The organism is Pseudoalteromonas sp. SCSIO 43101, assembly GCF_023650775.1.
Classification (GTDB): domain Bacteria; phylum Pseudomonadota; class Gammaproteobacteria; order Enterobacterales; family Alteromonadaceae; genus Pseudoalteromonas; species Pseudoalteromonas apostichopi.
In genome coordinates, this window is record NZ_CP072674.1 from 230,687 (window position 1) to 288,357 (window position 57,671).

48 protein-coding genes (2 of these 48 running past the window's edge) are annotated in these 57,671 nt (G+C 39.7%); 29 read left to right on the top strand and 19 right to left on the bottom strand.

The genetic code is table 11. The features are described 5' to 3' along the window. Positions 1–1,471 carry the 3' portion of a sensor domain-containing diguanylate cyclase gene (locus J8Z25_RS18145; protein WP_250662284.1) on the top strand. Its footprint begins 2 nt before the window's first position, so only the last 1,471 of its 1,473 coding nucleotides appear in the window; the start codon is cut by the window's left edge — 1 of its three bases falls inside, at position 1; its stop codon occupies positions 1,469–1,471. Positions 1,472–1,608: 137 nt separating this feature from the next. Here J8Z25_RS18145 and J8Z25_RS18150 read toward each other — a convergent pair whose 3' ends face one another. Beyond that, a complete protein-coding gene (locus J8Z25_RS18150; RefSeq protein ID WP_250662285.1) occupies positions 1,609–3,756 on the bottom strand; it encodes a methyl-accepting chemotaxis protein in 2,148 nt (715 codons plus the stop codon). Positions 3,757–3,935: 179 nt separating this feature from the next. Here J8Z25_RS18150 and J8Z25_RS18155 point away from each other — a divergent pair, with 179 nt between their 5' ends. Further along, positions 3,936–5,669: a GMC family oxidoreductase gene (locus J8Z25_RS18155; protein WP_250662286.1), complete on the top strand. Its 1,734-nt coding sequence runs from the start codon at positions 3,936–3,938 to the stop codon at positions 5,667–5,669. 27 nt (positions 5,670–5,696) lie between these two features. On the opposite strand, the gene J8Z25_RS18160 is transcribed toward J8Z25_RS18155, so the two are convergent. Continuing rightward, a complete protein-coding gene (locus J8Z25_RS18160; RefSeq protein ID WP_054553604.1) occupies positions 5,697–6,125 on the bottom strand; it encodes an organic hydroperoxide resistance protein in 429 nt (142 codons plus the stop codon). 123 nt (positions 6,126–6,248) lie between these two features. On the opposite strand from J8Z25_RS18160, the gene J8Z25_RS18165 reads away from it, so the two are divergent. The 6 genes from J8Z25_RS18165 to J8Z25_RS18190 all read left to right on the top strand — a co-directional run bounded on the left by J8Z25_RS18165 (position 6,249) and on the right by J8Z25_RS18190 (position 12,105). Continuing rightward, complete coding sequence (locus J8Z25_RS18165; RefSeq protein ID WP_130052814.1) at positions 6,249–6,680, top strand: MarR family winged helix-turn-helix transcriptional regulator; 432 nt, start codon at positions 6,249–6,251, stop codon at positions 6,678–6,680. Between the two features lie 93 nt (positions 6,681–6,773). Then, entirely contained in the window at positions 6,774–7,787 is a 1,014-nt protein-coding gene (locus tag J8Z25_RS18170) for a zinc-binding alcohol dehydrogenase family protein (protein WP_250662287.1), read from the top strand. Between the two features lie 395 nt (positions 7,788–8,182). Beyond that, the gene (locus tag J8Z25_RS18175) at positions 8,183–8,413 is read left to right on the top strand and encodes a helix-turn-helix domain-containing protein (protein WP_054562555.1); all 231 of its coding nucleotides are present in this window, start codon (positions 8,183–8,185) and stop codon (positions 8,411–8,413) included. 48 nt (positions 8,414–8,461) lie between these two features. Then, positions 8,462–9,805 (top strand): N-succinylarginine dihydrolase, encoded by a 1,344-nt coding sequence (gene astB / locus J8Z25_RS18180; RefSeq protein WP_250662288.1) that lies wholly within the window; start codon positions 8,462–8,464, stop codon positions 9,803–9,805. Between the two features lie 3 nt (positions 9,806–9,808). Further along, entirely contained in the window at positions 9,809–10,318 is a 510-nt protein-coding gene (locus tag J8Z25_RS18185) for a GNAT family N-acetyltransferase (RefSeq protein WP_130052817.1), read from the top strand. 98 nt (positions 10,319–10,416) lie between these two features. Continuing rightward, a complete protein-coding gene (locus tag J8Z25_RS18190; RefSeq protein ID WP_130052818.1) occupies positions 10,417–12,105 on the top strand; it encodes a methyl-accepting chemotaxis protein in 1,689 nt (562 codons plus the stop codon). Between the two features lie 38 nt (positions 12,106–12,143). Here the strand turns inward: J8Z25_RS18190 and J8Z25_RS18195 are convergent, their stop codons facing one another. Continuing rightward, positions 12,144–12,584, bottom strand: a complete 441-nt coding sequence (locus J8Z25_RS18195) for a hypothetical protein (protein ID WP_250662289.1) — start codon at positions 12,582–12,584, stop codon at positions 12,144–12,146. A 227-nt stretch (positions 12,585–12,811) separates the two neighbouring features. Here J8Z25_RS18195 and J8Z25_RS18200 point away from each other — a divergent pair, with 227 nt between their 5' ends. Further along, positions 12,812–13,810, top strand: a complete 999-nt coding sequence (locus J8Z25_RS18200; RefSeq protein WP_250662386.1) for a DUF4382 domain-containing protein — start codon at positions 12,812–12,814, stop codon at positions 13,808–13,810. 213 nt (positions 13,811–14,023) lie between these two features. Here J8Z25_RS18200 and J8Z25_RS20815 read toward each other — a convergent pair whose 3' ends face one another. After that, positions 14,024–15,340, bottom strand: coding sequence for a methyl-accepting chemotaxis protein (locus J8Z25_RS20815; protein WP_130052820.1), 1,317 nt, complete (start codon positions 15,338–15,340; stop codon positions 14,024–14,026). 191 nt (positions 15,341–15,531) lie between these two features. On the opposite strand from J8Z25_RS20815, the gene J8Z25_RS18215 reads away from it, so the two are divergent. After that, positions 15,532–17,124 carry a carboxylesterase/lipase family protein gene (locus J8Z25_RS18215; RefSeq protein WP_250662290.1) on the top strand — a complete coding sequence of 531 codons (1,593 nt, stop codon included), beginning with the start codon at positions 15,532–15,534 and terminating at the stop codon, positions 17,122–17,124. A gap of 39 nt (positions 17,125–17,163) precedes the next feature. On the opposite strand, the gene J8Z25_RS18220 is transcribed toward J8Z25_RS18215, so the two are convergent. The 3 genes from J8Z25_RS18220 to J8Z25_RS18230 form a co-directional block, all read right to left on the bottom strand. Then, the gene (locus J8Z25_RS18220; protein WP_250662291.1) at positions 17,164–17,883 is read right to left on the bottom strand and encodes an SIR2 family NAD-dependent protein deacylase; all 720 of its coding nucleotides are present in this window, start codon (positions 17,881–17,883) and stop codon (positions 17,164–17,166) included. Continuing rightward, positions 17,880–18,902: a Kelch repeat-containing protein gene (locus J8Z25_RS18225; protein WP_250662292.1), complete on the bottom strand. Its 1,023-nt coding sequence runs from the start codon at positions 18,900–18,902 to the stop codon at positions 17,880–17,882. Before J8Z25_RS18225 ends, J8Z25_RS18220 begins: the two co-directional genes overlap by 4 nt. 67 nt (positions 18,903–18,969) lie before the next feature. Then, positions 18,970–19,599: an NAD(P)-dependent oxidoreductase gene (locus tag J8Z25_RS18230; protein WP_130052832.1), complete on the bottom strand. Its 630-nt coding sequence runs from the start codon at positions 19,597–19,599 to the stop codon at positions 18,970–18,972. Positions 19,600–19,701: 102 nt separating this feature from the next. Between J8Z25_RS18230 and J8Z25_RS18235 the strand changes: the two genes are divergently transcribed. Then, positions 19,702–20,586: a LysR family transcriptional regulator gene (locus J8Z25_RS18235; RefSeq protein ID WP_250662293.1), complete on the top strand. Its 885-nt coding sequence runs from the start codon at positions 19,702–19,704 to the stop codon at positions 20,584–20,586. 45 nt (positions 20,587–20,631) lie between these two features. Continuing rightward, positions 20,632–20,883, top strand: coding sequence for a TIGR03643 family protein (locus J8Z25_RS18240; RefSeq protein ID WP_130052834.1), 252 nt, complete (start codon positions 20,632–20,634; stop codon positions 20,881–20,883). A 2-nt stretch (positions 20,884–20,885) separates the two neighbouring features. Here J8Z25_RS18240 and J8Z25_RS18245 read toward each other — a convergent pair whose 3' ends face one another. The 3 genes from J8Z25_RS18245 to J8Z25_RS18260 all read right to left on the bottom strand — a co-directional run bounded on the left by J8Z25_RS18245 (position 20,886) and on the right by J8Z25_RS18260 (position 23,865). Then, positions 20,886–21,893: a PAS domain-containing methyl-accepting chemotaxis protein gene (locus tag J8Z25_RS18245; RefSeq protein WP_168990045.1), complete on the bottom strand. Its 1,008-nt coding sequence runs from the start codon at positions 21,891–21,893 to the stop codon at positions 20,886–20,888. Between the two features lie 289 nt (positions 21,894–22,182). Then, on the bottom strand, positions 22,183–23,502 hold the full coding sequence (locus J8Z25_RS20890) for a methyl-accepting chemotaxis protein (protein ID WP_130053034.1): 1,320 nt from the start codon (positions 23,500–23,502) through the stop codon (positions 22,183–22,185). 108 nt (positions 23,503–23,610) lie between these two features. Then, positions 23,611–23,865: a YfhL family 4Fe-4S dicluster ferredoxin gene (locus J8Z25_RS18260; RefSeq protein ID WP_054562570.1), complete on the bottom strand. Its 255-nt coding sequence runs from the start codon at positions 23,863–23,865 to the stop codon at positions 23,611–23,613. A gap of 373 nt (positions 23,866–24,238) precedes the next feature. Here J8Z25_RS18260 and J8Z25_RS18265 point away from each other — a divergent pair, with 373 nt between their 5' ends. Next, positions 24,239–24,601 (top strand): hypothetical protein, encoded by a 363-nt coding sequence (locus J8Z25_RS18265; protein ID WP_250662294.1) that lies wholly within the window; start codon positions 24,239–24,241, stop codon positions 24,599–24,601. A 69-nt stretch (positions 24,602–24,670) separates the two neighbouring features. Here the strand turns inward: J8Z25_RS18265 and J8Z25_RS18270 are convergent, their stop codons facing one another. Then, positions 24,671–25,774: a cell division protein FtsZ gene (locus J8Z25_RS18270; protein WP_250662295.1), complete on the bottom strand. Its 1,104-nt coding sequence runs from the start codon at positions 25,772–25,774 to the stop codon at positions 24,671–24,673. Positions 25,775–25,835: 61 nt separating this feature from the next. Continuing rightward, complete coding sequence (locus tag J8Z25_RS18275; RefSeq protein WP_250662296.1) at positions 25,836–26,810, bottom strand: WYL domain-containing protein; 975 nt, start codon at positions 26,808–26,810, stop codon at positions 25,836–25,838. A gap of 99 nt (positions 26,811–26,909) precedes the next feature. Here J8Z25_RS18275 and J8Z25_RS18280 point away from each other — a divergent pair, with 99 nt between their 5' ends. The 5 genes from J8Z25_RS18280 to J8Z25_RS18300 all read left to right on the top strand — a co-directional run bounded on the left by J8Z25_RS18280 (position 26,910) and on the right by J8Z25_RS18300 (position 32,525). Further along, entirely contained in the window at positions 26,910–27,809 is a 900-nt protein-coding gene (locus J8Z25_RS18280; protein ID WP_055022332.1) for an IS5 family transposase, read from the top strand. 188 nt (positions 27,810–27,997) lie between these two features. Beyond that, the gene (locus J8Z25_RS18285; protein ID WP_250662297.1) at positions 27,998–28,714 is read left to right on the top strand and encodes a hypothetical protein; all 717 of its coding nucleotides are present in this window, start codon (positions 27,998–28,000) and stop codon (positions 28,712–28,714) included. A 79-nt stretch (positions 28,715–28,793) separates the two neighbouring features. Beyond that, the gene (locus J8Z25_RS18290) at positions 28,794–28,940 is read left to right on the top strand and encodes a restriction endonuclease subunit S (RefSeq protein WP_250662298.1); all 147 of its coding nucleotides are present in this window, start codon (positions 28,794–28,796) and stop codon (positions 28,938–28,940) included. 92 nt (positions 28,941–29,032) lie between these two features. After that, positions 29,033–30,490 (top strand): DUF262 domain-containing protein, encoded by a 1,458-nt coding sequence (locus tag J8Z25_RS18295; RefSeq protein ID WP_250662299.1) that lies wholly within the window; start codon positions 29,033–29,035, stop codon positions 30,488–30,490. Continuing rightward, a complete protein-coding gene (locus tag J8Z25_RS18300; RefSeq protein WP_250662300.1) occupies positions 30,483–32,525 on the top strand; it encodes a DUF262 domain-containing protein in 2,043 nt (680 codons plus the stop codon). Before J8Z25_RS18295 ends, J8Z25_RS18300 begins: the two co-directional genes overlap by 8 nt. Positions 32,526–32,823: 298 nt before the next feature. Here the strand turns inward: J8Z25_RS18300 and J8Z25_RS18305 are convergent, their stop codons facing one another. Then, a complete protein-coding gene (locus J8Z25_RS18305; protein WP_250662301.1) occupies positions 32,824–34,122 on the bottom strand; it encodes a methyl-accepting chemotaxis protein in 1,299 nt (432 codons plus the stop codon). Positions 34,123–34,678: 556 nt separating this feature from the next. On the opposite strand from J8Z25_RS18305, the gene azu reads away from it, so the two are divergent. Beyond that, positions 34,679–35,026, top strand: a complete 348-nt coding sequence (gene azu, locus J8Z25_RS18310; RefSeq protein ID WP_250662302.1) for an azurin — start codon at positions 34,679–34,681, stop codon at positions 35,024–35,026. Positions 35,027–35,048: 22 nt separating this feature from the next. Here azu and J8Z25_RS18315 read toward each other — a convergent pair whose 3' ends face one another. Beyond that, entirely contained in the window at positions 35,049–36,146 is a 1,098-nt protein-coding gene (locus J8Z25_RS18315) for an ISAs1 family transposase (RefSeq protein WP_250661038.1), read from the bottom strand. 583 nt (positions 36,147–36,729) lie between these two features. Here J8Z25_RS18315 and J8Z25_RS18325 point away from each other — a divergent pair. The 10 genes from J8Z25_RS18325 to J8Z25_RS18370 all read left to right on the top strand — a co-directional run bounded on the left by J8Z25_RS18325 (position 36,730) and on the right by J8Z25_RS18370 (position 50,450). Beyond that, positions 36,730–39,702 (top strand): TonB-dependent receptor, encoded by a 2,973-nt coding sequence (locus J8Z25_RS18325; RefSeq protein ID WP_130052845.1) that lies wholly within the window; start codon positions 36,730–36,732, stop codon positions 39,700–39,702. Positions 39,703–39,945: 243 nt separating this feature from the next. Continuing rightward, the gene (locus J8Z25_RS18330) at positions 39,946–41,472 is read left to right on the top strand and encodes a tryptophan halogenase family protein (protein WP_167657434.1); all 1,527 of its coding nucleotides are present in this window, start codon (positions 39,946–39,948) and stop codon (positions 41,470–41,472) included. Positions 41,473–41,481: 9 nt separating this feature from the next. After that, positions 41,482–42,969, top strand: coding sequence for a tryptophan halogenase family protein (locus tag J8Z25_RS18335; RefSeq protein ID WP_250662304.1), 1,488 nt, complete (start codon positions 41,482–41,484; stop codon positions 42,967–42,969). Between the two features lie 499 nt (positions 42,970–43,468). After that, positions 43,469–44,797 (top strand): GH1 family beta-glucosidase, encoded by a 1,329-nt coding sequence (locus J8Z25_RS18340; RefSeq protein WP_250662305.1) that lies wholly within the window; start codon positions 43,469–43,471, stop codon positions 44,795–44,797. A 13-nt stretch (positions 44,798–44,810) separates the two neighbouring features. Next, on the top strand, positions 44,811–46,343 hold the full coding sequence (locus J8Z25_RS18345; protein ID WP_250662306.1) for an MFS transporter: 1,533 nt from the start codon (positions 44,811–44,813) through the stop codon (positions 46,341–46,343). Between the two features lie 34 nt (positions 46,344–46,377). Beyond that, on the top strand, positions 46,378–47,379 hold the full coding sequence (locus J8Z25_RS18350) for a LacI family DNA-binding transcriptional regulator (RefSeq protein ID WP_130052850.1): 1,002 nt from the start codon (positions 46,378–46,380) through the stop codon (positions 47,377–47,379). 73 nt (positions 47,380–47,452) lie between these two features. Further along, complete coding sequence (locus tag J8Z25_RS18355; RefSeq protein ID WP_250662307.1) at positions 47,453–47,794, top strand: MerR family transcriptional regulator; 342 nt, start codon at positions 47,453–47,455, stop codon at positions 47,792–47,794. Positions 47,795–47,927: 133 nt separating this feature from the next. Further along, on the top strand, positions 47,928–48,620 hold the full coding sequence (locus tag J8Z25_RS18360; protein ID WP_167657430.1) for a DUF4336 domain-containing protein: 693 nt from the start codon (positions 47,928–47,930) through the stop codon (positions 48,618–48,620). A gap of 142 nt (positions 48,621–48,762) precedes the next feature. Then, positions 48,763–49,335, top strand: coding sequence for an NAD(P)H-dependent oxidoreductase (locus tag J8Z25_RS18365; protein ID WP_250662308.1), 573 nt, complete (start codon positions 48,763–48,765; stop codon positions 49,333–49,335). A 455-nt stretch (positions 49,336–49,790) separates the two neighbouring features. After that, positions 49,791–50,450 carry a LysE family translocator gene (locus tag J8Z25_RS18370; protein WP_250662309.1) on the top strand — a complete coding sequence of 220 codons (660 nt, stop codon included), beginning with the start codon at positions 49,791–49,793 and terminating at the stop codon, positions 50,448–50,450. A 59-nt stretch (positions 50,451–50,509) separates the two neighbouring features. Here the strand turns inward: J8Z25_RS18370 and J8Z25_RS18375 are convergent, their stop codons facing one another. From J8Z25_RS18375 to J8Z25_RS18395, 5 genes are all read right to left on the bottom strand, one after another. Then, complete coding sequence (locus J8Z25_RS18375; protein WP_130052856.1) at positions 50,510–51,298, bottom strand: LytR/AlgR family response regulator transcription factor; 789 nt, start codon at positions 51,296–51,298, stop codon at positions 50,510–50,512. After that, on the bottom strand, positions 51,295–52,350 hold the full coding sequence (locus J8Z25_RS18380) for a sensor histidine kinase (RefSeq protein WP_240701340.1): 1,056 nt from the start codon (positions 52,348–52,350) through the stop codon (positions 51,295–51,297). The genes J8Z25_RS18375 and J8Z25_RS18380 overlap by 4 nt, the downstream gene beginning before the upstream one ends. A 60-nt stretch (positions 52,351–52,410) precedes the next feature. Then, positions 52,411–54,942, bottom strand: a complete 2,532-nt coding sequence (locus tag J8Z25_RS18385) for a glycoside hydrolase family 3 protein (protein ID WP_167657427.1) — start codon at positions 54,940–54,942, stop codon at positions 52,411–52,413. A gap of 37 nt (positions 54,943–54,979) precedes the next feature. Next, a complete protein-coding gene (locus tag J8Z25_RS18390) occupies positions 54,980–55,756 on the bottom strand; it encodes a family 16 glycosylhydrolase (RefSeq protein WP_250662310.1) in 777 nt (258 codons plus the stop codon). Between the two features lie 66 nt (positions 55,757–55,822). Beyond that, a protein-coding gene (locus tag J8Z25_RS18395; protein ID WP_167657426.1) for a TonB-dependent receptor crosses the window boundary here: on the bottom strand, positions 55,823–57,671 show its 3' portion. 842 nt of this gene lie beyond the right edge of the window; 1,849 of the gene's 2,691 nt are visible here — the last part of the coding sequence; the start codon falls outside the window, past its right edge; its stop codon occupies positions 55,823–55,825.

A 57,671-nucleotide genomic window follows, 5' to 3' on the forward strand; every position in this document is an offset into this window, starting at 1 on the left:
GAACACACAGCTCAAACCTTGGCAATTTAATATCATTGTTTGCTCTGTTTATCTGCTGTTTGGCTTGTTTACCATGCAAGTGTTAAAAACACTGGCGGTATGGCCACCTGCAGGAGTCGCATTGGCTGGCTTGATGTTATTTGGTCGCAAAGCCTGGTTGGGCGTTGCATCAGGCACATGTTTAGTCGTGCTTTTCTACTTTTATCTCAGCGGCTTAAATCCACTCACTTTTAAACACATAGCAATAAATGCCGCGACAACGACAGGAAATACTTTCGCTGCTTTAACTGCATTTTGGCTAATTAACCGAAAACTTAAACAACACACGCTGCTGACGAGCGTCACCAGTCTAGCCAGAGTGTTTATTCTTGCCAGTATTGCTATTGGGGTAATCTCAGCGATTTTCGGTGTTGGCATCTACTCAGTTGTAGGTATTGAGTGGTTTGATGGCTTATATGTAGGCATATTAAATTGGAGCATTAGCAATGCCCTAGCGGCGATTGTATTCACCCCTGCCCTTTACTTTTTATGGCGAAATTGGCCGCATCCGGTCACCCTTAGTGAATTTTCTAAGCTTCTGTTGCTTACTTTGACCGTGGTTTTGTTGTGTTATTTTATTTTTGGCCCCGCATACACAACAATGACATTACCATTTTTACAACCTGCATTACTGTTGTTTCCGCTTCTTTATGCTGCCACGCGGTTATCACCAACCGCCACCAGCTGCATGAATATGTTGGTGTTTTTTGCTGCTTGGGTCGGAAGTAATCAAGGCTGGGGCTATTTTTATTATCATCATCCTAAAACAGCAGAAGTGACCATGCAGTTTTTCTTTTTATTTACTCTTTCAGCGGTATTACTTATTCAAGCCGTGTTTATTCAGCGCAAGAAAGAACAACAAAAGCTGACCACCATGCTCGAACAAAAAGTAGAAGAAAGAACCTATGAGCTAGAGCGCGCAAAGCATGAAGCATTAGCGTTATCTTTAACAGATTATTTGACACAGCTTTATAATCGCCGGGGCTTTTTCGAAACAGTTAATAAACAGTTTGAGCAATACATTAACCATCAGAATGCCTGTTCACTCTTGCTGTTGGACTTAGACCAATTTAAAACCATAAACGACAAGTACGGCCATGCCACTGGGGACGAAGTAATACGAACCACAGCGCATAAGCTCATCCAACATAGCAGAGCATCGGATATTGCGGGGCGTATTGGTGGAGAAGAATTTGTCTTATTTTTACCCATGGCAAATAACCACACTGCTTTTGTTATTGCAGAAAAGATCAGGGTCGATATTGAACAACAAGACATCATCGTCGACAACAATCACGTTAAATTCACTGTGAGTATTGGCGTAAGCACCTTGCAAGCAAACGATCAGCACATAGAGTCGATGTTAAAACGCGCAGATAAAGCATTGTACCAAGCCAAAAACCGAGGCCGCAATCAGGCGCAGTGTAGTTAGAGTTACGAGTTGCTAGTTACGAGAGTAAAGTTACGAGAAAAAGGTACGAGTATGTAGCAGCGATTTTACATCGCGTTTTTTCTCGAACCTCGTATCTCACAACTAGTCCCTTTACTCTTGCAACTAGCAGCTTAAAGTTATTTCGTCTTTAACTTGTTCAACTCATCATCCTGTTGCGCGACGAGTGCACTGAGAGTTTGGCTACCATCTCCGGCCTGTGTCGATAGCTCAGCTAGTTGCGATGCGGCATCTGAAATTAACGTCAGGTTGCGGTTTATCTCTTCTGTGACTGAGCTTTGCTCTTCTGCGGCCGTTGCAATATGAGTAATTTGCTGTGTAATTTCATCCACTTTGACGACAACTTCATGCAATGCATCGAAGGCAACTGATGTTTCATCCACCGCTGTTTGTGCGCGCACTACACCTTGCTCAATAACTTTAGAAGCATTACCAACTTCTAGCTGTAAGCTATCTATAAGGCCACTAATATCATCTGTTGATGAGCGGGTTTTTGAAGCAAGTGCCCTGACCTCATCAGCAACCACCGCAAAACCACGGCCTTGCTCACCGGCTCTTGCCGCTTCAATTGCCGCATTAAGTGCAAGCAAGTTAGTTTGCTCTGCAATCGTTCTGATCACATCAAGAATTTGGGTAATATCGTTGCTTCGCGCCGCCACTTTTTCAACCGCTTGATTAGCCTCCTTGATTTCATCCGACATGGTTTTAACTTGAGTAACCGCAGACGACAAGCTAGATTCGCTGCTCACAACTAGGCTGTTTATTTCATCGGCTTGTTGCGCTGACTGCTCTGAGGCTCTTGCCACTTCAAGCGCTGTTGCGCTCATTTCGTTCATTGCCGTCACTACGCTCTCTATTTCTTGGAACTGAGCTTGAACGTTATGTTTAGTATCAACTGCAACACTTGTCGCCAAATGAGCCTGCTCTTTAGTTTGTGTCGATACATTTTTAAGCTCACCAATTAAGTCGCGTAATTTAGTAAGAAACGCATTAAAGCCTGTTGCCAATGCGATTAATTCAGCATGTGTATCAACATGTAGAGTTTGTGTTAGGTCCCCCTCAGCACTGGCGAGGTTATCAACACGCTGTTGAATTTGTTGTAATGGCGCCACGATAGTGCGGATCACTAAAGTCATAATAACAAAGGCTGCACCAGCAATAATAATACCTGTAACCAAGATTAAACCACCTAAGGTATTAGCATTTTCACTCATGCTATTTGCAAGTGCTTGAGGGCCTTCAAGAGCAAGCTCAGCAGGCACTTCAATCAACAAGTTCCACTGTGTTTTAGCAAGCTTAATTGTAATTGGATAATTAACTAAGTACTGATCGCCGACTTTAAATACGCCACTTTGATTTTTCGCTTTTACGTAATTGTCTAAAGTGCTTTTAGTCACTGCCTCTTTTAGCGGCCTGCCAAGCTTATCTTTGTAATGGCTGCTACCTACCACTAAGTCAAGTGAGCTTAATAAAGTGACTCGAGCTTTACCGTTATACAGCTCTTTTGACAGTTTTTCGGTCATGCTTTGAAACACAGGCAGGGTTAAATCAACACCAGCAACACCAATAAACTCGTTACCTCGAAGAATTGGCACCGTTAAAGACGTCATCATTTCAGAGTAACCAGGGGTGATTTCGTATAGATAAGGTTCCATAATGCATGGCACTTTCGTGTCTTTTACACACAAGTACCACTCAGCTTCACGCTGTCCAAATTCATTTAACGTGTCTACATATTTTTCTGCGACATCGTCAACAACTTGTTGCTCAATGACACCATCTCGATTGCGCGTGAAATAGATTTCTAATGTACCAGCACCGGCTACAGAGTGGTCATAGCCACTGATAAAGTTAGCATCACGACCATCAAATGCATTTGCTTCGAATTGCGAGTAAATAGATGAGAGTATTGTGTTTTTATTCAGTATAGAGCGATTAAGTTCAACCACAGCATCGCGCGTTAGAGTCGCTGCAGCATCGCGCGTTAGAGTCGCTGCAGCATCAGGGTCGCCTAAAATAGCAGCGAATGAGTAAGGTACTCGATATGCTTCATTGATAAAGCCGGCGACTTGTTCACCATATGCTGTTGCATTTGAGGAAAGTTTCTCTTCCACTTCAGCAACAATCAGCTTTTCAGATTGTTTAGCTAACTCTTGATTACTACTTGAAAGCTGCCACCATAAAATGCTTGATAAAACAAACACCGTAATAAAAATACTGCCTACGGTGAGCCATAACAACTTTTTCGCTAATGCTAACTGCCGCATTGATTCTTCCTGCTATTATTATCATTGATTAACTAATAGTTTAGACCATTTGTTTGATCACATTAGATTAATTGCAAAAAAAGTACTAATAATAAAAAGCATTGCAGGTAGAGAAATTAAACATGCCACCACTACTAATCCAAGTCTTTAATAGTAGGTAACACCAACAGGTTACAATAATGCAGCAACACACATTTGATTTTGACCAAATTATTATAGGCTCCGGATTTGGTGGCTCTGTTAGTGCGCTACGCCTAAGCGAGAAAGGTAACCGGGTATTAGTACTCGAAAAAGGCCTGCGCCGCGACGATAAAGAGTTTCCAAAAACCAATTTAGATATCAAAAACTATATGTGGCAGCCAGAAATTGGCCTAAAAGGCTGCATTCAATTTTCGTTTACCAGCAAAGTCACAGTGCTGCATGGCGTCGGTGTTGGGGGTGGCTCACAAGTTTATGCCAATGTGCACCTTATTCCTGATGATGAAGTCTTTCAATCTCCAGCTTGGACACGAATAAAATCAGACTGGAAGGAAACCCTAATGCCCTACTATGGTCTTGCACAGCGCATGTTAGGCAGTGCCAAAAATACTTACACCAATGTTGCCGATCACGCGCTTAAAGACATTGCTGAGCAAATGGGTCAAGGTGACTCCTTCAAAACCGTGAACACAGGTGTGCTTTTTGCAAAACCCGGCGAAGCCTATAACAAAGAGCTACCGGATCCTTACTTTAACGGTGATGGTCCAAGGCGAAATACCTGTCATTACTGTGGTAGCTGTATGATTGGTTGTCGCCATAATGCTAAAAACACTTTAATGAAAAACTATCTTTACTTTGCCGAGCGCAACGGCGTAGAAATAAGACCAAGCTCTGAAGTAATAAAAATCACCCCGCTCAGTGCAGATGGTAGCGCCGGATACAAAATCAAAATTAAAGATACCAGTCATCGCAATAGCCATATTTATACCCTGACAACACGAGGGGTTGTGCTAAGTGCAGGAGTAATGGGCACCGTTCCGTTGCTTTTAAAAATGCGTGATAAAAACAAAACATTGCCCAATATTTCAGCTTGGCTTGGGAAGCAAATTCGCACTAACTCAGAAACCCTCACCACCGCTAACAACACCACTAAAAAAGTTGATGATGGTGTTGCCATCAGCTCATTTATTTCGGTCGACAAAGACACTAACATTGAAATTTGCCGGTTTAGAGAAGGTGCCGATGGCACATGGCTATATTTACCTTACGTTCCCATGGTGACAGGAAAAGGTCTAAAGCGTATTACTAAGTTTTTAGTTAACACACTGCGACATCCAATAAAAACAGCCAGAGTTCTGCGCCCAAAAGGCAAAGCCCGCAGCTCCATTCTATTTTTAGTAATGCAAAAATCAGAGGCGTTTATTCACCTTGAGTGGCGACGCAAATGGTATCGCTTTTTTAAAAAGAGCATAACTGCAGTGCAAAAAGAAAATGATACGCCGCTTAGCGTTAGTTTTCCAAAAGCAGAAGAAGCGACCAAACTATTCGCCGAAAAGCTTGGCGGTGTGCCAGGCTCAGCCTTATCTGAAGTGCTATTTGGTGTACCGATGACGGCACATATCATGAGTGGGGTCGCTATGGGGACTGATGCCTCTAACGGCGTAGTTGATAGCTCGGGTGAAGTATTTGGCTATCAAAACCTGCGTGTTATCGACGGTTCAATCATACCGGGTAATTTAGGGGTAAACCCATCATTAACCATTACCGCCTTATCTGAATACGCGATGAGCCAAATACCAATATTCGATAAAGAGCGAGCAAGTAAGATTAAGCCAATAAAATTTAGTGAGCCGCGCGAAGGCTTAGTATCAGCGCTCACTGACTCAGGCGATTTAGCAAAATCGATTGCTGAAAAACAAAAAAGCCGTACTTAAAGCACGGCTTAATTTGATCAACAATGATTAGATCACTGATAGTTCTACAGCAATGTTACCGCGCGTTGCGTTTGAGTATGGGCATACTTCGTGTGCTTTATTAACTAGAGCAAGGGCTGTGTCTTTATCAAGATCACCCACTGATACCGCAAGCTTAACGGCAATACCAAAACCGCCTTCGATAGGACCAATTGATACTTCTGAGTTTATGTGAGTATCTGCTGGTAATTTAATTTTTGCTTGGCCAGCAACTAGTTTTAATGCGCCGATAAAACACGCCGCATAACCTGCTGCAAATAATTGCTCAGGGTTTGTACCTTGACCATCATCACCACCTAACCCTTTAGGTGTTGATAGTGCCACATCTAAACGGCCATCATCTGATTTTGCTGTACCTTCACGACCACCCGTAGCTGTTGCTTTTGCTGTGTATGCGACGCTTTGTAGTTCTTTCATGGTTACTCTCCTAATTAAGTGGAAATATATTTTGCATGCAAAATATATTAGATCAGCTTTTTCGGGATTGCAAATATTTTGCATGCAAATTAAAATACTCTTATTAAGTTTTGAGGATCGAGTATGAAATACCCACAACTAAAATTAGATAACCAGCTATGCCATCGCTTATATATGGCATCGAATGGGATTGCCCGTGCGTATCGAGATTCTCTCAATCAATTAGATTTAACCTACCCGCAATACGTAGTGATGATGGCGCTGTGGGAAAAAGATCAGATCAGCATTGCTGAACTACTTGAAAAAACCGCCATTGATGGCGGTGCGATGACGCAAATTTTAAAAAAAATGAGCGACAAAGCATTATTATCGATCATCAAAGATAGCCAAGATAAACGCAAACGACTCGTTCAGCTCGAAGCCAAAGGCAAAGCGATGCAAGATCAAGCCGCTGAGATACCGTCGAAAATTCGTTGTCGCTTCCCAAGCATTAACGATCAACAAGCGTTGCAACTAATTGAGTTACTCGATTTAGTAAATGGTGACCTTAATTAACAAAAATTATTTGAAAGTGAATTTGGATTACAACTCTTTTTAATATAATTCTATGCGCTATAGTGTTCAAAACTCATCAATACGGACACCATCATGAAAGCATTTGGATACACCACAGCAACCCCAACGTTATCTGACTCATCACTACAAGCGATTGAATTACCTGATCCAGTTGCCACAGGTCACGATATTCTTGTAACCGTAGAAGCAATTTCAGTAAACCCAGTTGATACTAAAATTCGCGCTAATGTGTCACCCGAGAGTGGCTATAAGGTTATTGGCTGGGACGCTGTGGGTACGATTAAAGCTATTGGCGACAAAGTATCGTTATTTAATGTGGGTGACCGTGTGTTTTATGCTGGCGACTTAACGCGCCAAGGCAGTAATGCTGAGCTGCAACTTGTTGATGAGCGCATTGTCGGTCTTGCACCAACAAGCCTCAGCAATAGTGAAACAGCCGCCCTGCCATTAACCAGTATCACGGCATGGGAGTTATTGTTTGATCGCTTACAGATTGAAAAATCTAAGAACAATAAACCAGCCTCTGTATTAGTGATCGGTGCCGCAGGTGGTGTAGGCTCAATTTTAGTGCAACTTGCCAAACAGCTTACCAATTTAACAGTTGTTGGTACCGCCGCACGAGAAGAAAGCGCCAACTGGCTTAAAGATTTAGGTGTTGATCATGTGCTTGATCATAGCAAAAACCTTAACCAGCAACGCCTTGAAGCTGAACTTAGTGAATTTGATTACGTAATTAGCTTAACGCACACCGACCAACACCTTGATAGCATTATGGAAGTGATCAAGCCACAAGGTAAATTGGCACTGATCGACGACCCTGCAAGCTTTGATATTTTAAAGTTAAAGCGTAAAAGTATTTCGTTGCATTGGGAGTTTATGTATACCCGCTCAATGTTCCAAACCGATGATATGATTGCCCAGCATCAGCTTCTTTCAGAGCTAGCCACCTTAGTTGATAACGGCACAATCAAAACAACATTGGGTGAACATTTAGGTAAGATAAACGTAGCAAACCTTATTAAAGCCCATAGGATTTTAGAGTCTCATAAGGCTCGCGGAAAGCTGGTATTGGAAGGGTTTGAGTAACGAGGTATGAGTTACGAGGGGAAAGTTAGAGAGAGTAAAGTTTCATGAAGCGAGATGCGAGCATGTAGCAGCGATTTCACATCGCGTTTTTCCTCGCCCTTTAATAAAAACACGCATCATTAAAGTGCATTACAGCAATTACCTTTCACTATTTTAGTGCCTGATTTTAGGGACTCCCCAGCCAAAAAATATTAACCAATTGATTTTTAATGCTTTTAAATTTAATAAAGGTTTGGCACAGATCTTCCTATAGTGAGTATGAACAGGCACTAACAAGGAGACTAACGTGACTAACTTCTTTCACACTCTTTATCTACTTTGGCGATTAGACATCAGCACATGGCATATGCATGAAGCAAACGATCCGCATAATGTTGCTGATTTGGAGCGTCGCTATGTTAAATAATGACCCCGCATTTATTGAAGCGCTTAAAAAAATTTCGGTTCATCAACTTACAATCACCGAAGCGTCTGAGCAGTACGACATTCCTAAGCGTGTGTTATATAAAGCTGCACGACAGCAACAAGTTAAACAGAACAAACAAAAAGCGTATTTAATTGCCACTCAGAAGCGCCTTCAACAAAGTCTACGTAATGTAGAAATGGAGTTAGCTAGCTTCAGCTAAATAACTTCTGTATGGTTAAAATACACGCACAATAATGATGGATTAAGTATGCACGCAGTAGAAGTAAACTTTGATGGCTTAGTGGGGCCTACTCACAATTACGCGGGATTATCGTATGGCAATGTCGCTTCACTAAGTCACGCCTCTTCTCATTCCAACCCCAAAGAGGCTGTGCTACAAGGCCTTGAAAAAATGAAGGCAATGCACGAATTAGGCCTAGAACAAGGTATTTTTGCACCTCATGCTCGCCCTGACATTAATGTGCTAAGGCGTTTAGGCTTTACAGGCAGCGATAGCCAAATTATTGAAAAAGCATTTAAAGCCGACCCTGTTTTACTGCGAGCTTGTTACAGTGCATCGGCAATGTGGACAGCCAATGCTGGCACTATTTCGCCTTCAGTCGATACTCTTGATGGCAAAGTGCACTTTACGGCTGCTAACTTAAATAACAAATTTCACCGCTCGTTAGAACCTGTCACAACAACGGCATTACTAAAAGCCATGTTTAACGATGAGCGTTACTTTAGCCATCATACACACTTACCTGATCAAGGCTTTTTTGGTGATGAAGGTGCCGCAAATCATAATCGATTATGTGACAGCCATGCAGATGCAGGGCTTGAGATCTTTGTTTATGGTGCAAGTAGTTTTAATAGCGCCCTACCAAAACCCGTTAAATTTCCTGCAAGACAATCTCTAGAAGCATCGCAAGCAATTGCCCGTTTACATCAGCTAAAGCCAGAAAATCAGTTATTTATTCAACAAAATCCTGATGTAATAGATCAAGGTGTCTTCCACAACGATGTAATTGCTGTGGCCAATGGCAATGTACTTTTATGCCACGAACAAGCGTTTTTGCATCAAGCTGATACTTTAAAACAAATTAAACAAGCCTACCTTGGCAACAAGCCACTGCATATTATTGAAGTACCAACCAATAAAGTGAGCATTAAAGATGCCGTAAGCAGCTATTTATTTAATAGCCAATTAATTACCTTAAGTGATGACAGCATGATGCTGGTTGCCCCTAAAGAGTGTCAGCGCAATCAAGCCGTTCACGATTACATTCAAGAAATGATTTTGGCAGATAACCCAGTTCAACAAGTACGCTTTTTTGACTTGCGCCAAAGCATGCAAAATGGTGGTGGCCCTGCTTGTTTACGCTTACGTGTTGCACTCAATACTGACGAACTGGCAGCGGTGAATCCGGGTGTGCGCTTCAGCGAAGAAAAATATACTCAACTAGTGAGTTGGGCGAATAAGCATTACCGTGACTCTTTAAGTAGTGACGACTTTGCCGACCCACTGCTTTTAACCGAAAGCTATCAGGCACTTGATGAGTTAACCAGCTTACTTAATTTAGGCTCTGTGTATCCATTTCAACAAGAATAAATAATGAAACTTAAAGCAGTACACTCTATTAAAGGGGTGTCTAAATCACTCAATACTTTACTGATTGATAGCGTTGCCAGTGGCGCATCAATCGGCTTTATTGCCCCTTTATCATTACAGTCAGCACATGACTACTGGCAAGGGGTCGATGGAGATTTAGCAACTCCTTACCGTAGGCTTTATCTTGCCCTTGATGGTGATACGGTGATTGGCTCAGTGCAGCTTTCTTTGTGCGCCAAGGCCAATGGCGCTCACCGCGGCGAGGTAGAAAAGCTCATGGTACACAGCGAATATCAAGGCAAAGGAATAGCAAAACAATTGATGAATAGTCTAGAGACCGACGCCCGTACATTAGGTATTCAATTACTGGTACTTGATACCCGCCAAGGTGATACTGCCTCATATTTGTATCGCAAACTCGATTATATTGAAGCTGGCACTATTCCTGGTTTTGCGAAAAGTTCCTCCGGTGAATTTGACGCAACGGTGTATTTTTATAAGCAAGTCGCCTAGATCTGCTTTTATAGCCAATTGATATAACCATAAAGTCGACTAATAAAAATCTTTAAACGTACTAAACTAGTACTGCGGATTTTTATTAGGAGCGATAAATGGCGCTATCAATACAGCAACGGGTACTCTTTCTAGCCCTACTTCCCCCCCTACTCATTGCAATTATGCTGACACTCTACAACTATGTGCAATCAAAACACAGTGGTGCACAAACCGTTGAAAGTTTTGCCACACAAATGGAAAACGACCGAAAGGCCGAAGTCAGTAACTATCAAAAAATTGCCATGAGCTCGATTGCTCACCTGATCGCGCAAGATGATGGCTCTAATACTGAACAGCTGCAAAACCAAGCAAAAAGTATCTTACGTAATTTGCGTTTTGATGATGCTGGCGATACCGGCTATGTGTTTGTTTATGATGTTAAAGGTATCAACATTGCCCATGGCGTTAACGCCTCTCTTGAGGGTAAAAACCTTTATGATTTTAAAGATCCTAATGGGGTTTATCTGATACGAGAGCTCATTGATGCGGCGAAGAAAGGCGGTGGCTATGTGCAGTATTCTTGGAAAAATACCAATGGCAGTGTAAATCCTAAGCTCGGTTATGCCGCTTTGGTACCAAAATGGAATTGGGTACTAGGAACAGGTTTTTGGATCAGCGGCCTTGAGCAACAAGTTGCAGTAACAGAGCAACGAGTTAATGAAGGTATTGATAATGCCTTTATTAATACTATTATCGCTTCAGTATTTGCAGTTGCAATTACCGCAGCGATTGCTGTGGTGGTATCGCGCAGTATTACTAGCCCTCTTCACACAACCGTACTAGCAATGAACGATATATCACAAGGTGATGGCGATTTAACCCAGCGTTTAATGGTGAAACGAGACGATGAACTCGGCAAACTTGGCAGCTCGTTTAACCGCTTTGCCGATGACGTCGGAAAAATGGTTATTGATATACGCCAATCATCGCAATCGATGAATCAAGCGTCACATAAGCTCAATGAGCTACTTGCCAATATGCACGCAGGTATTAATCGTCAACATGAAGAAAGTGAACAAGTTGCAACGGCAATAAACGAAATGTCAGCGGCGTCAATGGAAGTGGCACGCAGTGCCCAAGAGGCCTCAACCGCTGCTGAACATGCCGATCATTTAGTCAAACAAGCTAACAACCAGTTACTTATCGCTATAAAAGTAATTAACGGCCTTGCCAAACAAGTTGATGAAGGAGCTAATGCGGTCGATCAGCTTAATCAACAATCGAGTCAAATTGGTAGTGTGCTTGATGTGATCAGAAACATTGCTGAGCAAACGAATCTATTGGCACTAAACGCGGCAATTGAATCGGCACGTGCTGGCGAAGCGGGCCGTGGTTTTGCAGTGGTGGCTGATGAAGTGCGTACGCTTGCAAAACGCACGCAAGACAGTACTCACGAAATAGAAGCAATGATTGAGCAAGTACAGCAAGGAACAACAACTGTAAATAGCATTATGCAGTCAATTAAATCAGGCAGTGCAACCAGTGTTAATGAGGCGGGCGAAGTCGAAAAAGCGCTTAATGAAGTACTGCTTTCGGTTAACACCATAACATCACAAAATGCACAAATTGCCACAGCCGCTGAAGAGCAAACATCAGTTTCTGAAGCGATTAATCAAAACATGACGACCATTGTTGATATTGCTAACAAAACCGCCAATGATACCGATGTAGCCACATCATACATGCATGAGCTGTCAGACACGGCAACGCAATTAGAACAAAATGTAAGTCGTTATAAAACCTAACATTTTAGCGTAATTGTTAAGCAGGTAGAGATACCTGCTTAACAAAAATCATTGGTCTTTTGTAAGTTCTTTAACCAATCGAATAAATCATTATCGTAGCGCTTAAGGCGTTGTTGCTGCTTATGACTGAGACTATAAAATGGCGCAAAGCAGGCATATTTCTCACTCATAATAAGAACTAAACGCAGACCAAAAAGTGAGTAATGATGAATAAACTGCACTTGTCTTGCATGCATATGACGGCATTGTCCAAATAAATTACGGTAATACACGCCATGGCGACACACTGTTAAATTGCGTTTTGAGTTCACTACAAGTAGCGCCAATAACAACGAAACACTGCACAGTAAAAAACTAAAAAATAAATTGCCTAACTCCGACTTACTATGCATATAACCTACCAATAAGAGCATATTAAATACACTTAACAAGACCCAAGCTCTAAGCTCAAAGCGCTTCTCTAAGTCAATAACTTTCATTTTTGTTCCTAGGTTTTTATTTTTCGTTATGGTGTCAGCAAAATGTGGATGAAAAATGGATTTACCTCAAAAACACTCTTATTTGAAATTAAACCTTTAAAAACTTTCATCTCATTACAAAAAAGGTACAAAGGTGTTACCAGAAACTTACTATTAGTAGTTCAAGTTACATTAAGTTTTAGTTATTACACTATTAGTAAATTTTTAGAACATATAGGGAAGAAATGATGAACTTTAAAACTACATTACTTAGCAGCGCCGTTCTATTTGCACTGGTTGGTTGTGGCTCAGATAACGACAAGAACGACTCGGTTGATCCTCAGCCGCAAACTGCACAATTCACGTTAGGTGTGTCTGACGCACCTGTGACAGGTTTAAAAGCTGTTAATGTTGTATTTGATTCAATCACATTGAAAACCCAAGGTGGTGAAGAGTTCACTTTTGAGACCCGTGAAGATGATGATGAAACCATGCCTGAAATGGTTAACTTGTTAGACTACACAGGTGATGATGTATTTTCTTTACTAGAAGATGAAGAAGTTCCTGCTGGCGAATATCAATGGGTCCGTGCAGATGTGATCAATGGTGACACAAACGATTTAACCATGACTTCGCATGTTGTTTACGAAGATGACAGCATTGCACCACTGGTTGTTAAGCGTAAAGGCAACGATGGTGTAGGTGAAATCCAACTTGATGGTTTTACCCTTAACCAAGCTGGTAACGACTTTGTTATTGAGTTTGACCTTAAAAAGTCATTGGTTGATCCACAAAATAGTGATGAGATCTTCTTAAAACCACGCGGTGTTCGTTTAGAAAACCTTGCCGAGTCTGAAGATATCGAAGGTACTGTTAGCGACGTACTCATCGCTAACTGTGAAACAGATAATATCGGTATCGCATTAGAAGATGGCTCATTCAGTCATGCTGTTTACCTATACAGCAGCGATGTTGAAATGCCAATGGATAACTATGAAGTTAACGAAGATGAAACACCACTAGATTCACCACTTGCAACTGCTGATGTTATTTTCGATAGCGAAGATAACCAATACGAATTTGAACTTGCGTTCATTCAACCAGGTGATTACCAACTTGCCTACACCTGTGCAGCGCATATCGATGACGTAGAAACTCAAGACGAAGCATTTACACTTTATCAAGTTAAACCAATTACAGTAACATCGGGTGAAGACTTAAACGTGTCTTTCACAGTTTCTGAATAATATTGGCTTTAATACCAATTCACTTAATTAAGTGGTCTATTTTGAGGCAATAAAAGCTTGTTGGTAACAATGCAAAAATTTCGTTATTTAGTTGTTCTAAATCAGGAATTTTTAACGCAGATAGCGACAGGTTTAATCCCTCAAAATAATTATGTATTATTGCAGATTAGTATCAATACCCCACTAAAAAGCCCGCAATGCGGGCTTTTTGTTTTAAAGTTTATCGTAGCGAGTAATCACTTCGGATATTTTATCCACCACTTTATCTGCACCTGATTTAATGTCTCCCATTATCATGCTGACTTCTTCAACATTTTGTTGAGACTCACCAGACAACGCTTCTATTTCTTCGATAAGGGCTGTCATTTTTGCTGCAATTTCTTGAGTCTTCCCAATAAGACCTGATATTTCACTGGTTGACGCAGAAGTACGTTGCGATAAATTTCTAACCTCATCGGCGACCACCGCAAAACCACGACCATGCTCCCCTGCTCGAGCGGCTTCAATCGCTGCATTTAAGGCTAGTAAGTTTGTTTGCTCTGCGATGCTATTAATAGTCGTTACAATTTCACCTATTTGTGATGACTGCTGCGCTAATACATCTGACAATTCACGAGTTTGATGAACCTGCTCGCTCACTTTTTTTGATGACTCAACACTGCTCAAAATTCGCTGTTGACCATTCGTCACGACTTGCGAGGTTTCCTTCGAAGTGCAGCCTGCATTTTCTGCTGCATGTTTAACTTCTTCGGTGCTGTTAACTCTGGCGGTGACATCAGATGCAAACTTAATAATCTGCGTCACTTTACCCTGTTTATTAAAAATAGGGTTGTAGGTTGCCTCTAAATAAAGCGGGCTGCCATCACGTTTTTTACGAGAAAATTGCCCAGAAAAAATGCGCCCGTTCGCAAGCTCTTGCCAAAAGTTGGGGTTGTTTTGATAAAAGTCATCATAACAAAACAATTTATGATGCTGACCTTGGATTTCAGCGAGACTGTAACCCACAACATTAAGAAAATTATCATTTGCAGAAATAATATGACCATCAGGAGTAAAACGGATCATCGCGGTACTTTTATTAACGGCATCATAAATTGCCGACATTTCATCAAGCTTTTCAACTTCTCTGGTAATTTCTGAAGCAAACTTAATCGCACAGCGTACCTGGCCATCATCACCCCTAACGGGAAAATAAGTTGCACGCAGCCAAATATCTTCGCCGGCACCATTAATGCGAGAGAAAACCCCTGACTTTGCTTGGCCTCTAGCAATATCTTGCCAAAAGGTTTGGTATTCTTTTGAGCTACTATATTCAGGCGCACAAAACTTACTATGATGCTGACCAATAATATCGCCTGCTTGCACTTTCATTGTTTTACAAAACAAATCATTGGCTTCAAGAACAGTTCCATCGGGTGTAAATTCGATATAAGCAATATTTTCTCTGATCCCAGCTAAATACTGCTGACCTTTATCAACATCATGCTGCAACTCATGAATGAGTTGATCTTTATTGTTACTAAACCACATTACTACACCACTTTTTAGGTACTTTTAGAAATCTTAGCTCAGCAGAGTAAGAAATAGAATTACAAATAGTTCTTTTATCTTAGTGCTTTGCATCTTAACCTACAGTCAATCGCTAGATTAGAAGCATTCCACTTAAAGAATGTACAAATATATAATATTATAAGCCTTATCCAAATAGCCTAGGCTTTGTTATGACATCGCGTATTCTAAAATCGATTTTTTACTCATCTTTACTATTAGGCTCTGCCGTATTTTTGCAAGGCTGCCAAGAACAGCCTCAATCTGATCATATCGCTGTGACTGGTGGGCTCATCCAAGGACAGCAGCAAGGGCGTTTTATTACTTATAAAGGTATTCCGTATGCTGCAGCTCCTGTGGGAGACTTACGCTGGCGAGCACCACAGCCAGTGCCAAAATGGCAAGGTGTTAAAGTACTTAACGATTACGCGCCTGACTGTATGCAAAAGCCATTTGCAGCAGATGCTGCGCCGCTTACAACAACGCCCTCGGAAGACTGCCTTTATTTAAATGTATTTACACCGACTAAGCACAGTGATACTCAATACCCTGTTGTAGTATGGGTCCACGGTGGTGGCTTTGTAAATGGGGGTGCATCGCCCGCGGTTTACTCAGGTGAGAACTTTGCTAAACAAGGGGTTATATTTGTTAGCTTTAATTATCGACTAGGCCGATTTGGCTTTTTTGCACACCCTGCACTTACTCGTTTTGAGAATGACGCATTGGGTAACTACGCATTAATGGATCAAATTGCAGCACTTGAGTGGGTGAAACAAAATATAGCTCAATTTGGTGGTGATGCTTCAAAAGTGACACTCATGGGTGAATCTGCAGGTGGTGCATCGGTTCATGCCATGATGCAAACTCCTGCTGCAAATGGCTTATTCCAACAAGCGGTTATTATGTCAGCTGGCGGGCGAGAGCTATTTAAGCAATTGCCACTTAATAGTGACGAGGACACAGTCTTAAGCGCTGAAAAAATTGGCAAAAACTTTGCCAAGCAACACACCATTTTAGGCAGTGATGAAAATGCCCTTGCAGCGCTAAGGGAATTATCTGCTGAAGAAGTGATTGATAATCTAAACTTAAGCACATTGAACCGACAAATCAATGATGATTCAACTTACGTTGGCGGGCCAATTATTGATGGCACCATTATCAATACCACGACTGAAGCGCGCTTGAACAAAGGTACATTTAGCCATGTTGCAACAATGGTTGGCACAACAGATATGGACTTAGGCTTTGCAAATTTTGCTTCAAAAGAAGCACTATTCGCAAGCTTTGCCCCTCACAGCACACAAGCCAAAATGACTTACGATGCAAATGGCGACACTCCGTTACCGTTACTCAATTATCAAGTTGGTCAAGATGCTTTAATGCAAGAGCCAGCAAGGTTCGTTGCAAAACGTGTGACAGATATGGGTAATGATGCCTTTCTATATCGTTTTGGTTATGTAGCGCAAACTTTAGATAAACCCGGTGCAGAGCACGCCAGCGAAATTCCGTACTTTTTTAACACTGTGGCAGCTAAATATGGGCATGTGGCCACTGAGCAAGATAAGCAAGCTGCTAAAATAATGCACCGTTATGTCACTAATTTTATTAAATTAGGCACACCAAATGGCCCAGGCTTACCGACATGGCAAGCATATAAAAATGATGAATCTTTTATACTGCAAATGAATAAGTCGGGAACTGCAGAATTTTTACCAGATCCCTTACAAGCGCGGTTAAACATCACAGCAACAAAAGCTGAACAGTAGTAATAATTAAATAAGGTGCTTAATAAAAGCGCCTTATTTTTACCCTTGCTGCTGAACATACTCAAGCGCAGTCATCTTGTGGTATGTCACATTCGGATGAAATACATGAGTAGGATCAGGGTCAACAACTTCAATCGGTATGCCTTGACTGCGTGCAATATCGAGTGCCATTTGCGTAATATTAACGCTAAAAGAAGTGCCTATAAAGACGATTTTATCGGCATCGAGCATACGCTGTTGCGCCTGTGAAATACGATAAAGTTCAGTGTAGTATTCATCAAATAACAACACGTAAGGCTTAAACGATTCGTTAATCATCGGGCTTTCATTATTGATATTAAACACCTCAAGCAACGAGCTGTGTAGGTTGTCTTCGTTGACCTTTTCCCACGGCGCATTAAAAACCATCACATCGTCACCTTGATGGTGAAACAGTGTCATTTGATCTAAACGACCATGAATAGCAATAAAATCAGTGTTACCAGCTTTGCCATCAAGACCATCGATATTTTGCGTAATGAGATTTTTATCACTCAACCAATGATGTACCTCATTGGGACCGTGATGGCGATACGTTGCAAAGCGATGATAATACCAAGCTAAAAATTCTCGTGGATTAGTTTCGTACATAGCACGTGTTGCCATTTCCATTGGCGTGTAATTTTTGCTACCAATGGTCCAAAAGCCATCTTCGCCACGAAAGGTCGGTATACCGCTAGCGGCACTCACTCCCGCCCCAGTAATATAGAGTATATTCATAAAGATAACTTTACCTTGTAACCAAGTGCATCGGCCGTCACTTGTTGATTATTGTCCATACCACCAAGACGATACAAACTTCCTTGGTGCTCTAATAAACCTCGGTGATCCATGCTCGCAGTATCGGCTTTTGGCATCACTTGCCACGTGTTTTTATCAATATCAAAGCGCCAAACATGATCACTCGCTAGCGCTGGTTTGCCATCGTACCCCATACCATTATAGTTATATGGATTATCAGAGCCGCCCATCATATAGATGTCGCCATTAAAACTGGTTGCAGCCATACGGTAATGGGCAACCCCTGTTGGATGTGGCACGGTACGCCAATCTATTTTTAAAGGGTTATCAGCATCAATAGTGCCTTTTAAGCACTGTGCAACTGCAGCAAAAGAACGACGTTTATCAGCATTTGCCTGTGTTTTTACACCATCACACACTAAAATAGTATTACCACTGATCGCAGCCGCTTGGCCAAACACCGGTTGACCTAAAAATGGCGAAGCCTGATGCCAAGTATCTGTTTGCGTATCATAAACTTGCACTAGGTTAACATTCCCATCATTATGCCAACCACTGACTAAATAGATATAACGCTGCTGGTATGAGAGCGCCACACTGTCATCCACAGGCACGGGCATATTGGCAAGTTGCGTATATGAATTAGAAAGCACATCATAGCGATATACATCAGGTGAAGAGATTTCTTGATGCTCTGCACTCACCGTATAACCACCAAATACATAGGCATGTTTACCAACGCCCACTGCAGTACTCGCCAAGCGACCAGTAAGTGGCAATGTACTCGGCACTGCTTTTGCCGCTTGCCATGCGTTATCGCCAACTTTGAGTACCCACACTTTATTGTGAACATCGGTATGTGCTTTGCCTGAGCTCAAGCCCATAAAACTTAAGAAGTAGGCTTGTTCATCAATAACAACTTTCGCTACAGCGTTGTTAGCGACGGCTTCAGGTAAGGCGGGAATGGTTGCAAGTGCAATAGAAAATAACAGGCTCATAAATTAAATAAATAGCTAAACACATCGCTAAAGAATACCATTTTATGAGCCTAAAAAAGGCTCGCTATTAGTAAGCAATACTAATACGTTGATTTAAATGTGCCGCCGACTTCGCTTCATCAAGCATCGCTTTAGCATAATCAGTAACTGATATTTTGCTTTCGCCGTTTGCATCAGTAAAGAAGCTATCGCCACCGACACGGTATGGGCCTTCTGAATTACCAGGGTAAATAACCGCTGCGGGTGATACAAACGTCCATAGTGTATCTGTTGTTGATGCTCTAAATACATCAAGCGCCTCGCCTTGAGCAATTGCTTCTGCTTTGTATTCAGCAGGAAAGTCAGGACTTGATACAAGGGTTACACCGGGTGCGACTTCTAAACTACCTGCACCGCCCACCCATAAAATGCGTGTGCCAGTACCTGCAAGCGCGTTTAGTAATTGCTTTGCTGTGTTTGCAACAATGTCATGGTTACCTAAAGCACGACCACCAATTGCAGCAATAACAACATCACTACCTGCAGCTGCAATTGCGATATCGTCTTTTGTTAAATCAAATTCAGTTACAGTGATGTTTTCTTGAGTTACTTTACTTGCGTCTCTTACTAATGCATTGACTTGATGACCACGTGCGAGTGCTTCTGATGTAATGTGGCTGCCAATCCAACCTGTTGTGCCAATAACTGCTAATTTCATGAGGAATGCTCCGTTGTTTGTTTCAATGATTGCAGTTTACTTGTTCACTAATTACTGATAAATACACTATATAGACACACATTGTTTCATATTAAGATACCAATGGATAAACTCAATTCTATTACTAGCTTTGTCGAAGTTGCCCGCACAGGCAGCTTTACTCAAGCTGCTGAGCATTTAGGTTTAAGCCGATTACAAGTTTCTAGGCATATTCAAGATATTGAAAAATGGCTAAATTTAAGGTTATTTCATCGCACAACACGCAAAGTGAGTTTAACCCTTCAAGGCGAAGAAGCCCTTAGCTATTGCCAGCAAATATTGAACCAAGTGTCTGATTTACAAAGCCGAGCACACAGCCATAACAACGAATTGGTAGGTACCATAAGAGTTGCCTCCCCCATTGGGCTTGGACAACATAAGCTGTTTGATGCCATTGAAGAGTTCACCAAACGCCATCCACAGACTCGATTTGAACTTTTACTTTCGGATAGTTTATCGCAGCTTGTTGATGACCGCGTTGATATAGCCTTGCGTTACATCCACCAGCCCGATGAAGGACTCATTGCACGCAAGCTAATGTATATCGCAACCGCAGTGTGTGCATCTAACGATTATTTATCAGCAAATCAAACGATAAATGAGCCCAGTGACTTAACCGCACATAATTGCCTTATTCATAACAAACACCATGTTTGGCAATTTCAACGCGACGACAACACACAAAAAGTGACTGTTAAGGGCAACATAGTTGCCAACGATATGGGCGTACTTCTAAAAGCTGCCAAACAAGGAATGGGGGTTGCTCACCTGCCTTGCGATCTCGCCAATGACTATTTGACATCAGGAGAGCTTGTTAAAGTACTGCCAGAGCATACAACTATGGGCTCTCACTTATGGGCGGTGTATTTGTCGCGTAACTTCCAACAAAATGTGGTGAGAGCGTTCATCGACTTTTTAGCAGAGCACTGGCAACAGGATATCTTATAATCTAAATCTGCTGCAGGTACGTATAAGCAACAAAAAGGAGTCGTAATGCAGCACTTAGAACATGAAATATCTCGTATCATCGAAATGGCATGGGAAGACAGAACCCCGTTTGAAGCAATCAACCAGCAATTTGGCTTAAATGAAAAAAGCGTAATCGCATTAATGCGTGAGCAGTTAACAAGCTCTAGTTTTAAACTTTGGCGAAAACGCGCGGCGGGCCGACAAACCAAACACTTAAAATTACGCCACCCTGATATATCTCGTGGTTATTGCAAAACACAGTATAAGCATAGATAAATTCACTTTATCTTTTGTGAAAACTGACCAACAGCTAAACTGCGACCTCGTGCCGCCGCACGAGCCGCTTCAACTGCAGCATTAAGTGCTAGTCCGTTTGTTTGATCTGCAATACTACTAATACTTCGTACAATGGCAGTCATTTGTTGAGATTGCTTATCGAGCTCAGTCATTTCAGCTGCTGCTTGTTTTATTTGTCTTGCTAAATCATTCATCACGCGGACCATTTCATCTAAACCTGTAGCATCTTGCTGCGCTGCATTATCGTTTTCAGCTGATATATTGTAAGCATTATCAACCGTTTGAAGCTCAGCTAATTCTCGATTTACTTGCTTACTGAGCACAGTAGCAAACTTAACGACTTTATAGAGCACGCCTTGCTCATTAAAAACAGGGTTATAGGTCGCTTCTAACCAAACTGGTTTTCCTAATTTATCTACACGTTTAAATCGTGTCGAAATAAAGAGGCCTTTTTTTAATTTAAGCCAAAACTCGGCATAATCTGTTGAATTAGCTTCAGCTGGTTCACAAAACATGCGGTGATGCTTACCGATAACTTCGTTCTTCGTATAACCAACACCAGCTAAAAATTGATCATTCACTTTTAAAACATAGCCATCTAAATCAAACTCAATGACCGCCATAGAGCGATTTATCGCTTGAACTAAGTCTTTATTTTCTCGCGATGTTTCAATTGTGCGAGTTAGTACACTGGCGTGAAGTGAAAACTTTTCAAAGCCTCGTTGCTTGCTCACAATCGGATGGAAAAATGCTCTTAACCAAACTTGTTGATCCTGTAAATTTAAAAGCTGTACGGCCCCAACCCAGGCTGATTTGTCTAAAATAGCTCGTTTTAAATGAAGGTAATGCCTTGTGGTTTTGGCATTATTAGGCACCAAATCAAGAATAGGTTTTCCTATTAGCTGTATTTCTGTATAACCAAGTTCAGCTAATACTTGTGTATTAGCAAATGTTATACGACCTTCCTTATCTAATTCCAGTGTAAACATTCTATTATCTAATGTATCTATGACTTGAGATACACTAAACAATTCATCCTCTAACTGAGCTATCCTTTTTTTCAATGGCTGGGTAAAAAACATAAAGCATCCCACCTTAAATACTTAAATCATCACAGAGTAGCTTGATAAGGACTACTTAATCTGTACCGTTCGATGATTTTAGCGTAAAAAAGTTGGGTAAATATCAACTTTCAAGACAATAGGAAGTTTCTTGAGGGAAAATAAGAAATGATTTAATTAAATAGCATTAAAAAAGCCTAGCTGTGTAGGCTTTTTGTCAGTGGTTAAGTTGGTTAGCGAATTGTCCAACCGCATCTACAACTTGTTGAGCGCCACGTTGTATATCCTCCATCATTTGACCTGACTCATTTGATAATGAGACACCTTGCTCGGCTTTTACCTTTCCTTGCTCTATAACCTTAACTGTATTTTGTGTAAGAGACTGATTATCGTTAACTACTTCAACAATTTCTTCTGTGGCTTTTGAAGTTCTCGATGCAAGCTGTCGAACTTCGTCAGCAACCACAGCAAAGCCTCTACCTTGCTCACCCGCTCGGGCAGCTTCGATCGCGGCATTGAGTGCCAGCAAATTTGTTTGCTCTGCAATACTACTAATACTTTGCACAATAGCAGCAATTTGTTGTGACTGTTTATCAAGCGCAGAAATTTCTTGTGCGGCTTGTTCCATCTGCTGAGCTAATTCATTCATAACCGTCATGGTGTTTTGTAACACCTCAGCCCCTTGTTGAGCCAGTTTATCAGTTTCTGTTGATGTGCCATATGCAATTTCGGCAGCTTGGGAGATTGCATTCTCACGATTAACTTGCTCAGTGATCACGGTTGCAAACTTCATTACTTTATAAAGCTCACCGAAATCATTAGAAATTGGGTTATATGAAGCTTCAAGCCAAACTTCATTGCCATGACGATCAACACGTTTAAAGCGATCAACAACAAACTCACCGCGCCTTAAACGCTGCCAAAACTTTTCGTACTCAGCAGATTCTGTAAGTTCTGGCTCACAAAACATGCGATGATGCTTACCGACAATCTCTTCTTTTTTATAACCCATACTCTCTAAAAACGGTTCATTTGCGTTAATAACCTTGCCTTCAAGGTCAAACTCTATAACCGCCATAGAACGATAAATAGCATTAATAGTGTCGCGCTGTTCACGAGAGGTAGAAATTGCATCAGTAAGTACAGTGCCGTAAATAGCAAAGTAATTAAGCTCCCCTTGCTCTGTGTGAACAGGATGAGCAATTAATCGCAGCCACTCAAGTTTGCCGTCATAACGGGTTATTTGTAAGTGCCCAACTCCATGCTGTTGATTTTCAATGGCGTTTTTTAAATCTTTAAACTGGTCAGTATTTTGACATTGTTCAGTAATAATATCCTGAAAGGGCGAGTCAATTAGCTGGCTTTGCGAGTAACCTAATTCATCTAAGAAGTTCTGGTTAATATAGGCCATTGTGCCATCAGCACGTAGTCTAAGCACCAGCATCTCTTCATCAATGCCTGAAGTAAGATCTTTTAACGGATAAAGTTCCGCCTTTAACGCATCAATTTCAGCCTGTAATGATTTGCTAAACCACATAAAACGCTCTGATTTCTTATTAACGTGTTGTTGTTCATAAAATTGTAGAACAATTAACACGGGGCGCCACTTTAAAATAAGTAAAAAGAATTAAGAAAAGTGATTTAACTAAGAAGCTTGAGAGGTCAATTTAACGTATTTCTCTGCCAGTTCATCTAACGTTTCACGATGATTTGGATCTGGCTTAATACAATCGATAGGACATACACTCACGCAAGTAGGGTTATCGTAATGCCCAACACACTCGGTGCATTTGTTAGGGTCGATTTGATATATCTTCGCGCCCATATAGATAGCCTCATTCGGACACTCAGGATCACACATATCACAGTTAATACATTTGTTATTGATGAGTAATGCCATGACAAACCTTTAAGCACGCTGATGGAGTATTGCCATTAAAATCTAACCTTGGATTTCAAAAGCAGTTAAAATTGCAGCCGCGTAATATAGATTGCTGCGAATGAAGTTTCTTTGATCTAGATCAAGTTTAAAAGTAGTTAAGATTCTCTAATCCGATATTACAGGACTAATGCACTGAGACTATCTATCTAACTAAGTTATGTGATGAGATAAGCGAGAGGTTTTATAACATCTAGAACTTGCTTACTCATACCAGTGGCAATAACAAGCGCTATATAAAAACTAAATTTTTTCGCAGAAATGAGCACTGAGGAAGGGTTCTAAATTGGGCTTAACCGAGTAATGTCGGGAAAAATAAATTTAGGAGCCCTTCATGAATAGTAAAGTTGGCATCTTTTGGTTTGCTGAAAACACATTAGTCTTTAAAGCTCAAAGTGCTATCGACTTAAAGCCAGATAAACTTGGATTTATTGATAGCACGCTGCAACACCAAGTTGAGTGGGAAGATAATAATATTTATCAATTGTTTGGTTTAATGCTAGACAACACTGACTACTACAACTTTCCCAGAGGTCGAGTTGTTTTTAATGTTGATCAAAATACCTCATACGTATACTTAGACAAAAGCTTGTTTAAAAAACATATAGTTAAAGAGATAAAAGCTAATTTTTCTTTACTAGATACAAATGTCAGGTTCTATACTGATCCTCATTACAATTGCTTTGGTAGTATTTAGAACAAATAAAATACTACCAAATAACTAAGCACAGATACGCAGAGCTAAATTGGTGGCAACCCTGTGAAACTACTTACCAGAGGGGGCTGGTGATTGACTACGTATAAAAGCCGGAATATCAAAAATATCACTTTGGCTAGATACAACAGCTTTAGCTTTTGTTGTTTGCTCTACTTTAGGTATTGTTTCATCTATGTTTTTGGCATGAATTAACTGACTTTTTGCACCTGTGGCTATGATGAGTATTTCAAAGTTATTCGCCAGACTCGTAATTTTAGAAGCACCACAAATAACCACTGCGTTAGGGCTAACTTGATGACGTACTGTATCCATTATGGTGTTGTAACTGCCTAATGAGATCTCATCAACACAATTGATTTGTACAATAACACCTGTACTTGTGCTCATATCAACACTGCTAACCAGAGGGTTACTCAGAGCTTGCGTAAGAGCCATTTGTAAATCGCTTTCATCTGCACACTTTCCAACCCCCAATACAGCATCACCTTGGGCGTCCATTACTCTTTGAAAGTCACGCAGATCTACGTTAATTAATCCCTGATAACACAGCATATCAATGAGTGAGCTAATTAAAGAATGTAAAATTTGATTGCTGTGCTTAAAGGCATCAAATAAGCCAATGTCATTGCCAAGCACCTCAATAAGTTGATCATTTGGTAAAGTGACAACAGCATTAGCGAACTGCTTTAATTCATCAAGCCCTTGCTCAGCTACTTTTCGCCTGAAATCCCCCTCACTGGTAAAGGGTAATGTTGCAATACAGATTACAGGCTTATTAAGATCTTTGGCTAACTTAGCTATGTATGGGCTAGCTCCTGTGCCAGTGCCACCTCCTAAGCCAGTTGCGCATAAGAGAATATCGCAACTTTTGATAAGCGTTAATAATTGCTCTTCACTTTCTTGTGCGGCGAGTAACCCTATTGCTGGGTCTGCGCCAGCGCCATAGCCGTTTGTAAGCTCAGCACCTATCAACACAAAATCATCACTTTGAGAGTGCTCTAATACAACCTTATCAGTATTAACGCAGTAAAACTTAGTTTGCGGGTTTTGAACCTCATTAAAAATAGTATTGACGGTATTACAACCGCAGCCACCAATACCAAATATGCCAATAGACAAGCCATCTAAATTCTCAACTAACTCAAACATCATTGCTCCTCATTTTTTAAAGAGCATAACAACAAGGTGCGTCAATTTTTGACGCATCTGAAAATCACAAGTTATAAGTGTTTGAAGCCTCATTTAGTTTTTTGATGACTCTGTTGCGTACAGCTTGAGGCTCTATTACCTCAAGCCAATGTGATGCTCTAAACAATTCACTTGTTAATTGCTCAGTGTCCTGCACATTGAATGTAAGCAGTGATGTTTTAGCATCTAACTTTTTCTGCTCTATTAACTCACCAAATTGCACAAACCCATGATTCAATGAAGACTGACACGGCACTTTGATAATCAAGTTAATACTGTCCTGACGCTTTCCTTTATTAATTGCAGATCTTAATGAGCTTAACTGCTCTAAACTTGGTTCACGCCGTGTCTTTTGTAATACTTTCACATTACGAATACGATAAACCGGCATCTGATAGCACTTGTCATGCAGCGTCCCTACCATAAACTGCGCCATAAGAATTCCGTTGTCTTCTTCAAGACCATAGAAACTAAGTTCAGGAAAAGCTAACCAGTGTGCCTGATCATATAAAACGCGATAAATCTCAGCACTTGCTGAACGATTATGTTTTATTGCATGCTCGATTTGTTCAACAACCTTGCTGTCGAGATTCACCTTAATCGAGCTATTACTTTTTAGGTTTAACCATTCAGGTTTGATGCCATTTAGTCGCTGCAATGCAATATCAGCTTTAGCATGAATTGCTTGTTTAATATCTACAGGAATATTCTGTGGCAGAAGCTGCTCAAGCAATAAGTAATGGTGAGCAAGCTCTGTACTGAGTATCGGGGAGTTTCCTCGCCACTCTTTACTAATAGACCATGCATAAGGTTTTGTTCGCGTATCTTTTTCAAGGCCAAAACAGCCTTGTTCGTATAAAGACTGAAGATCGCGTTGCAACATGCGTGTGGAGAGGTTCAAGCCACTATCAAAAAGCTTTTGTTTCAGTTGGATAATAGTGATAGAGCTTGGCTTTGAAGGCACAAGCTCTAGAATTGCTAAATGGCGCTGGGAGATCATGTAATTTTAATACTTCAGGGGCGTTGTTTCCTAAAAGTTTGAACTATCTTGCCAGCCTGTGATCAGATCATCTATATCCTACTAGCCCGTGCAACAACAATGAGCAAAATCACAAACTGGTCTCACTATAATCAAGCCCTCGTTAACCGCGGTAATATTCGCTTCTGGTTTGACGAAAAAGCAACGCGTCATTGGTATAACGAATGTACTCACGGCGGGCGTGGCCGCTCTAATCATTTCTCTGATCTTGCTATTGAAACTTGCTTAACACTCAAAGCTGTCTTTGGCTTGTCGTTCAGGGCACTACAAGGGTTCACACAATCGGTATTATCTTTGATGAAGCTTCCGCTTGAAGCCCCAACCTACAGTTGTCTGTGTAAGCGCAGTGCTGAGTTGAATATTAAATTTCGCAGTAAAGTCCGCACCACTGGATTTGTAGATATTGTAGTTGATAGCACAGGACTTAAGGTGTTTGGCGAAGGTGAATGGCATGCACAGAAGCACCACGTAAAGGCAAGAAAAAAGTGGCGAAAACTGCACCTTGCGGTGGATGCCAACACGCATGATATTGTGGGGGCGCAAATGACGCTCAGTAACGTCACCGACGGCGAGACCCTCCAAGATTTGATAAGACCATTACGTCGGCGTATAGATAGAGTGAGCGCTGATGGTGCTTATGATAGCCGCCGCTGCTATGCAGAAATAACTGAAAAAGGCGCGATACCTGTTATCCCGCCGAGAGAGAATGCACGGCTGTGGACTGATAAGCATCCACGCAATGAGGCTGTCATGTTGTGCAATAAGTTAGGAATCGCACAATGGAAAAAGCTCAGTGGATATCATGTGCGCTCATTAGCAGAAACAGCGATGTACCGTTTTAAACAGTTGATGGGGGCTAAGCTAAATGCGCGTGATTACAATCGCCAACTGGTTGAAGCGATGATCAAAGTGAAGGCGCTAAATAAGATCAACACCCTTGGTCTGCCTAAATATCAGTAAGTTAAGTGAGTTTATTAGAGAGCTGCATTTGATCAACAAGGCCTACTTCAGGATATAACTTGTGTACTACTTAAAGAATACTTTAGGTTTATCTGCACAAAAAACCTAATTAAAAACAATTGTAAATGATAAAAATTTTGTTATTTTACAATATGAATCAAGTATGATTAATTTTAAAGGAATTTAATATGGCAATTATTAGAAGGACGGGTAGTTCCTCAAATGCAATTCTAGTTTTAGAGTCTCCATGGGGGCTAGATGAAAAAGACAACAACAGAAGTTCAGTCGTTCCTTTCATGCAAGGTATCGCGAAGTATACTGGTGATACCGAAGTATTCCACGCAAATTTTTACGATAAAAAAAGCTTTGATTTTGCACTAGATTGCATCACAAGAGAAGGTTTCAAAAATACCATTATTTATGTTGCTGCTCATGGTTATAAAAATAAAATTGGTAATGTAAACGTAGAGCATATCCTCGCTGAAGTTTCCTACATATCAAAAAAACAAAACATTACAGGACTTCTATTTGGTTCATGCTTCATCGGCAAGAAAACTATTGAAATGGAAACATATATTCAAGAGTCTGGCCTTAGATGGTGTATGGGATATGCTTCATCTTGTAACTGGCTTGAAGGTACAATGATAGATGCAGCGATAATAGGTGCAATGATTTCTCTTGAAAATGTGGATTTCGAATCTAGAGATGAAATTAATTCCTCTTTTGCAAACGCAATCGCGCCTTTTGCAGAAAACTTTATCATTGGTGATGACTACTCTGAAAAACCTATATCTATTCGAGACTCACTCAAATTTGTTTGTCAGCCGGAAGGGAAAGGCTACCGAGCAAAAGAAGTGACTGATGAGGTGTTTGAGATCGCAAAAGAGCTTAGATTTCGTAGCTAAAACATAACTTTGGTGAGCGATTAGACAGTTATTACTTTTATATTTATTCAGTAACTTTTTCTACGATTGAATTATGCCTATGACTGCAAAGTCTTCTGTTGATTCTGTTCGCAGACAAATGATTGCTGATATATTGATTACATTACCATCAAAAGAAGAGCAAACCGCTATCGCCACCATCCTGTCAGATATGGATAACGAATCCAAGCTTTTGAAAAGCGCTTAGCGAAAACCCGCCAAATTAAACAAGGAATGATGCAAGAGCTACTCAAAGGCTATACACGCTTGACGTTTGAAAAAGAATAAGGATTGATGTCTATGGACAGCATTAACAAGCAAGTTATAAAGGTAAAGACTTTAGTTTCTTTACCTGACCTCTCTATTCCAGCCTATCAGCGGCCTTATAAATGGTCGCAAACAAACTTGGCTGATTTGCTCAGTGATTTAAAGGTATACCGAAAGAAATCGGCATACCGTTTAGGCTCTGTGGTATTTCACAAGCATTCTGACTCAGAAACCAAACAAGCACAGCTCGATATTGTTGATGGGCAACAGCGAACGCTTACCTTGGTTCTTTTGGTGAAGGCTTTAATAGATGAGCGGTTAAACTATAAGGTCCATGATTCCGAAATAAAGCGGCAAGATGTAAAAGACACGCTTGTCTCACTTGTTAAGCCTATAAATGCTTTCTTAGGGCGACAAGCCTTTAATAGTGATATTTCGCACCGAAATTTGCATCAAAACTTTATGGCGGCCAAACGCGCTGTTGCTCGAAGTGACTTTACAGAAGCTGATATCGACTTTTTATTAAATCACTGTGAAGTTGTCACCTTTGTCTTAGATGATGTTTCAGAGGCATTTCAGTTTTTTGATTCACAAAATGCCAGAGGCCGAGATCTAGACCCTCACGATTTGTTAAAAGCGTTTCATTTACGTGAATTTTCACAAAGCGAAAGTCAACTTAAAGCTGACTCGGTACGACATTGGGAAAGCTTAGAAAGTGAACAGTTGGCTCGTCTATTTGCCAACTATTTGTTCCGTATTCGCAACTGGGCACAAGGTAAGTCAGCGCAATATTTTAATAAATCAAAAGTCGGTTTATTTAAAGGTGTGAATCTTGACCAAGTTGGACTTTACCCCTATGTAGAACCGCTTCGTATAGCTCACCATTTTGTTGATGATTATAACGGGCAGTATCAGCGTCATATTGATCACCAACATATGCGTTTTCCTTTCCATTTAGATCAGATGATCATAAATGGCAGACGCTTTTTTGAAATGACTAGTCATTATCAACATAAGATTAATGAGATAGTCAGCGATGAGCGAAGTGGCAAACATAAGGCTAAAAATAGTGAAGACAAAATCCACACTATTCGCATATTGGATCACGAATTAGAACCATTAGCCAGTAAGATTCTACATACTCTAAACACCTACAGCTCTCGAATCCGCACTGGGGATGGTTATATACGTACTCTATTTGATTGTGCAGTGATTTTTTATCTAGATAAGTTTGGCGCACACCAGCTTTCGCAAGCGATAGAGAAGCTGTTTATTTGGGCATATAGCTGCCGATTACAAATGCAAGTCGTGGGAATAGAGCGCATGGATAAACACGCTCTTACACAAAATGTATTTGAACTTATAAAACAAGCGGTGCAACCAAGTGATGTTTTAAATTGGCCGTTAGGCACATTGAAAGCATCTGATTGTAAGGGTACCAAGCTGAGTGAGATCACAAAGCTGTTTAAGGAAATGAATTACTATGAGTAATACGCAAACACCAGACCTGCAATACAATGATGGAACTGTAAGTAAAGCAATAACCAGCTTTAGCGTTAAAGCATTACTTTGTGATAAAAGCCGCTATTTAGTCCCGATGTACCAACGAAACTATGCGTGGGGTGAAGGTGAAATAAACCAATTAATCCAAGACGTATTGGACTATCAGCAAAACAAACCTAACCAAACTTACTATATTGGCACACTGGTGGTGTTTGAGCGTGATGATGGCTACTTTGAAGTGATTGATGGGCAGCAACGTTTTACAACGCTCACGTTATTAGCTTTTGCTCTCAAACGCTTATCTTCTGCAAACAAATCGACGGTTGATATGGGCTGGTACAATGCACCCAACCTCAATTTTGAAAGCAGACAAAAATCATCAGTAACCTTTGACAGATTGTTTCATCGTGATTCTATAAAGTATTTAATAACGGATGAATATAATCAAGATCTCATAAATGGTTATACATTACTTGAAAAAGGTTTATTGGCTCTGGGTGATAAGCTAGAAGTTTTTTGCAAGTACCTGTTCAAAAACGTAGAAATAGCGCGTGTATCAGTTCCAAAAGATACCGACTTAAATCATTACTTTGAAGTAATGAATAATCGTGGTGAACAGCTCGAAAAGCACGAAGTCGTCAAAGCTAGGCTAATGTCAGTATTAAATGAAATTAATGACTCCGATGAGCGCGAACAGAGTATACAGCTACTCGGAAAAGTATGGAACGCAGCAGCGAATATGGAGCGTTACGTTCAATATGGCTTTAGCCCAGAAGAAAGGCACATTATATTTGGAAAAGAAGATTGGGGGCAATTTACACCAACGTGCTACGCTGATTTAGCCGCAAGCATTGGCGACGCAACTACTCAAATAAGCGAACACACCCAAACTATATCGCTGACGCTTAATGAGATATTAGCAAAGCCACCCCAGTCCTCTTCTAGCGCAGATATAACGCTAACACCAGAGCGTTTTAATAGCGTGATTAATTTTTCTAACTTCTTACTTCATGTGCTTAGCATATTAAACAAAGGTGTTTTAACTAATAAAATAATAGCGTTGGATGATAAGCGCTTGCTAGAGCAATTTGATGCCTATTTAAAAGACAACAGTAATGACAAAGTTAATGCTGTTAAAGAATTTGTATTTGCCTTACTCAAGTGCAAATACCTTTTTGATCAATACATTTTAAAACGTGAATTTAGTGACGGTAAAGATAAGTGGAGCCTGAAGAGGCTGCATTTTTACAATAGAGATAGCCAAAGTTATATCAATACATTTAATGATAACAATGAGTTAGAAAGCGAAGATGGGTTTGAAGGTAATAATCGTCAGATCTTAATGTTGTTAAGTGCATTGCATGTTTCCACTCCGACATTGGTTTATAAACATTGGTTAAATGGTGCATTGTTCCATTTATTCAATATGGATGAAATTACGCCTCGTCTTTATTTACAAAAGCTCGAACACTTAGCTCGCCAATTTGTATATGGTCGTTTTTTAAGTGAATCGCCTTCTGATTACTATCAAATGATTTATAAAAACGAGAGTTATTCAGCATTTGATTTAAGTAACCAGCAAGCTATGGGTAGGCTCCATTATGGAGTGATTGAAAATAATTTAGTGTTTAACTATCTCGATTATTTGTTGTGGTGTGATGGTCTTCAAAAAAAGAAAGATGATGTAATTACTCAGTTTGAATTTACTTTTCGAAGCTCTGTTGAACACTTTTATCCTCAGCATCCACTTGATGGGCACCGTATGCTAGCCGATGCAGACCTGCATCTATTTGGTAATTTGTGTCTGATAAGTCACAGTAAAAATTCAAAATTAAGTAACTTACAACCAACTGCTAAACGCGATCACTTTAAAGCCGCCATTGCTGATAAAAGCATCGATACTCTAAAACTGTATGAAATGATTAAGCTAATGAATACTGCTAGCGAGTGGACTGAAGCTCAAATAGCCGAGCATGAACAAAGCATGTTAACGGTATTCGTTAACGACTCGAAAAGGAATTAGATAATGAGTATTATAGGTCACTTAAAGAGAACAACTCAAAACCGAGTTGTTAACTTTTTAAGGAACTGCTTGATTACGACTTTCTAGGTAATTGGCAATATAGTGAGGGTAACAGCAATATAGAAAAGATTTACCGACCAAATAGCTCAAAGGTCATGGAATTGCTGATGCCTTAATTTAATTAGTTCATAATTAAGTTTCAAAAAGATACTCTCAATAAAATTTAGCAAGGCTTTTACCAAGCCTACTTCAAATAAAAATGAGTAGCACACTACTCCCTTATTCTATATCCCTTTAGCTAAAGGTTCGTTTTAAATTGCCCTACGGCCTCAACCACTTCTTTTGCACCTTTTTGAATATCATCGATTACACTGCCTGCACTATTAGATAACTCTAATGCATCTTTTGCTTCTACTAAGCTAGACTTAATTTGAGTTACCGCATCTTGTGTTAGTACTTTATTCTCAGTCACAACGCCTATTATCTGTTCAGTGGCGGTACTTGTTCTTGATGCTAATAGCCTTACTTCATCAGCCACAACTGAAAAACCGCGCCCTTGCTCCCCTGCTCTTGCTGCTTCTATTGCAGCATTAAGTGCTAATAGATTCGTTTGGTCTGCAATGCTTTTAATGCTATCAACCAGTTCGGCTACTTTAGCTGACTGTACATCTAACTTATTGATGCTTTCGCTCGCTATTTCGAGTTTCTTAGAAAGAGCGTTCATAGTTGATATTGTTTGCTTTACAACCTCTAAACCATTTTCAGCATCTGCGTCTGTTTGTTTTGAGATATCGAAAGCAATCTCTGCAGTCTGAGAAATAGCTTGCTCTCTTCTCATTTGCTCAGTAATGACAGTCGCGAACTTAGCAACTTTATATAAATCACCATTGTCGTCATGAATCGGGTTATATGAGGCTTCAAGCCATACCTCATTACCACGACTATCAATCCTTTTAAAACGATCTGAAATAAAGCGCCCTTGCTTCAACTCAGACCAAAGCTGCTTATATGCACTCGACTCAACTTCATGTGGGTCACAAAACATACTGTGGTGTTTTCCTAGAATTTGACTTTGAGAGTAACCCATAGCATTTAAAAAATTGTCGTTTGCATTGAGTATTATGCCTTCTAAGCTAAACTCAATAGCTGCGGAAGAGCGACTTAGAGCAGCAAGCATGTCTTCTTTTTCTCTTGATTGAGAAATTGTTCTTGTGAGTTCTGCAGAGTAAACGGCTAGCTCACCATTAATTGGTTGTGCAATGCTTCTTAGCCACAATTCACGATCTGTTTTAGTTTTTAATTGTAAGGCGCCATGCCAGTGGTTTAAGTTATTTATTGCCAAAAGTAGTTTTTGTGTATGTGGCTTATTAATTGATTTTTTAAGAATCAAATCATTAAAGTTTTTCCCTATTAACTCATCAACTTTAGAGTCTAATGCAGCTGCAAATAGCTCATTAACTTCAATGATGGTGCTATTTTTACTCAGTAAAAAGTACAGCATCTCTTTTTTGAGATCTTTCTGTATATTTTCATATTCCGCTGCTTGCTCTTTTAAGTAAGTATTTTCGGATAACAGGTTACGATTAGTAAACCACATTTAATATGTTCCTTAAATTAAGAACTTAACTCATGAAGATATTTGTATCATCGTACAAATAAAAATGGTGATTAGAAGTACATTAGGTTGAACGATTAATTAGAAGACAGATAAATTAATTCTGAGATTCAAATATTGATCAAAGAGTCTTTATACTGCTCTTACGATATAAAAGATCACTTTTTATATGTTTCGTAGCTTTAATAATCAAAAAGCAATTGCACGCTACTCCTCCCCCCAAGCCTCGCCTTACATTCATATCTAGAGCGACCTTGATCCAGCAAAGCATAGAGTAGTGAGGAAACAAATTAAGACACGCGCCGTCTTTGGTGAATTATATGGCTTATGAAAAGCTAAGTACTTGTTATTTAATGAATTACCTTGCTGACTTATAGTTTCATAATGTGAAACCAACTTTTATTGAGCATTTAATTTTTAAAAATAGCTCTAAATCATCTGTTTTATCAATTGATTAGATTTAATTTACTCGTTAGAGAGTTAAAGCGTTACTTGATAAGTTCAAACCTAAATAACTTAACATTTAACTGGAGGCTCAATGTCTATCCGCAGCACCTTATTAGTTCTTTTCTTTGCAAGCTTTATTTTTCCTGCTTTGGCTCAAGATAATTGCATTGTGAATATAGAAGCCACAAACGAAATGCACTTTTCTAAAAGTGAAATAAACGTATCTGCTAGTTGTACTTCCGTTACTATAAACCTAAAAAACTCTGGCAAGCTACCAGCAACTTTAATGGGACATAATTTGGTTATCTCAAAAAAAGAGGATTTAGTTGGATTAACAAATGATAGCTATGAAGCCGGCTTCGAGAATAACTATGTAAAGCCAAATGACTCTAGAGCAATCGCTGTTTCTAAAGTTATAGGGGGAGGTGAATCAGGGTGAGAGCATACTTTGTTAACAAGTATTAACCAAAGATAAGCTCAGCCCTGAATTCATCGTCAAAACTAGCCCTAACACACTTACTGCGTATCGAGTCTTTACGGCCTTTGTGCTGTTTTACCAGGTTGCGAACAACCCGTCTGAACAGCGCCATATTCTCCGCCGAAATCGGCTCGCTTATCTGGCAAGCGTCTTCCTTAAAGACGACATCCAACACCCAGTGCTGCTGATTTTCTATGTGCCAATGATGGCGGATTGCTTTCTGCAACATCTGTGCATCTGGCTCGACAGAAGTAACATAAAAGTGCGTGTCTATTTTTATTATTGAGTCGGACTTATTGTGCCTTTCGACTGCGACCAACGAAGTAAGCCCTGGCCATTTTTCTTTTATCTCTTTAGGCAGTTTGTCTGCTTTTAGAGCGTAAGTGATCCGTGTTTCCTGACGTCCATGCCCATTGCTGGTTTGTACGTCCTCAGGCAAATCTCCCTCTTCTTCAAAAGCTTTTTCAAAACATGAAGCGACTGCTTTATAAAGCGTTTTCTGATTTGCTTTGACCTGAACCAAATAGTCCGCATCTCTTGAAGTCAGTGCTGAGAGTGTCGCTTTCTGACAATGTAGTGCATCTAGTGTGATGATAGAGTCTGAAATATCGAGCACATCTAATAAGGCCCTAACTGCTGGGATCTCGTTAGATTTACTTTCTACGGTACGCTGATACAAAGTTAAACCAGATTCACAATCAAAAGCGGACACCAAGTGTAAGTTATCCTCACGCTTTTTACTGGCACCACGCAGAGTTTTCCCATCAAATGCAATAATTGGCTTGTCAGATTGAGTTCGTTGCTCGTTAACCCAACTAAGCAGGGCCAAAATCAGAGAGTCAGTTTCCACTGTTTTAAGAATACGAGCAATACTATGTCGCGTTGGAATACCATGTTTAAATGCTCTGAACTGTCGGAGCCAAGACAGCTTGCTGTGTCCAAACACTTCGATATCTTTCCAGCCTTCACAACCAGATAAAACCGCCGAAATGATAAGAAATAAGACATCAGTAAGGTCATGATGTTGATTGATGAAAGAACACTTATCTTCCACAAGTTCAAGGTGGCTAAATAACGACATAATTAACAAGTAGATAGTGACAATGTGGGCGTTATTAGATCAGAAAAGAGGCGGATGTTAAAGCCTTTTTACAAAGTGCGATCCCGCCGTGGGAGGTGAATCAACCTCGATATCTTTCAAAACGTCGCTTATAAATACAAAAGAAGAATATATCTTTTTCTGCGCATCCCCGGGACATTCGGCAATAATGCAAGGTAGCTTTAGCATAACTAAGTAAAATACTGGCCGTTTACATATTTATCTCAGCCTCACTATCATTTTTTAGAGAATAGGCTGCTTATTAAAAATGACTAAGTTAATGGGAGTTGTATATGACTCCCATTAAAATTATCAATATCCCCTACTACCCGTTAAATATAACAATCAATATCCGTTCGATTTTCACGCAACTTTTTTAACAATTTGTTGATATAGCTGTTGACGTAAACTGCAAATCACACTACTCTTTTCTGGAAGCGCTTTCATAAGGGCGGTTTTCAACCTCTTTATGGTAGCGCTTCCAGATTTGAAAAATAATCAATTTCGACAACAATATCATGCTCTAATAGCATGAATAACAACGATAAAGAACGAGGGAAACCTGATGCCAAGCCATAACTTTAAAAGAACAAAGTTAGCTTCCAGCTTATCTTTGCTTTTAGGTGCTAGCACCTGCTTATCAGCTTATGCTGAGCAGTCTGAACACAACGACGACATTGAAGTAATTCAAGTAACAGGGTTTAAAGGTAGTATCAAAGAATCAACACAACTAAAACGCTATTCTTCGGGTGTTGTTGATGCGATTTCATCAGAAGATATTGGTAAATTCCCTGATACTAACTTAGCAGAGTCTTTACAACGTATCACAGGTGTATCGATAGACCGCAGTAATGGTGAGGGCTCTAAAGTTACAGTACGTGGTTTTGGTCCAGATTATAATATGGTAACCCTAAACGGGCGTACCATGCCTGCCGCCTCACTTCCTGCTGGCGGGGGCTCACCAAACTCTCGTGCCTATGATTTTGCTAATCTGGCATCAGAAAGTGTTAAATCTGTTGAAGTATATAAAACAGGAAAAGCAAATATCGCATCAGGCGGTATTGGTGCCACAATCAATATCAATACAGCTCGTCCTTTAGACAATCCAGGTTTGATCACGAATATTGGTGTTAAGGCCATGCACGACACAACAAATCGTGTAGGTGATGATATTACACCCGAAATTTCAGGCATTTTTAGTTGGACAGACGAAGAAGCTAAGTTTGGGGTTTCGCTTACTGCAAGCGTTCAAAAAAGAGATAGTTCGGCTGCCGGAGCTTTTGTAAACGAGTGGCGAACAACAGCTTACGACGGCACGATCCCTCAATCTGCAGATGATATTGTTATCGAAAACGCACCTGCTATGGGACAGTATTATTCAATGCCCTCAGACCTTCGATATACAATTGCGGATCGTGAAAGAACACGTACAAATGCGCAATTAACGTTGCAATACAGCCCTGTTGAATCATTAACAGCAACTCTTGATTATACATACTCACAACAAGAGCTCTTTGAGTCGCGAGCTGAGCAATCTATCTGGATGGATAACTATAAAACGCATTTAATTTTTGATGATAATGCAGTTAAAACTCCAATTTACTATAAAGAAGAGCGCAGAGATTTATCCACACGAGATCTCGGTTTAGCTTTACAAGAGCTAAATCAGCTTAATAAAAATGACTCGATTGGTTTAAACCTTGAATACTTTGTTAATGATCGACTTAGTTTTGTATTTGATGCGCACAGCTCAAAGGCAACGAGTGAACCTGATGCGCCTTACGGCAGTTGGGTAAATGCAGGATTAGGTGCAAATGTTGTTGCCTCTCAAGAAGTTGACTTTAGCCGCAAATTACCATCAATGGTGATTGATTTTGATGATTGCAGCCGTGCTAATTTAAACTGTAATGGCGTATTAGACCAAGATGATGTAGGTACTTCTATTCTTGACTCTAACTTCGCACGCCAAGAATCAACCGTTGATGAATTTCGTTTGCTCGGTAAATATGAAATCGAATCAGGCGTGATTGATTTTGGTATTGAATCACGTTCAATGGAAAGTCATTCATTACAATCTCTTACACGTAATACGATGGGTAACTGGGGGATTGAAAACCCTGGAGAGTTACCAGACGGTTACCTTGATCCTACAAACTTCTTAAGTGAATTAGATGGCTACAATACCTCAGGTTCGTTTGATCAAGGATTCACAGGTAGCGCATCTGAAATTGGTTATTGGGCAGCAAGCCAGTACGGCTTTAATTTTGCCGCTGACGGCGCTTTTGCAACAAATCGTACAATAAAAGAAGATATCCAAGCCGCCTTTGTACAATATAAACATCAAGGTGAGATTGGCGATATGCCATTTAACCTCTTAGTTGGTGCTCGATACGAAACGACTGATATCACATCAACAGCAAATATTGATTTACCAAATGCGGTTGCTTGGGAAGGTAACAACGACTTTAATGTGCGATATGGTACTGATAAGCAAGATTATTCTCTAAGCTCTGATTATGACCACTTCTTACCTAGCGTAGATTTTGATATTAACGTAGTTGAAGATGTGAAAATTCGAGCCTCATATAGCACAACAATCGCACGACCTACTTATGATAATTTAAGCTCTGCTGCGACAGTGGGAGTGCCTACTGGACCTAGTTTAATTCCAGGTACAACCAATGCACCTGCGTCGACTGGTAACCCAGGCTTAGTGCCGCTTGAATCAGATAATATCGATGTTTCAGCCGAGTGGTATTACAGCGATGTTAGCTATGTTTCTGTCGGTTATTACAATAAAAAAGTTGATAACTTCATAGGCTTAACACCTATGACTCAAAATTACTATGGCTTACGAGATGTATCTGCAGGTCCTCGCGCACAAGCAGCAAAAGCTGAACTTGAAGCAAGAGGTCTAGCTGTCACTGATTCAAACCTATTCCAAATGGTTGCTGCAATGGAAAATGGGGTCGCTTTTGATTCAATGTCTTATGAAGAGTTTGAAGCCGCATACGATATTTTACCTAATAGCGATGACCCGTTAATGGACTTTACAGCTCAAGTCCCTACCAATAACAAAGACGCCAAGATAGATGGTTATGAACTTGCAATACAGCATTTCTTTGGTGATTCAGGTTTTGGTTTTCAGGCAAACTATACGATTGTAAATGGTGATGTTGACTTCAATGTCGCAGCAGACCCAACAACAACGCAATTTGCATTAGTTGGTTTGAGTGATACTGCGAACTTCATTGCAATGTATGAGAATGATAAATTTCAAGCTCGTATAGCCTATAACTGGCGTGATAAATTCTTAAATAATGCTGCGCGTTATGTAAATGAGCCCGCATTTACTGAAGAATATTATCAAATCGATTTTAATGTGGCTTATAACTACAGTGAACAACTGTCTTTCTTCTTAGAGGGAATTAACATTACTGAGCAAGACAACCGTCAACATGGTCGATATAAAGCACAGTTATGGAATTTAGACAAAAATGGGGCTCGCTACAATTTAGGTGTACGTTATAACTTCTAACCTATTACTGTAGAAAATGTATATTACGTTTTGTATATACAGCCAAATGCCTATTCGCATATTTGAGTGAACAACTGGGGCTAGAAACTATTTCGTAAAAAGGCAAAAGTACTGTTAAATTAGTTTAAATGAGTCTCTTTTGTAGACTAATTACGATAAGTTTACTTCCTAAAAGATGAACAATTATTGCGAATAGGTATAAAGCCGCTTAATTGAAGCGGCTTTAACATTTAAAGTAAGCATATGAGCAAAAAAATTAATAATATTGTGATCATTGGCGGTGGAGCTGCCGGTTGGCTTACAGCTGGGTTACTATCCAAAGAACACCCAGATAAAAGTATCACTTTAATTGAATCTGCTGATATCGGTATTTCCGGTGTCGGTGAAGGGACGTGGCCATCAATGCGACATACATTGCAACGAATTGGCATAAAAGAAACTGACTTTTTACAGCAATGTGATGCCTCTTTTAAGCAAGGTTCAAAATTCATAAACTGGCGGGGAAAAGAACAGGCAGATAACTATTATCACCCTTTCATGGTTCCTGAAGGCTACAATGAGTATGATGTTCATGCAGCATGGCAGCAGTTGTTTTCTGAACAAAAATACGCCGATGCAATGAACGTGCAAAGCTTTGTTTGTCAAGCTACCCTTGCGCCTAAACAACTGAATACACCTGAATATGCGGGTGTTACAAATTACGGTTATCACCTAGATGCCCATAAATTCGCACAATTTCTCACAAAACATTGTGTAAACACACTCAATGTAAAACGCATTCTCGATAATGTCCTCCACGCCAATAATAATGCTCAAGGCTACATTGAAAGTGTCACTACTCAGAATAATGGTGTGATTAACGGTGATTTGTTTATTGATTGCTCTGGTAGTCAAGGACTGTTAATAGCCAAGCACTACCAGATCCCATTTTTAGATCAAAGTCACATTCTTTTTAATAATACTGCTGTTGCAGCGCACTTGCCTTACGAAAGCCCTTCTCAAGATATTGCATCAGCGACTTTATCCACCGCACAATCCGCTGGCTGGATTTGGGATATAGGATTACCTACTAGACGCGGTATTGGCTATACATTTAGTGATAAATATTGTGACGTTGAAACTGCTGTTGAAACACTAAAAAGTTATGCTGCACAATCTGTTGGCATTCAACAAGCTAACAATATTGAAACAAGAACATTACGCTTTACGCCTGGTTACAGAGAAGTATTCTGGCATAAAAACTGTGTTGCAATAGGAATGTCGCAAGGATTTATAGAGCCACTAGAAGCTTCGGCGTTAGCAATGGTTGAATTAAGTATTAGCATGCTAAGTGAACAAATGCCTGTAGACCAAGTACACATGCAGTTGTTGAGAAAACGTTTTAATAAACGTTTTAGGTACCGCTGGAAGCAAGTCATCAATTTTCTAAAGCTACATTATGTATTGAGTAGTCGCGATGATAGTAGCTATTGGTCCGATAACCACCACCATAAAAGTATCCCAAGTGAATTACAGAGCTTGCTAGAACTATGGCAATATCAAGCTCCCAGCCGATTTGACTTTATAGAAAATGAAGAAATTTTTTCTTCTGCGAGTTATCAATACGTGCTTTATGGCATGGGCTTCAAAACCAAGCAAACAAAAAAGCTTGATAACCATACATATCAGATGGCACAAAAACTCTACCAACTCAATCGCAAGAAGATTGCGCAATACTTACAAAAACTACCCACTAATCGACTGTTATTAGAACAATTACAAAGGGAGTAAGGTGGCAAAATGAGACAACAACAAATTAAACAAGTAGTCATAGCTGGCGGTGGTACCGCAGGCTGGATGACAGCTGCCGCGTTAGCTAAATTACTAAATAAAGATATTAAAATCTGCTTAATTGAATCAGATGATATCGGCACTGTCGGTGTTGGAGAGGCAACAATTCCACCTATTCGTACCTTTCATAAATTGCTAGGTATCGATGAACAAGAATTTATGAGGGCCACACAAGCAACATTCAAACTGGGAATTAGCTTTGAGAATTGGCATCAGCCAAACAGTGATTACATTCACTCTTTCGGTATGACAGGTAAAGAATGTTGGGCTGGAGAGTTCCACCATTTTTGGTTGCATTGGCAAAAAATGGGCAATACCGATGATTTCGCAGATTACTGCTATGAACTACAGGCAGCTAAGCAAGGTAAATTTGGGATTAGCCCTCAAAACCCAATTAATTACGCATTTCATATGGATGCCAGTCGCTATGCTACATTTTTAAGAGCATTTTCAGAAAACCTCGGCGTCAAACGTATAGAAGGTAAAATTGAACGGGTAAATAAACATTCTGATAATGGCTTTATTAAAAGCTTATCGCTGGATAATAACACTGAAATAGCGGGTGATTTTTTTATTGATTGCACTGGTTTCAAAGGCATACTTATCGAGCAAGCCTTACATACAGGGTTTGAAGATTGGTCTCATTTATTACCTTGCGACAGTGCCGTTGCGGTACAAACAAAAGGAACATCAGACCCTCTCCCTTACACGCGTTCTATTGCGCATCAATCAGGATGGCAATGGCAAATTCCTTTGCAAAACAGAATTGGCAATGGCTTAGTTTATTGCAGCCGCTATTTAAATGACCATGATGCAACTAAATTACTATTAGATAACCTTATTGGAGACACCCTAACCGAACCAAAAATCATTAAATTTAAAACTGGTCGTAGGCGTAAAGGGTGGAACAAAAACTGTTTAGCGCTAGGTCTTGCCAGTGGCTTTTTAGAACCTCTTGAATCAACAAGTATCCACTTGATTATGACCGGTATCATTCGGTTTATGCGCCTATATCCTTTTGCTGGTGTAACACAACAAGCTATCGATGAATATAATAAGCAATTGAAGTCAGAGCTCGAAAGTATTCGTGACTTTATTGTTTTGCATTATAAAGTTACGGATAGGCAAGACAGTGAATTTTGGCGTCATTGCCAAGCTATGGAAATTCCTGAGTCACTTGCTCATAAAATCGCATTATTTAAAGAAACTGGCCGAGTATTTTTAGATGATGGCGATATTTTCCGTGTCGACTCTTGGGTTCAAGTCATGCTTGGGCAAGGTGTTAAACCAAAACAATATCATTATGTTGCTTCTTTAATGAATGACCAAGAGTTAGGTCGCTTTATGCAAGGCATTAAACAACAAATTGCCCATCGGTTAGCGCAACTGCCAACTCATAAAGAGTTTATTAACAAGTACTGTCGAATAAATGACTAAGCCCACAGTAAAGCCGATACAATTGTTGCTAAAATATGCATAATAAAATTTACTGTAAAGCCGCTTTTAAGCGCTCGCTTTACAGTAATTACAAACTGAATTAGGCCTCTCTTAATGAGGATTTTAGGCGTCAAGGGTTAGTGATAACTAAAAACACTTAGCGTAAAAATGCTAAAAAGTAAAAACCATGACTCAACTGAGAAAATAATCTAACCACTCAACTTTCAGCTCTTAATTTGTCACTATAACTAAAAAAAAGCCTAACACTAACTCATTAATTATTAAATATTAAAATGACTTACCTAGGTTGTTTTCAGGCTAAACAAAATAAACGGTTGACCGTTTGGACAATAGCCTCTAACCTAAATATGGAAGCGCTACCATAAACAACACAACAACTTTCAAATCATGCAATATACATAAAGATGAAAGCGCTACCATAACAACTTAAATTTAGCTGCAAGATTTACTTGCATTTGTTTATCAAAGGTTTCTTTACATGACTCAGCTCACGTTACCAAAAAACTCAACAATGCTTAGCAAAGACTTTATCTATGGCGTTGCAACGGCTTCGTTTCAAATAGAAGGAGCTGCTGATAAGCGCCTCCCTTGTATTTGGGATACTTTCTGTGCGACCCCAGGAAAAATAGCTGATAACTCAAACGGTAATTTCGCCTGTGAGCATGTAAAAAAATGGAAAGACGATATTGAGCTAATCGACTCTTTAGGTGTAGATGCCTATCGCCTATCAATTTCTTGGCCAAGAGTCATAAAGTTAGACGGTACCTTAAATCAAGAAGGTATTAACTTTTACATTAATATTTTAGACGAATTAATGCGTCGGAATATCAAAGCATTTGTTACCTTATACCATTGGGATTTGCCACAGCACTTAGAAGATAAGGGAGGCTGGTTAAATCGTGAAACAGCGTATGAGTTTGCTCATTATGTTGATCTAGTTAGTAAAGAGCTATCTGGAAAAGTATATTCATATGCAACGTTGAATGAACCTTTCTGCAGCTCGTATTTAGGCTATGAAATTGGTGTTCATGCTCCAGGGATCAAAGGCCGTGAATTTGGCCGAAAAGCCGCTCATCATTTATTACTTGCCCATGGTTTAGCAATGAAGGTGCTAACTAAAAATAGCCCAGAGTCGTTAAACGGTATCGTGCTTAACTTTACTCCATGTTATTCCGTATCATCAAGCGAAGCAGACATTGCAGCAACAGCTTTTGCTGATGACTATATAAACCAATGGTATATGAAACCTATAATGCAAGGAGCTTACCCTGACATCATAGAGCAGTTGCCACCCGCTCACAGACCTGACATTCTAGATGGCGACATGGAGATTATTTGCCAACCTTTAGATTTCTTAGGCGTAAATTTTTATACCAGACTGCGTTATGAAGCAAGTGATACAGATTATTACCATGAACTGCCTCACCAAGCGCCGATGACAGATATTGGTTGGGAAATTTACCCATCTGCATTGACCGAATTATTAGACTCCTTGCATCAAAAATATGATTTGCCGCCAATTTATATTACAGAGAATGGAGCAGCTATGGCGGACAAAATGGAGAATGGAGAGGTGAACGATCAAGATCGTATCGACTATTATAATGCCCATTTAAATGCAGTGAATGATGCCATATTACAAGGTGTTGATGTAGCTGGCTACTTTGCATGGAGCTTAATGGATAATTTCGAGTGGGCAGAAGGTTATTCAAAACGCTTCGGAATTGTTCATGTTGATTACGATACACAAGTACGAACAGTAAAGCTAAGTGGTAAAGCATATAGTCAGTTAATCACGCGCCGATAATAAGACAACAATAATGATAAAACACACTCTTCCCATCTACGAAAAAATAGGCTACGCGATGGGCGATGCCGGCGCTAATTTAGTTTGGCGTGGTGCTTTGGCTTATTTAGCCGTTTTTTATACAGACACATTTGGTATTTCTGCCGCCGCTGCTGCGTTACTTTTTTTAGTTGTGCGCTTATCAGATGGCGTGACAGATATAATAATGGGGATGATTGCAGATCGGACGCAAACACGTTTCGGTAAATTTCGTCCTTGGATATTGTGGTCAACTCCTTTTCTAGCCTTGTTTATGGTGTTGTGCTTCACAACACCTGACATAAGCCCAGCAGCTAAGCTATTTTATGCTTATTTCACTTATATAGGGCTCACTCTAGCTTATACGGTAAGTAACGTACCCTACTCTGCTTTAATGGGGGTTATGACTGGTGATGATCTAGAGCGAACTAAACTGTCTGGCTTTCGCTTTGCCGGAGCATTTGCAGGTGGCTTATTAGTTATGGGCTTTTTACCTGATTTAGTTGCATACTTTGGACAAGGAGATAGTGCACAAGGTTACCAATATACTATGTACGTATTTGCCGCCTTACTAACTCTTCTTATGCTTATTACGTTTGCAAGTACAAAAGAGCGTGTTCAACCAGCAATAAATAAGCAAGTTTCACTAAAAACAGAGTTAACCGATTTAAGTTCAAGCTTACCTTTTATCATTCTTCCTTTATTGGCGATCACATTATTTTTCTATTATCGCGAGCTCTACTCCGGTTTGTTTTTTGCGGCAACAATGATTTTTATGACTGTCGTAATTCGTCGCTTACTTGCAAGCGATCATAGTAAGCTAAGTGGCACTCAACGAGATATGGTTGATTTACTTACAAATAAACCATGGCTGATCTTATTAGGTATGGGCTTTTTAACAATGATGTTTAATGGCATTAAATATGGTGTTATCGCTTATTATTTTAAATATTACGTAGGTAATGAGCTTTTAACTGGCCAATACTTTATAGCTTTATTAATCGTCTCAATTTTCGGCGCGTTAAGTACAGGAAAATTAGCTGAGATTCTGGGTAAACGTACTTTGTTTATCGCTTCATTATTACTAAGTGCCTTCTTTACCATTTGTTTCTTTTGGCTGCCAAATGATAACCTCAGCCTTATCTTTGTTATGGGTTGTCTATCCGAATTCTTCGCAGCCATGATGCCTACCCTGTTTTTTACAATGCTTGGGGATAGTGCAGACTATTCTGAGTGGAAAAATAAACGCCGTGCCACTGGCCTCATATATTCAGCAGGAACTTTCGTGCAAAAAACGGGGGGTGGATTTGCCGGAGCCTTAGTGCTTGTTGTACTTGCAAGTTATGGCTATGACGGAATGGACGAAACGACCATTGCACACTCACTCGATGGCATGATTCTACTAATGAGTTGGCTACCAGCAGCGTTTGCTCTAATAGCCGCGGCACTGATGGCCTTTTATCCATTAACATCTGAAATGACAGAAAAAATAACAGAAGACTTGGCAATTAGGCGTGCAAGTCTGTAAATTAAACAGTTAAGATTTATATAAAACAGTAATTATGGCAACTATTTATCAGGTATCAGAGCTCGCTGGCGTTTCTTTATCAACCGTATCTCGGGTGTTAAATGAAAATGACTACGTCAGCAAAAAAACCAAACAAAAAGTCCTCGATGCGATGGAGCAACTTGGTTACAAACCAAATTCAATAGCTCGCTCTCTCGCTTCAAATTGCACTAATAGTGTGGGTATTTTAGTGTCTGAATTAGATGGCGCGTTTTTTGGTGAGATGATGTCTGCTATCGAAGCTCAATTAAGAGCTGCCGGAAAACATGTCATTATTACGCCGGGACACAGTGAAGAAGACAAAGAAAAGAATGGCTTAGAATTTTTAATTTCACGTAATTGCGATGCAATCATTGCTCATGTTGAAGCTGTTAGTGATGAGTATCTAGTAAAATTAAACAAAGGTAAAACCCCTATTTATTTAATCAGCCGCTATGTAGATAAAATGAAAGAAAACTGCATTAGTCTGGATAACGTGATGGGCGGATATTTAGCAACTAAGCACTTACTTGCTCAAGGCCATAAAGATATAACATACATTGCAGGCCCGTTATTTAAACCCGATGCATTTGATCGACTAGAAGGTCACAAAAAAGCACTTAAAGAATACGGTATTACTTTTAATGAGCAAACTCTATTTGTCGGTGACTTTAAAGAAACCGGTGGGTATAACGGCTTAAAGCATTTCTTTAACAACAACATAAAATTTACTGCTGTTGTTTGTGCAAATGATGAAATGGCATCTGGTGTAATGAAATATGCTCGAGAGCATCAGCTTGATCTACCAAAAGACTTAGCTATCGTCGGATTCGATAATGTTCATTTTACAAATTACTTGTACCCAACTTTGACTACCATTGATAACCCGGTAGAGAAAATGGGGATCATGGCCGCCAACTTGGTGTTAAAACAAGTATATAAACAAAGTCTCTCGAATATAGAGCATATTTTTACACCTGAATTACTGATACGCGATTCAACAACACATTTAACTTGAGAGCTTGAAAAAGGCGAAACTAACCGCTTATTTAAATATAACGAATAATATCGATGTATAGATGGAGTAACAGGTGTTTATCGGTGAAGTAGCAAGAAAAACGAATTTATCTGTTAAAGCTATTCGGTTTTACGAAGAAAAAGAGCTTATTGTCCCCCCAAAACGCCAAGGAAAATACCGTGTTTACACCGATGAGCACATTGAAGTATTGAGGTTAATCGCAGAAGCAAAACTGTTGGGGGTTACACTAGCTGAGCTAAAAGGGTTTATAAAATATGAAAACGGGGAAGCAAACTGGGCTGAGATAAGCGAGTTTTTAGTACACTTAAAAGCCCGTTTGCAAGCTCAAATTGAGCAAACAGAACAGAAAATAGCCAAAATCGATTCATGTGTTGGGATTATTAACGCTAAATAATTAGTTGACTCTCCCCTTTAGTGGAGGGTTTATAGTATCTCATGTAGACCTAGAACAAGCAGTACAATCTAAATTAACATTTTCAATAAACTAATCTTTTTTTTGATAACTTAAATTCTAATTAAGGAATAATATGGAAAAGTTAGCAAACGACATTTGGATTTTTGATGGTGAAGCAGTAAGGTTCTTCTTTTTACCTTTTACAACTCGAATGACAGTCATTAAACTCGCAAATGGCGATCTGTGGGTTCATAGTCCTATCTATCTAAGTGATGCGTTAAAAACCCAAATAGACCAGTTAGGCTCGGTCAAATACCTTATTGCACCAAATCATTTACATCACCTGTTTTTACCACAATGGATAACAAAATATCCAGATGCGCAAATCTATGGCACTGATGAAGTCATCAAAAAGCGTAGCGATATCTCATTTGATGCGTCCCTAAATGACGATTTAGCGTGGCAGTGGCAAAATGAAATTAACCAAGTCTTAGTTACAGGCTCCCCTCTTATGGAAGAGTGTGTGTTTTTCCATAAAAGCTCTAAAACACTCATTGTTACTGATTTGGTAGAAAACTTTTCGGGTGATAATTTTAACCCTTTGCAAAAATGGATAGCCAAGGGCGTTGGGATCATCGCCCCTGATGGAAAAACACCTATCGATTGGCGTCTAAGTTTTATGTTTAACAAAGCCAAGACCAGAAAACATTTTGAACAGATGCTAGCCTGGCAGCCTGAAATTTTGGTTATGGCCCATGGCGAGCTAATTGAGAAAAACGCTGTGGATTTTTTGCATAAATCCTTCCGCTGGCTTACTAAGAGTTAAAAGAAAAAACCAGCTTCGTTACATATAACATTCTATATATTTAATGTACCGTATTTATTTGTTTTTCAAAAAATGATTGACTCTCCCGTTAAGGGGAGGCTTTAGACTTGCAATTATTTCCTAATACATAGAGGTAGTAATTGTGAAAAATATACTCATTTTAAACGGAAACCCTAAAGCCCATAGCTTTGCTGATTCATTAACGAGTGCGTATGAGTTTACAGCTAAAAAAGCGGCGAATATCCGCATATTTAAACTCTCTGAAATGGACTTTAACCCTAACCTGATGTTCGGCTATGACCAAGTGCAACCTTTCGAGCCATGCCTAGACACATTTACTGATGCACTTAAATGGGCCGATCATCTAGTACTTATTGCGCCAATTTGGTGGGGAAGTGTACCAGCTAAACTAAAAGGCCTTTTCGACCGCGTATTTTTACCCGGTGTGACCTTTAAATTCGAACAAAACAGCTTATTGCCGACGCCACTGCTAACTGACAAAACTGCGAGAGTGATCTTAACCATGGATACACCCCAAGAGCTCGCTCAGGAACTAGCAAAGCCCGTAGTAGAACAGTTATGCCGCTATACTCTCGAATATTGTGGTTTTGAAAAGCCGAAAGTTAACTTTTTTGGCTCTGTTATTCTCTCAAATGATAATCAAAAATCGAACTGGAAAACAACAGTTGCTGAGCTAGGTTCTCTATGTGACTAAAGGCTTATTTTAACTAAAAATATAATATTTATAATTTTTATTGGGTGTTATTCTGACTTTTAGATAATGCCCAATAGAAAATAATTAGATGAAGGGAAATGGATTATATTTAAGTAAATAGAGGTACATGGAATAAAAGAACTGAGCTCCATACTCAGTCTACTTTTTATAACCTTGATCTTCCCCTAATCACCAATACCAAAAATTGTGACGGCACTAAGTCGAAAACAGTGACATTATAAACTCGCTCATTCAGGCCGGTTTAACAATAGAGTCTGCTGATAAGCACCCTCTTAGCCCATATGACTGTTTTTTAGGCTTAGAGTATGTCTCTGGTAAGGCGTATCAATTACTTTATAAAGACAACAAGCTCCTCTTGTTTTCTCAATTAAAGCAAGGAAGAACGCGTAATTTAGCCCGCTCTTCATTTTTCATATTTACACTTTGAGGAATTTATGGATATTAGCTTAATAAGTATTTTTATTTCAGTGGCAGCTGCACACTTTCTGGCATTACTGAGTCCAGGACCTGATTTTGTACTCGTTGTTAAAAGTGCGCTGAAAGGTAACCAAAAAAACGCCATTGGCGTTGCGTTAGGTATTGCAACTGCTAATGCAGTCTATATTGCATTATGTCTTATTGGTGTTGGCGCCATATTATCTTCATCCATTACTTTAATGATTACGCTTAAAGCAATTGGAGGCTTATTTTTAATGTATATTGCCTATCATGCATTAAAAGCACCTAGAAATGCCTACGCTAACTTTTCTACAAGCACTAAGACTGCAAGTGAATTTTCATTATCATGCTTTTGCAAAGAGTTTGTAACTGGGTTTCTCTCAGGTATTTTAAACCCTAAAAATTTATTATTTTATTTAAGCTTGTTTACTGTTGCACTAACCCCCGAAGTCAGTATTAGCTTTAAAGTACTTTTAGGAGTATGGATGACATTAGTCGTCTTTTTTTGGGATGTAGCTATTATTTATATGTTGTCAAAAACGACTATCAGACAAAAATTCATTAGAGCCGCATTTTATATTGATAAAGTAACAGGTATCGTTCTCGGTGCGATTGGGTTTAACATTCTAAAATCAGTTTGGTCAAAACAGCCGTAAATACTACTGCATAGTAAGGTGCTGTTTATAACGAGGTATTGTAAACAGCACCGATTTATTTAAATCAGCTTTTTTAATTGCTTACTGTAGGTTCGACTTACTTTTAATGTTTTACCAGTAGTTAAGGTTGCCATGTACTCTGAGTTGCGCAATGGCTCAAGCTGTCTTACATAAGTTAAATTGACAATGGTAGACTTATGGATCCGCAAAAAGGCCTCAGGAAGCATATTATTCTCAAGTTCTTTTAATCTAGCTCTCATAACATGGGTTTCGGTTGCAGTATGCACACACATATAATCACCAGCTGCATCAATCCAAAGAATATCGGTGAATGAAATTATTTGAATCGGGTTTTTAGCATCCCGGATAACCAAGTGATCACTATCAAAATTATAGTCTGACTGATTGGCTGAGTGTTTGTTTTGCTCAGCCTTGTTACTCACTTCTTGTTGTAGCGCTATCAACTCACTTTTTTGGAATAACTTTACGTTACTTACAACTCTTTCTATAGCTTCTGCAAGCCTGTCTAGTTTGACTGGTTTTAATAAATAATCGATAGCTCTAACTTCAAAAGCTTGTACTGCATGTTGATGAAAAGCAGTGACAAAAATGACTGCTGGACATGCTTCGGGTTGAAAATACTTTATCAATTCAAAGCCAGACTTGGTGGGCATTTCGATATCTAAGAAGATTAAATCAATTTCGTTGTTATTTATAAGCTCAATAGCATCGTCAACACTGCATGCACTACCAACAATATTAATTTCAGGAAATTGTTCAAGTCGAATACGTAAACCTTCGACGGCGCTGTATTCATCATCAACCAGTATCGTGTTTAGTTTTATCATTTATTATGACCACTCATAGGTAATGTTATACATACCCAAGCACCACCTTCACTTAAGTTGCCCTTTTCTATACGGTGTGACTTTCCGTACATTAGCTTCAAACGTTGCTCACAATTTGCTAATCCTATCCCTCTTTTATTTGTGCTTTCATCACCAAATCCCTTGCCAGTATCAGACACTTTTATATTTAAATAACTCTTAGTTTTTTCTATGGCTATAGTAATGCACATTAGCTGGTTTGAACGCATGCCATGTTTTAATGCATTTTCTACAAGGGGTTGTATCAACATAGATGGGATCAGTAACTCGTTGCAGCCATCTGCAACAGAAATATCAACAACAAGCTTATTTGTGAAACGGCACTTTTCTATATCTAAATAATTGCTAAGAATGCCAATTTCTTCTTTAATTGTTACTTTTTCCAGCGGATCTGTATATAAGCTATGTCGCAATAGATCACACAGTTTCTCGAGCATTTTTACAGCTTCTAAACTTTCTTTCTTCAAAATCAATGTACAAATCGCATTGATACTATTGAACATAAAGTGGGGATTAAGCTGATAGCGCAGCATTTTTAATTGTGATTCTTTAGCTAAGTGTGTGGCTTCTGCTGCTTTTTGCGTTTGTTCTAAATTATCTAAATAAATCTTAATCCCATAATAAAACGCGGTCCAAGTTGAAAGCACTGTTAATGACGCCGACGTCCATGTTCCAAAATCAAACCATGTCATTGGCTGCCAAAAGTTTCCATAAAACCACTGTAGTGTTATCCACTTAATTTGTGTCCAAATTAACGTTGCAGTTATGACAATGAAAATATGAAGTGCAATCTTCAACTTTAGCTCTATAAAGTTGATGCAAGTAAATACTTTTCTAAGGGAGAGGGTAATTATAAACCCACAAATTGTATCAATAATCAAATGCGGGATATGGATAGTCCAAGGCTCATCACTTGGGACTTTAATCATCAATTCGGTTAGCATTGCGTAAACAACCCAACCACAAATCTGAAACAGCCAAAATAAATGGCCGCGAGGGTTACTAGTATTCAAATTATTCAATCCATAAGGTAAAGCTGATAGGCATTACTTGCCCATCAGCCTTACTAAGATTTAGTCAGAGCATGTGAGTAAATAAGCATCTGCATTTGGTTTACTAGACAGTGCTATATCAGCAACAGCTAAGCTGGCAGCCTTTGCTGAAACATTTAACACCTCTGCCACCTTTGTCGTATTATTTAACGCAGATGTACAATTTAACGGTATGGCTAACGTATGCCATTTCTTATCATTCATCAAGGCTTCTATTGATTCAAACTTAATGTTGCGCAAGCAATTTCCTTCATTACACATTACTTGCAATTGAGCCTGATTACTTGGCGCAGTGTTAATTCTCATTTTAAGTTCAAGAAAACCAGATTTACTCGCATCACTCAGTACTTCAGGCAGCTGATAGCTTAAGCTCAAGGTTGCTTTTTTTGCCCCAGCTCGCCAAATGAACTGTCTTGCATCTTCCTGATAAGACAAATTAACAGACTGCATTAACAAGCTGGTACCATCACCACTGGTTGCCGAAGAGCCTGTTGTTTCAATGGCTGCTGTTTTTGAATCTTTCAGTTCCCACACTAAGTTCTCTGAAAGTCCTCTTACAAATAAAGGCTTAGCGTCATCATTTGCCACCTTTTTAGGTGTTGTATCTTCACTTAATAAAGGCACATTAACCGTGTCTTGATAAGTTAATCCATAATCATAAGCAAATAATGGATCATAAGTTTTGTCACCTAGGTTTAATGTGTATTGCGTATCATACTTTGGCCATGAAAAGCTTAATTTACCAGAGAAATCAAACTGAGTGTTACCCTTCGCATCTGTCAATAACACATCTGCTACCCCCTCACCTTCTGAGCCCGGTAACCATGCAGCCACAAATGCATCAGATGCATTGAGCTCTTTATTTACCCAAAGCGGTCTACCGCTTAAAAATACGGTGACAACTGCAATACCATCAGCCTTTAATTTTTTCAGTAATGCAAGATCAGCTTTTGTTTTATATTGATATTCAAGAAACTCGATATCACCGAACCATTCTGCGTAAGGTTCTTCGCCTATAACAACAATCGCTACATCTGGCTTAACGGAGTAGTTTCCCGCTTCGTTTAGTTCAATTTGACCACCAGCACTTTCAACTTGCTCCTTTAAACCGGCATAAATTGACGTTGCATTTGGGAAATCGTCATTAGTGTTGTCTGTGCCTTGCCATGAAACACTCCACCCACCCGCTTGCTTTGCAATACTATCGGCACCATCGCCAGCAACTAATATCTTGCTTGTTGCTTTAATAGGGAGTATTTGGTCATTATTTTTTAATAACACTAATGACTTACGAACAGCTTCTCTAGCGAGCTCACGGTGCTCAGAAGCGCCTAACCATTCAGGATGCTGTGATTCAGAACGGCTTGATGGTTTACCTCTTGAGAAAGCTCCCCATCTAATTTTCGCTCTCAAAAAGCGTCGAACAGCATCATTAATTCTTTCTTCAGAGATAGTGCCATCTTTTACTTGCGCAACCGTGTTATGATAAAAGGCCTCAAAGTGCTCAGGGACCATAATAACATCGACACCGGCATTAATAGCAGCAGCACATTGCTCTAAATCACAGCCTTCAACAAATTTATGGGCATTCCAGTCGCTAACTACAAACCCATCAAAGCCCATTTGCTTCTTAAGTACATCAGTTAGTAAATATTTATCACCATGCACACGTTGGCCATTCCAGCTGTTAAAGGACGCCATAACTGACTGAACCCCTTCATTTATCGCTGAAAAATAGCCTGGACTATGAATGTCTCTTAACCCTTTTTCATCAATAATAGTATTGCCACGGTCTATACCTCGCTCGGTTCCACCATCACCAACAAAGTGCTTTGCTGTTGCAATACGATTTGTCGCTTTTAAGAAATTATTGTTGATGCTACCTTGAATACCAACAACCATTTCACCGGCATACTCTTTAACTAAATCTGGGTTCTCAGAATAACTCTCATACGTTCTGCCCCAACGATCATCTCTGACCACTGCGACAGTGGGAGCAAAACTCCATTCTATTCCAGTTGCAGAAACTTCTTTTGCTGTAGCTTGACCGATACGTTTAATTAGATCTTTATCTCTGGTTGCACCTAAACCAATGTTATGAGGAAATAACGTAGCTCCATAAACATTACTATGTCCATGCATTGCATCTGTGCCCCAAATCGTCGGGATTGCAGCCCCATCTAATGAAGCATCTACTGATGCCTGATACATCTCATCTGCATATTGAAGCCACTGCTTCATCGAGGCACGTTTATTACCATAAGGCGCGGTGTTACCTCCATTTAAGTACGATCCAAAGCCATACTTGCGCATTTGCTCGACACTTAAATAACCGATTTCAGGTTGAACCATTTGCGCTACTTTTTGCTCAATTGTCATCGTCTGAATGAGCTCGTCAACCTGCTTCTCAACAGCAGGGTCTTGCTTAAGTTTAGTGTTTACATCAGGCCATTTTACGTGACCTCCCTCGACAGCAAGCGGACACTGAGTATAAACAAGTCCAATCAAGGCTAATGGGCTTAATACAAGCGGTGAAAATTTAAATCTAGACATTTAAAACCTATAAAACAACACGTTGAAAATTAAATGATTAATTAGGTATGTATTCAATAAAGTCATAATATACCCATGATGAAGTGCCATAGTATTGACCAGGAAAGTAATTGGCTTCTTGTGAGTTATCGCCATGCCAGTGATTGATCATAATCTTGGTGTTATCCACTGGCCAAGCGTAGGCTGGTATCTCATTATTTGCGAGCACACCATCACCATTATCTTTATAAACGATACGAATAGTTTGCTCTTGGCCATTGGCATCATAAAGATACCAACGAATAACACGACTGGACCAATCGAAACCTATCATCAGCAAGTTTTCACGATAATCGAGCCCATATTGACTTAGGTCGATGTCTTGCTCCCAGCTCTGATATACCCCACCTTGCGGCTGATAAATAATATTTGTGTGTACAACATTGCCAAGAGAAGGCAGCAGTTCAATATCAACTTCTTGCCATGCTCGACCTGGGCTATCCCACCATGATGTGTAAGTAAATATCGATGAAACTGTACCCGCAACATTTCCTGATTTTAAACGACCTTGTATTTTGCCATAGCTATAAAACTGATTACTTTGTAACTCTGAGCATGTGCCCTGCGATAATGACAGCGTTAAACCATGTTCACTGGGGCTTTGCATATTAGGTTGAAAAGTACACCCAAATGGCGTTCCATTATTGCCTTGTCGTGCAGTCCAAATACTGGTGTCGTAACCCCAAGAAAAGTTATCTTTAAAGTAGTTAGCACTTAGACTAGGGGATAAAAATGCGATACAGAAAATTGATATACGTAGCCAAAACTTTTTCATTTTTTTGCCTCATAATCTGTTTAGCTCTCATATTGCTGAGCAATATGAGAGCGCTTAGTAGTAGGGTTAAAATGAGAAACCGGCTCTAACACCATAATATCTCGGCATACCGAAACTACCTTTTGGTACACCTTTGCTTGTGTTGTTCCAATATTGAATAGTCTCATCAGATGCGTTATTGATGAACAGCTCTGCATACCATTTTTGACTTTGCGGCTCATATTTCAAAGAAGCGTTATAAACCGCGAATGCATCTCGGCTATCATCGATATACTGTGTCGCTTCGTCTGAAACAGCAAAATCCATATCATCTAAATGCTTATCAAGGTTCCACACCGTTGAATACGATTTATCTTTCCAGCTTGCGTTAAACCAGCCATGAATAAAGCCATATTCACCTAAATTGAACGTATGCGTATAACTAATATTCGCAGTGTATTTAGGTGTCATTGCTAGATTGTTACCCTTGAGGTTAGTGGTTAACAATGTGTTTTCAGGATCTTTTGATTCTTCATAAGAGATATCGAATAGATACTCAGAATCATAGTCCCACTTGGTATTCCAATCTTCCGTAATTTTAGCATCAGTCCAGGTTACGTAACCTGTGATACGACCATTTGGATATGGTTTCCAGTCAAATTCGAATTCAATACCTTTAATCGTCGATGCTGGAACATTCTGCGTGTAATATGCAATCACGGGTTGATTTTGATAATCAAGAAGAGGCTCGCCATCATCACCTAAAATCGGTGTTCCGTTGTCATCTTCCACAACTGATAAGCGTTCAACATTACCAATCGAACCAACCGATGCGTATTGCATATCGGTATAATCTGTATAGAAAAAAGCAGCTTTTAAGTTAAGTGAGTTATCAAAAAAGCTTGATTTAGCACCTAGCTCCCACGTTAATACTTCTTCTGGGTCAAACTTCGTTTCGAATCGTGTAACATCACCGGTTCTATCGTTAACTACTTCGTATACATCACCAATACCGCCCGCTTTAAAGCCACTCGCTAAGTATGCATAAAGCATGGTTTCTGATGAAATGTCATAATCTAAGCCAACACGGAAGTCATGATGCTGCCAGCTTCCTTTGTTGTCATTTTCAAAGTAAGACGCATAGATAGATGGGTCTTCGTAATAGTCGACTGGAAGATTATTTAGTTCTGTTCTATTTAACCAACCTACAGCACACCCATCTGCATTTGAGCATCGATACGTTCTGCCGCCTTTGTCTTGCTTTGTTTCATCACTAAAACGATAGCCTAAAGTTGCATGTAACTTCTCAGTTAGTTTGTATGTTCCTTGACCAAAAATGGCAAATGCATCTGTTGAGCGATCCGGTTGGTCCCAAAACGCTTTATCATCCATTGGATTATCATAATAACCCACTGTTGTTGTTTTTTCGTGGAAGTAGTTTGCCCCCACAATCCATATAAAATCACCGTACTCATCGGATTGAAGTTGTAATTCTGTTGAAAACGATTCAGCCCCAGTGCCGTCTAGGAAGTAAGTGGCACCATCCCAAGGGTCAAGTCCCACTTCACTGTCTTGTGCTGACTCTCTTTCCATGTCTTCATAACCCATCAACCACACAATATTGTATTCATCATTTAGGTTATAATTTAACGTGTTGCGAAGATATGTGATATCTAAATCTAATTGCCCTGGGACATTCACGACAGCCTGATATGTGTTATCACTTGGCAAAAAGTTTGAGCAATCACCTCCCATTTCAGCTGGGCGCCCTCTTAACTTATCACAGTTAACTAAATCAAGATTATTGCTGCTGTTGTTTACGTACTTTTGGAAAACCGTATGGTTTGAGAAATTACCATTTAATGGCTCCCAAAGTGTACTGATACGAAATGAATACTCATCGGCATTATTATAAAAATCACTTTTATCCGCTGGT

Coding starts and splice junctions, on each gene's coding strand:
- J8Z25_RS18335 (WP_250662304.1), top strand. CDS start 41,482: ATGAGACAACAACAAATTAAACAAGTAGTCATAGCTGGCGGTGGTACC.
- J8Z25_RS18155 (WP_250662286.1), top strand. CDS start 3,936: ATGCAGCAACACACATTTGATTTTGACCAAATTATTATAGGCTCCGGA.
- J8Z25_RS18315 (WP_250661038.1), bottom strand. CDS start 36,146: ATGTCGTTATTTAGCCACCTTGAACTTGTGGAAGATAAGTGTTCTTTC.
- J8Z25_RS18265 (WP_250662294.1), top strand. CDS start 24,239: ATGAATAGTAAAGTTGGCATCTTTTGGTTTGCTGAAAACACATTAGTC.
- J8Z25_RS18175 (WP_054562555.1), top strand. CDS start 8,183: ATGTTAAATAATGACCCCGCATTTATTGAAGCGCTTAAAAAAATTTCG.
- J8Z25_RS18170 (WP_250662287.1), top strand. CDS start 6,774: ATGAAAGCATTTGGATACACCACAGCAACCCCAACGTTATCTGACTCA.
- J8Z25_RS18340 (WP_250662305.1), top strand. CDS start 43,469: ATGACTCAGCTCACGTTACCAAAAAACTCAACAATGCTTAGCAAAGAC.
- J8Z25_RS18330 (WP_167657434.1), top strand. CDS start 39,946: ATGAGCAAAAAAATTAATAATATTGTGATCATTGGCGGTGGAGCTGCC.
- J8Z25_RS18200 (WP_250662386.1), top strand. CDS start 12,812: ATGAACTTTAAAACTACATTACTTAGCAGCGCCGTTCTATTTGCACTG.
- J8Z25_RS18385 (WP_167657427.1), bottom strand. CDS start 54,942: ATGTCTAGATTTAAATTTTCACCGCTTGTATTAAGCCCATTAGCCTTG.
- J8Z25_RS18240 (WP_130052834.1), top strand. CDS start 20,632: ATGCAGCACTTAGAACATGAAATATCTCGTATCATCGAAATGGCATGG.
- J8Z25_RS18325 (WP_130052845.1), top strand. CDS start 36,730: ATGCCAAGCCATAACTTTAAAAGAACAAAGTTAGCTTCCAGCTTATCT.
- J8Z25_RS18260 (WP_054562570.1), bottom strand. CDS start 23,865: ATGGCATTACTCATCAATAACAAATGTATTAACTGTGATATGTGTGAT.
- J8Z25_RS18305 (WP_250662301.1), bottom strand. CDS start 34,122: ATGTGGTTTACTAATCGTAACCTGTTATCCGAAAATACTTACTTAAAA.
- J8Z25_RS18150 (WP_250662285.1), bottom strand. CDS start 3,756: ATGCGGCAGTTAGCATTAGCGAAAAAGTTGTTATGGCTCACCGTAGGC.
- J8Z25_RS18290 (WP_250662298.1), top strand. CDS start 28,794: ATGACTGCAAAGTCTTCTGTTGATTCTGTTCGCAGACAAATGATTGCT.
- J8Z25_RS18185 (WP_130052817.1), top strand. CDS start 9,809: ATGAAACTTAAAGCAGTACACTCTATTAAAGGGGTGTCTAAATCACTC.
- J8Z25_RS20890 (WP_130053034.1), bottom strand. CDS start 23,502: ATGTGGTTTAGCAAATCATTACAGGCTGAAATTGATGCGTTAAAGGCG.
- astB (WP_250662288.1), top strand. CDS start 8,462: ATGCACGCAGTAGAAGTAAACTTTGATGGCTTAGTGGGGCCTACTCAC.
- J8Z25_RS18345 (WP_250662306.1), top strand. CDS start 44,811: ATGATAAAACACACTCTTCCCATCTACGAAAAAATAGGCTACGCGATG.
- J8Z25_RS18165 (WP_130052814.1), top strand. CDS start 6,249: ATGAAATACCCACAACTAAAATTAGATAACCAGCTATGCCATCGCTTA.
- J8Z25_RS18225 (WP_250662292.1), bottom strand. CDS start 18,902: ATGAGCCTGTTATTTTCTATTGCACTTGCAACCATTCCCGCCTTACCT.
- J8Z25_RS18285 (WP_250662297.1), top strand. CDS start 27,998: ATGGCAATTATTAGAAGGACGGGTAGTTCCTCAAATGCAATTCTAGTT.
- J8Z25_RS18280 (WP_055022332.1), top strand. CDS start 26,910: ATGAGCAAAATCACAAACTGGTCTCACTATAATCAAGCCCTCGTTAAC.
- J8Z25_RS18275 (WP_250662296.1), bottom strand. CDS start 26,810: ATGATCTCCCAGCGCCATTTAGCAATTCTAGAGCTTGTGCCTTCAAAG.
- J8Z25_RS18245 (WP_168990045.1), bottom strand. CDS start 21,893: ATGTTTACACTGGAATTAGATAAGGAAGGTCGTATAACATTTGCTAAT.
- J8Z25_RS18300 (WP_250662300.1), top strand. CDS start 30,483: ATGAGTAATACGCAAACACCAGACCTGCAATACAATGATGGAACTGTA.
- J8Z25_RS18220 (WP_250662291.1), bottom strand. CDS start 17,883: ATGAATATACTCTATATTACTGGGGCGGGAGTGAGTGCCGCTAGCGGT.
- J8Z25_RS18375 (WP_130052856.1), bottom strand. CDS start 51,298: ATGATAAAACTAAACACGATACTGGTTGATGATGAATACAGCGCCGTC.
- J8Z25_RS18235 (WP_250662293.1), top strand. CDS start 19,702: ATGGATAAACTCAATTCTATTACTAGCTTTGTCGAAGTTGCCCGCACA.
- J8Z25_RS18215 (WP_250662290.1), top strand. CDS start 15,532: ATGACATCGCGTATTCTAAAATCGATTTTTTACTCATCTTTACTATTA.
- J8Z25_RS18160 (WP_054553604.1), bottom strand. CDS start 6,125: ATGAAAGAACTACAAAGCGTCGCATACACAGCAAAAGCAACAGCTACG.
- J8Z25_RS18190 (WP_130052818.1), top strand. CDS start 10,417: ATGGCGCTATCAATACAGCAACGGGTACTCTTTCTAGCCCTACTTCCC.
- J8Z25_RS18295 (WP_250662299.1), top strand. CDS start 29,033: ATGGACAGCATTAACAAGCAAGTTATAAAGGTAAAGACTTTAGTTTCT.
- J8Z25_RS18195 (WP_250662289.1), bottom strand. CDS start 12,584: ATGAAAGTTATTGACTTAGAGAAGCGCTTTGAGCTTAGAGCTTGGGTC.
- J8Z25_RS18360 (WP_167657430.1), top strand. CDS start 47,928: ATGGAAAAGTTAGCAAACGACATTTGGATTTTTGATGGTGAAGCAGTA.
- azu (WP_250662302.1), top strand. CDS start 34,679: ATGTCTATCCGCAGCACCTTATTAGTTCTTTTCTTTGCAAGCTTTATT.
- J8Z25_RS18390 (WP_250662310.1), bottom strand. CDS start 55,756: ATGAAAAAGTTTTGGCTACGTATATCAATTTTCTGTATCGCATTTTTA.
- J8Z25_RS18270 (WP_250662295.1), bottom strand. CDS start 25,774: ATGATGTTTGAGTTAGTTGAGAATTTAGATGGCTTGTCTATTGGCATA.
- J8Z25_RS18370 (WP_250662309.1), top strand. CDS start 49,791: ATGGATATTAGCTTAATAAGTATTTTTATTTCAGTGGCAGCTGCACAC.
- J8Z25_RS20815 (WP_130052820.1), bottom strand. CDS start 15,340: ATGTGGTTTAGTAACAATAAAGATCAACTCATTCATGAGTTGCAGCAT.
- J8Z25_RS18350 (WP_130052850.1), top strand. CDS start 46,378: ATGGCAACTATTTATCAGGTATCAGAGCTCGCTGGCGTTTCTTTATCA.
- J8Z25_RS18230 (WP_130052832.1), bottom strand. CDS start 19,599: ATGAAATTAGCAGTTATTGGCACAACAGGTTGGATTGGCAGCCACATT.